52 protein-coding genes, 5 pseudogenes and 1 riboswitch (1 of these 58 cut by a window edge) are annotated in these 55561 nt (G+C 70.2%); of the genes and pseudogenes, 33 read left to right on the top strand and 24 right to left on the bottom strand.

Annotated elements, in window-relative coordinates; genetic code table 11:
• Window positions 1-77: 77 nt before the first annotated feature.
• The gene (locus BN971_RS14450) at window positions 78-494 is read left to right on the top strand and encodes a rhodanese-like domain-containing protein (RefSeq protein WP_085179458.1); all 417 of its coding nucleotides are present in this window, start codon (window positions 78-80) and stop codon (window positions 492-494) included.
• Window positions 495-501: 7 nt separating this feature from the next.
• Window positions 502-1719, top strand: coding sequence for an O-succinylhomoserine sulfhydrylase (locus tag BN971_RS14455; RefSeq protein ID WP_085179457.1), 1218 nt, complete (start codon window positions 502-504; stop codon window positions 1717-1719).
• A 12-nt stretch (window positions 1720-1731) separates the two neighbouring features.
• Here BN971_RS14455 and BN971_RS14460 read toward each other — a convergent pair whose 3' ends face one another.
• Both BN971_RS14460 and BN971_RS14465 read right to left on the bottom strand, forming a co-directional pair.
• A complete protein-coding gene (locus tag BN971_RS14460; protein ID WP_085179456.1) occupies window positions 1732-1992 on the bottom strand; it encodes a hypothetical protein in 261 nt (86 codons plus the stop codon).
• A 114-nt stretch (window positions 1993-2106) separates the two neighbouring features.
• Complete coding sequence (locus tag BN971_RS14465; RefSeq protein ID WP_085179455.1) at window positions 2107-3489, bottom strand: NAD(P)/FAD-dependent oxidoreductase; 1383 nt, start codon at window positions 3487-3489, stop codon at window positions 2107-2109.
• Window positions 3490-3763: 274 nt separating this feature from the next.
• On the opposite strand from BN971_RS14465, the gene BN971_RS25085 reads away from it, so the two are divergent.
• Window positions 3764-3928 (top strand): hypothetical protein, encoded by a 165-nt coding sequence (locus BN971_RS25085; RefSeq protein WP_169718545.1) that lies wholly within the window; start codon window positions 3764-3766, stop codon window positions 3926-3928.
• On the opposite strand, the gene BN971_RS14470 is transcribed toward BN971_RS25085, so the two are convergent.
• Both BN971_RS14470 and BN971_RS14475 read right to left on the bottom strand, forming a co-directional pair.
• Window positions 3925-4494: a hypothetical protein gene (locus tag BN971_RS14470; protein WP_085179510.1), complete on the bottom strand. Its 570-nt coding sequence runs from the start codon at window positions 4492-4494 to the stop codon at window positions 3925-3927. The two genes, BN971_RS25085 and BN971_RS14470, sit on opposite strands and share 4 nt — an antisense overlap.
• Before the next feature lie 122 nt (window positions 4495-4616).
• Window positions 4617-5801 (bottom strand): acyl-CoA dehydrogenase, encoded by a 1185-nt coding sequence (locus BN971_RS14475; RefSeq protein WP_085179453.1) that lies wholly within the window; start codon window positions 5799-5801, stop codon window positions 4617-4619.
• Window positions 5802-5835: 34 nt separating this feature from the next.
• On the opposite strand from BN971_RS14475, the gene BN971_RS14480 reads away from it, so the two are divergent.
• The 4 genes from BN971_RS14480 (at window position 5836) to BN971_RS14495 (ending at window position 9991) form a co-directional block, all read left to right on the top strand.
• On the top strand, window positions 5836-6195 hold the full coding sequence (locus BN971_RS14480) for a DUF3054 domain-containing protein (protein ID WP_170322167.1): 360 nt from the start codon (window positions 5836-5838) through the stop codon (window positions 6193-6195).
• A complete protein-coding gene (locus BN971_RS14485) occupies window positions 6195-7001 on the top strand; it encodes a class I SAM-dependent methyltransferase (RefSeq protein ID WP_085179451.1) in 807 nt (268 codons plus the stop codon). The genes BN971_RS14480 and BN971_RS14485 overlap by 1 nt, the downstream gene beginning before the upstream one ends.
• 197 nt (window positions 7002-7198) lie before the next feature.
• A complete protein-coding gene (locus BN971_RS14490; RefSeq protein WP_245836512.1) occupies window positions 7199-9472 on the top strand; it encodes an MMPL family transporter in 2274 nt (757 codons plus the stop codon).
• 24 nt (window positions 9473-9496) lie between these two features.
• The gene (locus BN971_RS14495; RefSeq protein ID WP_085179450.1) at window positions 9497-9991 is read left to right on the top strand and encodes a GNAT family N-acetyltransferase; all 495 of its coding nucleotides are present in this window, start codon (window positions 9497-9499) and stop codon (window positions 9989-9991) included.
• A gap of 18 nt (window positions 9992-10009) precedes the next feature.
• Here BN971_RS14495 and BN971_RS14500 read toward each other — a convergent pair whose 3' ends face one another.
• On the bottom strand, window positions 10010-10762 hold the full coding sequence (locus BN971_RS14500) for an MBL fold metallo-hydrolase (protein WP_085179449.1): 753 nt from the start codon (window positions 10760-10762) through the stop codon (window positions 10010-10012).
• Between the two features lie 96 nt (window positions 10763-10858).
• On the opposite strand from BN971_RS14500, the gene fgd reads away from it, so the two are divergent.
• The 3 genes from fgd to BN971_RS14515 are packed head-to-tail and all read left to right on the top strand — an operon-like array spanning window position 10859 to window position 15124.
• Window positions 10859-11869 carry a glucose-6-phosphate dehydrogenase (coenzyme-F420) gene (gene fgd / locus BN971_RS14505; RefSeq protein ID WP_085179448.1) on the top strand — a complete coding sequence of 337 codons (1011 nt, stop codon included), beginning with the start codon at window positions 10859-10861 and terminating at the stop codon, window positions 11867-11869.
• Window positions 11870-11880: 11 nt separating this feature from the next.
• The gene (gene pta / locus BN971_RS14510; RefSeq protein ID WP_085179447.1) at window positions 11881-13977 is read left to right on the top strand and encodes a phosphate acetyltransferase; all 2097 of its coding nucleotides are present in this window, start codon (window positions 11881-11883) and stop codon (window positions 13975-13977) included.
• The gene (locus BN971_RS14515; protein ID WP_085179446.1) at window positions 13967-15124 is read left to right on the top strand and encodes an acetate kinase; all 1158 of its coding nucleotides are present in this window, start codon (window positions 13967-13969) and stop codon (window positions 15122-15124) included. The genes pta and BN971_RS14515 overlap by 11 nt, the downstream gene beginning before the upstream one ends.
• Here the strand turns inward: BN971_RS14515 and BN971_RS14520 are convergent.
• Together BN971_RS14520 and BN971_RS14525 are read right to left on the bottom strand one after the other, a co-directional pair.
• Window positions 15119-16312: a DUF1501 domain-containing protein gene (locus BN971_RS14520; protein WP_085179445.1), complete on the bottom strand. Its 1194-nt coding sequence runs from the start codon at window positions 16310-16312 to the stop codon at window positions 15119-15121. The genes BN971_RS14515 and BN971_RS14520 overlap by 6 nt on opposite strands.
• 10 nt (window positions 16313-16322) lie before the next feature.
• Complete coding sequence (locus BN971_RS14525; protein WP_085179444.1) at window positions 16323-17642, bottom strand: DUF1800 domain-containing protein; 1320 nt, start codon at window positions 17640-17642, stop codon at window positions 16323-16325.
• 39 nt (window positions 17643-17681) lie between these two features.
• Here BN971_RS14525 and BN971_RS25810 point away from each other — a divergent pair.
• Window positions 17682-18558: pseudogene (locus BN971_RS25810) on the top strand (type IV toxin-antitoxin system AbiEi family antitoxin).
• Window positions 18559-18657: 99 nt separating this feature from the next.
• On the opposite strand, the gene BN971_RS14535 reads toward BN971_RS25810, so the two are convergent.
• From BN971_RS14535 to glnX, 3 genes and pseudogenes are all read right to left on the bottom strand, one after another.
• Window positions 18658-20976 carry a serine/threonine-protein kinase PknG gene (locus BN971_RS14535; protein ID WP_085179443.1) on the bottom strand — a complete coding sequence of 773 codons (2319 nt, stop codon included), beginning with the start codon at window positions 20974-20976 and terminating at the stop codon, window positions 18658-18660.
• Window positions 20976-21963: pseudogene (locus BN971_RS14540) on the bottom strand (glutamate ABC transporter substrate-binding protein). Before BN971_RS14540 ends, BN971_RS14535 begins: the two are co-directional and overlap by 1 nt.
• Window positions 21963-23282, bottom strand: coding sequence for a protein kinase G-activating protein GlnX (gene glnX / locus BN971_RS14545; RefSeq protein WP_085179441.1), 1320 nt, complete (start codon window positions 23280-23282; stop codon window positions 21963-21965). The pseudogene BN971_RS14540 and the gene glnX overlap by 1 nt, the downstream one beginning before the upstream one ends.
• 146 nt (window positions 23283-23428) lie before the next feature.
• Here glnX and BN971_RS14550 point away from each other — a divergent pair, with 146 nt between their 5' ends.
• Window positions 23429-24061, top strand: a complete 633-nt coding sequence (locus BN971_RS14550; RefSeq protein WP_085179440.1) for an NUDIX hydrolase — start codon at window positions 23429-23431, stop codon at window positions 24059-24061.
• Here BN971_RS14550 and thiE read toward each other — a convergent pair.
• On the bottom strand, window positions 24033-24704 hold the full coding sequence (gene thiE / locus BN971_RS14555; protein WP_085179439.1) for a thiamine phosphate synthase: 672 nt from the start codon (window positions 24702-24704) through the stop codon (window positions 24033-24035). The two genes, BN971_RS14550 and thiE, sit on opposite strands and share 29 nt — an antisense overlap.
• Before the next feature lie 151 nt (window positions 24705-24855).
• On the opposite strand from thiE, the gene thiO reads away from it, so the two are divergent.
• Genes thiO through BN971_RS14575 form a run of 4 tightly spaced genes read left to right on the top strand, consistent with a single transcriptional unit; the run spans window position 24856 to window position 27494 of the window.
• A complete protein-coding gene (thiO, locus tag BN971_RS14560) occupies window positions 24856-25866 on the top strand; it encodes a glycine oxidase ThiO (RefSeq protein WP_085179508.1) in 1011 nt (336 codons plus the stop codon).
• Window positions 25863-26060, top strand: a complete 198-nt coding sequence (gene thiS, locus BN971_RS14565; RefSeq protein WP_085179438.1) for a sulfur carrier protein ThiS — start codon at window positions 25863-25865, stop codon at window positions 26058-26060. The genes thiO and thiS overlap by 4 nt, the downstream gene beginning before the upstream one ends.
• On the top strand, window positions 26053-26811 hold the full coding sequence (thiG, locus tag BN971_RS14570) for a thiazole synthase (RefSeq protein WP_085179437.1): 759 nt from the start codon (window positions 26053-26055) through the stop codon (window positions 26809-26811). Before thiS ends, thiG begins: the two co-directional genes overlap by 8 nt.
• A complete protein-coding gene (locus BN971_RS14575) occupies window positions 26808-27494 on the top strand; it encodes an SGNH/GDSL hydrolase family protein (protein WP_090350236.1) in 687 nt (228 codons plus the stop codon). Before thiG ends, BN971_RS14575 begins: the two co-directional genes overlap by 4 nt.
• Before the next feature lie 3 nt (window positions 27495-27497).
• On the opposite strand, the gene BN971_RS14580 is transcribed toward BN971_RS14575, so the two are convergent.
• A complete protein-coding gene (locus tag BN971_RS14580) occupies window positions 27498-28028 on the bottom strand; it encodes a serine/threonine protein kinase (RefSeq protein ID WP_085179435.1) in 531 nt (176 codons plus the stop codon).
• A 541-nt stretch (window positions 28029-28569) separates the two neighbouring features.
• Here BN971_RS14580 and BN971_RS14585 point away from each other — a divergent pair.
• The 6 genes from BN971_RS14585 (at window position 28570) to BN971_RS14610 (ending at window position 35442) form a co-directional block, all read left to right on the top strand.
• Window positions 28570-28899, top strand: coding sequence for a CD225/dispanin family protein (locus BN971_RS14585; RefSeq protein WP_085179434.1), 330 nt, complete (start codon window positions 28570-28572; stop codon window positions 28897-28899).
• Window positions 28900-28912: 13 nt separating this feature from the next.
• Complete coding sequence (locus BN971_RS14590) at window positions 28913-29338, top strand: DUF2752 domain-containing protein (protein ID WP_085179433.1); 426 nt, start codon at window positions 28913-28915, stop codon at window positions 29336-29338.
• 50 nt (window positions 29339-29388) lie between these two features.
• Window positions 29389-30888: a M28 family metallopeptidase gene (locus tag BN971_RS14595; protein WP_085179432.1), complete on the top strand. Its 1500-nt coding sequence runs from the start codon at window positions 29389-29391 to the stop codon at window positions 30886-30888.
• Window positions 30885-32363 carry a M28 family peptidase gene (locus BN971_RS14600; protein WP_085179431.1) on the top strand — a complete coding sequence of 493 codons (1479 nt, stop codon included), beginning with the start codon at window positions 30885-30887 and terminating at the stop codon, window positions 32361-32363. Before BN971_RS14595 ends, BN971_RS14600 begins: the two co-directional genes overlap by 4 nt.
• A gap of 33 nt (window positions 32364-32396) precedes the next feature.
• Entirely contained in the window at window positions 32397-33878 is a 1482-nt protein-coding gene (locus tag BN971_RS14605) for an HNH endonuclease signature motif containing protein (RefSeq protein WP_090350238.1), read from the top strand.
• Between the two features lie 109 nt (window positions 33879-33987).
• Window positions 33988-35442 (top strand): neutral zinc metallopeptidase, encoded by a 1455-nt coding sequence (locus BN971_RS14610; RefSeq protein ID WP_085179429.1) that lies wholly within the window; start codon window positions 33988-33990, stop codon window positions 35440-35442.
• A 3-nt stretch (window positions 35443-35445) separates the two neighbouring features.
• Here BN971_RS14610 and BN971_RS14615 read toward each other — a convergent pair whose 3' ends face one another.
• The 3 genes from BN971_RS14615 to thiC form a co-directional block, all read right to left on the bottom strand.
• The gene (locus tag BN971_RS14615) at window positions 35446-36072 is read right to left on the bottom strand and encodes an alpha/beta hydrolase family protein (protein ID WP_085179428.1); all 627 of its coding nucleotides are present in this window, start codon (window positions 36070-36072) and stop codon (window positions 35446-35448) included.
• Window positions 36073-36121: 49 nt separating this feature from the next.
• On the bottom strand, window positions 36122-36949 hold the full coding sequence (gene thiD, locus BN971_RS14620) for a bifunctional hydroxymethylpyrimidine kinase/phosphomethylpyrimidine kinase (RefSeq protein ID WP_085179427.1): 828 nt from the start codon (window positions 36947-36949) through the stop codon (window positions 36122-36124).
• Window positions 36946-38568: a phosphomethylpyrimidine synthase ThiC gene (gene thiC, locus BN971_RS14625; protein WP_085179507.1), complete on the bottom strand. Its 1623-nt coding sequence runs from the start codon at window positions 38566-38568 to the stop codon at window positions 36946-36948. The genes thiD and thiC overlap by 4 nt, the downstream gene beginning before the upstream one ends.
• Window positions 38559-38668, bottom strand: a riboswitch (TPP riboswitch). Its footprint overlaps the gene before it by 10 nt.
• 72 nt (window positions 38669-38740) lie before the next feature.
• Between thiC and BN971_RS14630 the strand changes: the two genes are divergently transcribed.
• From BN971_RS14630 to BN971_RS14640, 3 genes are read left to right on the top strand one after another with little or no spacing between them, the layout of a single operon-like run.
• On the top strand, window positions 38741-39418 hold the full coding sequence (locus tag BN971_RS14630; protein WP_085179426.1) for a PAS and ANTAR domain-containing protein: 678 nt from the start codon (window positions 38741-38743) through the stop codon (window positions 39416-39418).
• A gap of 35 nt (window positions 39419-39453) precedes the next feature.
• Complete coding sequence (locus BN971_RS14635) at window positions 39454-39810, top strand: STAS domain-containing protein (protein WP_276011431.1); 357 nt, start codon at window positions 39454-39456, stop codon at window positions 39808-39810.
• Complete coding sequence (locus tag BN971_RS14640; RefSeq protein WP_085179424.1) at window positions 39807-43664, top strand: SpoIIE family protein phosphatase; 3858 nt, start codon at window positions 39807-39809, stop codon at window positions 43662-43664. The genes BN971_RS14635 and BN971_RS14640 overlap by 4 nt, the downstream gene beginning before the upstream one ends.
• Here the strand turns inward: BN971_RS14640 and BN971_RS14645 are convergent.
• Window positions 43661-43936, bottom strand: a complete 276-nt coding sequence (locus BN971_RS14645) for a hypothetical protein (protein WP_090350361.1) — start codon at window positions 43934-43936, stop codon at window positions 43661-43663. The two genes, BN971_RS14640 and BN971_RS14645, sit on opposite strands and share 4 nt — an antisense overlap.
• 63 nt (window positions 43937-43999) lie before the next feature.
• On the opposite strand from BN971_RS14645, the gene BN971_RS26685 reads away from it, so the two are divergent.
• Complete coding sequence (locus BN971_RS26685) at window positions 44000-44314, top strand: Rv1535 domain-containing protein (protein ID WP_249262742.1); 315 nt, start codon at window positions 44000-44002, stop codon at window positions 44312-44314.
• Here the strand turns inward: BN971_RS26685 and BN971_RS26465 are convergent.
• The 7 genes and pseudogenes from BN971_RS26465 to BN971_RS14665 form a co-directional block, all read right to left on the bottom strand.
• Window positions 44286-46199: pseudogene (locus tag BN971_RS26465) on the bottom strand (cation-translocating P-type ATPase); the annotation flags it as partial. The gene BN971_RS26685 and the pseudogene BN971_RS26465 sit on opposite strands and share 29 nt — an antisense overlap.
• 551 nt (window positions 46200-46750) lie before the next feature.
• The gene (locus tag BN971_RS14655) at window positions 46751-47191 is read right to left on the bottom strand and encodes a hypothetical protein (RefSeq protein ID WP_085179421.1); all 441 of its coding nucleotides are present in this window, start codon (window positions 47189-47191) and stop codon (window positions 46751-46753) included.
• A 171-nt stretch (window positions 47192-47362) separates the two neighbouring features.
• Window positions 47363-48178, bottom strand: a complete 816-nt coding sequence (locus BN971_RS25825; protein ID WP_085179420.1) for an exodeoxyribonuclease III — start codon at window positions 48176-48178, stop codon at window positions 47363-47365.
• Window positions 48175-48381, bottom strand: coding sequence for a GNAT family N-acetyltransferase, cg3035/Rv0428c family (locus BN971_RS26470; protein ID WP_428978063.1), 207 nt, complete (start codon window positions 48379-48381; stop codon window positions 48175-48177). The genes BN971_RS25825 and BN971_RS26470 overlap by 4 nt, the downstream gene beginning before the upstream one ends.
• A 10-nt stretch (window positions 48382-48391) precedes the next feature.
• Window positions 48392-48547: pseudogene (locus BN971_RS26300) on the bottom strand (hypothetical protein); the annotation flags it as partial.
• A pseudogene (locus BN971_RS26305) lies at window positions 48530-49024 on the bottom strand (biotin carboxylase N-terminal domain-containing protein); the annotation flags it as partial. The pseudogenes BN971_RS26305 and BN971_RS26300, both read right to left, overlap by 18 nt.
• Window positions 49024-49617, bottom strand: coding sequence for a peptide deformylase (locus BN971_RS14665; protein WP_085179418.1), 594 nt, complete (start codon window positions 49615-49617; stop codon window positions 49024-49026). The gene BN971_RS14665 and the pseudogene BN971_RS26305, both read right to left, overlap by 1 nt.
• A gap of 147 nt (window positions 49618-49764) precedes the next feature.
• On the opposite strand from BN971_RS14665, the gene napA reads away from it, so the two are divergent.
• The 7 genes from napA to BN971_RS14700 are packed head-to-tail and all read left to right on the top strand — an operon-like array spanning window position 49765 to window position 54895.
• A complete protein-coding gene (napA, locus tag BN971_RS14670; protein WP_085179417.1) occupies window positions 49765-50073 on the top strand; it encodes a nucleoid-associated protein NapA in 309 nt (102 codons plus the stop codon).
• A gap of 17 nt (window positions 50074-50090) precedes the next feature.
• A complete protein-coding gene (locus BN971_RS14675) occupies window positions 50091-50561 on the top strand; it encodes a LytR C-terminal domain-containing protein (RefSeq protein WP_211279774.1) in 471 nt (156 codons plus the stop codon).
• A 27-nt stretch (window positions 50562-50588) separates the two neighbouring features.
• Window positions 50589-51287 (top strand): superoxide dismutase[Cu-Zn], encoded by a 699-nt coding sequence (sodC, locus tag BN971_RS14680; protein ID WP_085179415.1) that lies wholly within the window; start codon window positions 50589-50591, stop codon window positions 51285-51287.
• A gap of 10 nt (window positions 51288-51297) precedes the next feature.
• The gene (locus BN971_RS14685; RefSeq protein WP_090350363.1) at window positions 51298-52410 is read left to right on the top strand and encodes a glutamate--cysteine ligase; all 1113 of its coding nucleotides are present in this window, start codon (window positions 51298-51300) and stop codon (window positions 52408-52410) included.
• Entirely contained in the window at window positions 52411-53055 is a 645-nt protein-coding gene (locus tag BN971_RS14690) for an LON peptidase substrate-binding domain-containing protein (RefSeq protein WP_090350242.1), read from the top strand. It begins immediately after the preceding gene.
• Between the two features lie 8 nt (window positions 53056-53063).
• Window positions 53064-54086 (top strand): TIGR03617 family F420-dependent LLM class oxidoreductase, encoded by a 1023-nt coding sequence (locus BN971_RS14695; protein ID WP_085179412.1) that lies wholly within the window; start codon window positions 53064-53066, stop codon window positions 54084-54086.
• Window positions 54083-54895, top strand: a complete 813-nt coding sequence (locus BN971_RS14700) for an enoyl-CoA hydratase-related protein (protein ID WP_085179411.1) — start codon at window positions 54083-54085, stop codon at window positions 54893-54895. The genes BN971_RS14695 and BN971_RS14700 overlap by 4 nt, the downstream gene beginning before the upstream one ends.
• Before the next feature lie 10 nt (window positions 54896-54905).
• On the opposite strand, the gene BN971_RS14705 is transcribed toward BN971_RS14700, so the two are convergent.
• Window positions 54906-55561: the 3' portion of an SDR family NAD(P)-dependent oxidoreductase gene (locus BN971_RS14705; protein ID WP_085179410.1), read on the bottom strand. 253 nt of this gene lie beyond the right edge of the window; only the last 656 of its 909 coding nucleotides appear in the window; its start codon lies off the right edge, out of view; the stop codon is at window positions 54906-54908.

Raw genomic sequence — 55561 nt, forward strand, 5'->3', positions numbered from 1 at the left:
ACGGCGCCGCAGGTGGGAGCCGCGCGCGAGCGCGCCCGGCAGGCGGCCGCTGCCCTGAATATGCGAGACTCACGCGGGTGAGCTACGCGGGAGACATCACGCCGCAGCAGGCGTGGAAGCTGCTCAACGACAACCCCGACGCCGTGCTGGTCGACGTCCGCACCGACGCCGAGTGGCGATTCGTCGGCGTGCCCGACCTGTCCGGCCTGGGCCGCGAGCCGGTGTTCATCGAGTGGAACACCTCCGACGGGCGGCCCAACGAGCGCTTCGCCGACGAGCTGCGCGAGCGGCTGCCGGCCGCGCAGGCCGAGCGGCCGGTGATTTTCCTGTGCCGCTCGGGGCAACGCTCGATCGGCGCCGCGAACGCCGCGACGCAGATCGGCATCACGCCCGCCTACAACGTCCTCGACGGCTTCGAAGGCCACCTCGACGCCCAGGGGCACCGTGGCCAAAGCGGCTGGCGGGCAATGGGTTTGCCCTGGAGACAGGGATGATGCGGGGATGACCGACCGATCGGTGCGCACGCCTCGGGCGTTGCCGGACGGCGTCGGCCAGGCCACCCTCGGCGTGCGCGGAGGCCTGTTGCGGTCGGAATTCGACGAGACCGCCGAGGCGATGTTTTTGACCTCGGGCTACGTGTATGACTCGGCGGCCACCGCGGAGCGCTCCTTCACCGGCGAACTGGACCGCTACGTGTACTCGCGGTACGGCAACCCGACCGTCACGATGTTCGAGGAGCGGCTGCGCCTCATCGAGGGGGCGCCGGCGGCGTTCGCCACCGCGAGCGGCATGGCGGCGGTGTTCACCTCGCTGGGCGCGCTGCTGGCCGCCGGCGACCGGTTGGTGGCCGCGCGCAGCCTGTTCGGGTCGTGCTTCGTGGTGTGCAACGAGATCCTGCCCCGCTGGGGCGTCGAGACCGTCTTCGTCGACGGCGACGACCTCGCGCAGTGGGAGGAGGCGCTGTCAAAACCCACCCAGGCGGTGTTCTTCGAGACGCCGTCGAACCCGATGCAGTCGCTGGTGGACATCGCCGCGGTGACCGAACTCGCCCACGCGGCGGGCGCAAAGGTGGTGCTGGACAACGTGTTCGCCACCCCGCTACTGCAGCAGGGCTTTCCGCTCGGGGTCGACGTGGTGGTGTACTCGGGCACCAAGCACATCGACGGCCAGGGCCGGGTGCTGGGGGGCGCCATCCTCGGCGACAAGGAGTACATCGACGGCCCGGTGCAGAAGCTGATGCGGCACACCGGGCCGGCCATGAGCGCGTTCAACGCCTGGGTGTTGCTCAAAGGCCTTGAAACGCTGGCGATCCGGGTCGAGCATTGCAACTCCTCGGCGCACCGGATCGCCGAATTCCTGGAGTCGCACCCGGCGGTCGGCTGGGTGCGCTACCCCTTCCTGCCGTCACACCCGCAGCATGACCTGGCCAAGCGCCAGATGTCCGGCGGCGGAACGGTGATTACGTTCGCGCTCGACTGCCCCGAAAGTGCGGCCAAGCAACGGGCTTTCGAGGTCCTGGACAAGATGCGGCTGATCGACATCTCGAACAATCTGGGTGACGCGAAATCCCTTGTCACGCATCCGGCTACGACCACTCACCGGGCGATGGGCCCGGAGGGACGCGCCGCGATCGGCCTCGGTGACGGCGTGGTACGCATCTCCGTCGGGCTGGAAGCCACCGACGACCTGATCGCCGATATCGATCAGGCCCTGGGCTGACCGCAAGCCGGGCTACTGGCCCGGGTGCTGTTGGCCGTACTGGATACCCTGGTTGACCTGGTCGATCGCCTGCTGCACCAGGTTGATCGCCTGCTCCCGATGGCCACCCTTGTCGGATTCGGCCTGCTGTAATTCGCCCAGGCCCTGTTGCAGATTGTTTCTCGCGTTGAACATGTGCTCCTGGTACGCGTAGGCGGTACCGGCACCGGCCAGACCGAAGGTGGTGGCCGTCACGACTCCGGCAATGGCCAGGCGAACTTTGGAAATGTGCATCGCAGTCCCTTCCCCCAGGTATGAAACCGACTTTGAGCCGGAACACTAGCAACCTGACCTGTGGCCTCGCCGACGGCCGGGCGAACCCGGCGTTTCATCCCGGGAAGCGGCGCGCTAACCCGCCGCCCGCCGTTCGGCCTCCTCGACGCTCTCGGCGGCCGCGAGCGTCCCCTGTTCGGCTTGCTGCTCAACCCATTTGACCACCGGGCGGGCGTACATCATCTGGCTGGTGATGGCCATCTGTCCGCGGGTGCGTCCCAGGAAGGAGATTCCCCAGGCGAACATGGCGGCGACGCGATTGCGGTGACCGATCAGGTAGTACAGGTGCAGCAGCAGCCACGCCAGCCACGCGATGAAGCCGCCGAACTCCAGCTTGCCGACCTTCGCCACGGCGCTGTACCGCGAGATCAGGGCCATGCTGCCCTTGTCGAAGTACTTGAACGGCTTGCGGTTGGCCGGGTCGTCGTGGCCATGCACCGCCTGCTTGATGATTCCGGTGGCATAGCGCGCGCCCTGGATCGCACCCTGCGCCATTCCGGGCACGCCGGGGACGGACATCAAGTCGCCGACGACGAATACGTAGGGGTGGCCCTTGATCGTCAGGTCGGGCTCGACGATCACCCGCCCGGCGCGGTCGGTCTCGGTCCCGTCGGACTGCTCGGCGATCATCTTGCCGAGCGGGCTGGCCGCGACCCCGGCCGCCCACACCTTGCACGCGCATTCGATGCGGCGTTCGGTGCCGTCGGCGTCCTTGACCGTGATGCCCATGTAGTCGACCGCGGTCACCATCGCGTTGAGCTGGATCTCGACGTCCATCTTCTCCAGCCGCCGCTGCGCCTTGAGGCCCAGGTTCTGCCCCATCGGCGGGAGCACGGCGGGCGCGGCGTCGAGCAGGATCACCCGGCATTCGCTGGGGGTGATGGTGCGAAACGCCCCCGCCAAGGTGCGCTCGGCCAGCTGGACGATCTCGCCGGCCAGCTCGACGCCCGTCGGCCCGGCACCCACCACCACGAACGTGAGCCGGCGATGCCGCTCCGCGGGATCGGTGGCCACCTCGGCCGCCTCGAACGCGCCGAGGATGCGGCCCCGCAGCTCCAGGGCGTCGTCGATGCTCTTCATCCCGGGCGCGTAGATGGCGTAGTGGTCGTGGCCGAAGTACGACTGCTGGGCGCCGGCGGCCACGATGAGGCTGTCGTACGGTGTCACCGTCTGCATGCCCATCAGGTGCGAGGTGACCGTCTTCGCCGTCAGGTCGATCTCGCTGACCTCACCCCACAACACCCGGACGTTCTTCTGCTTGCGCAGGATCAGCCGGGTGGTCGGGGCGATGTCGCCTTCCGACAGGATCCCGGTCGCCACCTGATACAGCAGGGGCTGGAACAGATGGGTGGTCGTCTTCGAGATGAGCGTGACGTCCACGTCCGCGCGCTTGAGCGACTTGGCCGCGTTGAGCCCACCGAACCCGCTTCCGATGATGACCACGCGATGGCGCGACATATTTGTCCCCTTCTAGTCTCGCAATTTCCGCGGCGCCCCTACACCGTACGACTGCCCGTCGTGCCAACGGCACCTGCCGGTGAAAATCGGTCCGCCGTGCTCCCGCGTCCCCACTTGTCGGCGAACGAAACGTGCTGGGCGGCAGTGCGTTCCGACCACGTCCGGCGCCGGCGGAATAGGACGTGCATTGTCCGGCGACAACACCGCGCCCGCCGAGTAGAGTAACCGCCACCCCCACTGCGGCAGGAGGGTGACCGGCCAGAAGGGCCGCGGGATGGCGATCGCGGGCATCGTGATCGGCTTTCTCCTGATCGCCGTCGGCATCGCGCTGTACGCCCTCGAGTTCGTGATCAAGCATGCGCCCAGCACCGATTCGAACGCGTCGGCGATCCTGATCGGGCTTGGCGCACAGTCGTTGTCGCCGGGTACGGGCCTCTAGAACGGCCAGGAAGCCGCGTCGGTCTTGTACTTGCCGTTGAGCGCGCTGCAGAAGTCGTCGGCGGTGCCGGCGATCAGGATGTAGTAGGCCTCGCCGCCGCCGCGACTGGTGAAGGAGTTGGGAGTGGTCCAGCCGCTGTTGCACATCGCCGTGTCCGAGCCCGCGCTGGGCCTGCGCCAGTTGGTCTTGGCGCAGGTGGCCAGGGCGTCGATGTTCGGCGTGGCGCTTTTGGCGGCGACGAGCATGGCCCCGCCCCACTGCCCGTCGTTGCGCCGGTAGGCGCGCGCCCCGAAGCCGGCGTTGTTGGTCTGGCAGGCCAGCGCCCGCTTGAGCAGCCCGAAGGGGGCCGCGAGCTGCGGGCTGGCGACGCCCGCGGCGGCGTTGATGAACTGCGCCGCATCCGAGCCGTCCACCTCTTGCACGTTCGGGTTGCCGAGGCCGGTCAGCTGCTGGGCGATTCCGGCGTTGTTGCCGCCACCGATGATCGGTCCGCCCCCGCCGGTGGTCATCGGGGGCAGCGTGACCGGGTCGGCGCCGGCCACCGGCACCGCCGACTCCTGCGCCATGGACAGGCCGCACGCGGCGACCAGCACACCGAGAAGATGGGCCACAGATCGCATCAGAAACCTCCCAGCAGGTATGCATACCCGGCGGGCGGGACGCCGGCAACCGACGGCCCCCGCGCGCATCAGCGGAATGCGTCGCTGCCGGTGAACGCCTGGCCGAGCACCAGCTGGTGCATCTCGGGGGTGCCCTCGTAGGTCAGCACCGACTCCAGGTTCACCATGTGCCGGATCACCGGGTATTCGAGCGATATCCCGTTGCCGCCCAAGATGGTTCGCGCGGTTCGGCAGATCTTGATCGCCTCCCTGGTGTTGTTGAGTTTGCCGAAGCTGACCTGTTCGGGCCGCAGCCCGACGCTGTCCTTGAGGCGGCCCAGGTGCAGCGAAAGGAGCTGACCCTTGTGCAGTTCGACCGCCATGTCGACCAGCTTGGCCTGGGTCAGCTGGAATCCGGCGATCGGGCGGCCGAATTGGGTGCGCTGCGTGGAGTAGTCGAGCGCGGCCTGCCAGGCCGACCGGGCCGCCCCCATCGATCCCCAGATGATTCCGTAGCGCGCCTCGGACAGACACGACAGCGGGCCGCGCAGGCCCCTCGCCTCGGGCAGCATCGCGTCGTCGGGCACCCGGACGTCGTCGAGCACCAGCTCACTGGTGATCGACGCCCGCAGCGACAGCTTGTGGTGGATGGTGTTGGCGCTGAATCCCGCCGTCGCCGTGGGGACGACGAACCCGCGGACGCCGTCCTCGGTGGCGGCCCAGACGATCGCCACGTCGGCCACCGACCCGTTGGTGATCCACAGCTTGCGGCCGTTGAGCACCCAGTCCGACCCGTCGCGCCGCGCCCGGGTCGTCATCGACGCGGGATCGGACCCGGCGTCGGGTTCGGTGAGCCCGAAGCAGCCCAGCAGCTCGCCGGCGGCCATGCCCGGCAGCCATTGCCGCTTCTGCTCCTCCGAGCCGAAATTCCAGATGGCGAACATCGCCAGCGAGCCCTGCACCGAGACCATCGACCGGATGCCGGAGTCGGCGGCCTCCAGCTCGGTGCAGGCCAGGCCGTAGTGCACGGCCGACGCCCCGCCGCACCCGTAGCCGTGCAGGTGCATGCCCAGCAGCCCCAGTTCGCCGAACTGCTTGGCGAGCTGGCGAACCGGCAGGTCGCCGATCTCGAACCACTCGGCGACATAGGGGGTGACGTGCTCGGCGCAGAACCTTCTGACGGTGTCGCGCACCGCAAGCTCGTCGTCGGACAGCGACGCGTCGATGCCCAGGGGATCGTCTCGGTCGAAGGCGGGAGGCGCTTGGGTGCTCATGGGATCAGCCTGCCACGAGCGGTAGGCTCGCTGGATGCGACGGCCGCTGTGGCTAGCCATGGACGTGGTGGCGGTGCTCGTGTTCTGCGCCGTCGGGCGCCGCAGCCATGACGAGGGGATCAGCGTCTCCGGCGTCGCGACGACGGCCTGGCCCTTCCTGTCCGGCACCGTCGTCGGGTGGCTGGCGTCGCGCGCTTGGCGGCGACCCACCGCCGTCGCGCCGACCGGGGCGGTGGTCTGGCTGTGCACGGTGGTGGTCGGCATGCTGCTGCGCAAGGCGACGGCCGCCGGGGTGGCGGCCAGCTTCGTGGCCGTGGCGGCGTCGGTGACCGCGGTGTTGTTGCTCGGATGGCGTGTGGTGGTCGCGGCGAGCCTGCGCCGCTTCGAATCCTGATGTCATCGACGGTTGACACCAGGTGGGACGCGGCCACGTTCGGCGCGGTGGCGCGGGCGGTCGCCTCCGGAAAGGGCCGGATGGACGACCCGTTCGCCGAGCCGTTGGTGCGCGCCGCGGGCGAGAAGCGCTTCGTCGGTCTCATCAACGACGAGCGGTTCGCGGCCGACGAGGGCGCCAACCCGGTCACCGGCGGGCTCGTCGACATCGTCGCGGCGCACACGACATTCGTGGACGGTTTTCTGGCCGACGCCGGCCGGGCGGGCGTTCGGCAGGTGGTGATCCTCGGTGCGGGCCTGGATGCGCGGGCGTACCGGTTGTGGTGGCCGCGGGGTTCGACCGTCTACGAGCTGGACAGGCCCGAGGTGCTGGACTTCAAGGCCGGGGTGCTGCGGGGGCTCGGCGCCACGCTGACGGTCAGTCGCTGCGCCATCGGGGTGGACCTTCGCCGGGACTGGCCGGCGGCGCTGCTCCGGTCCGGTTTCGACCGGGCGGCACCCACGGCGTGGGTGGCCGAGCAACTGCTGGTCGGCCATCTGCCGGCGGATGCGCAGCACCGACTGCTGACCGGGGTGACGCGGCTCAGCGCCGCGGGCAGCCGGTTCGCCGCCGACCACATGCCCGGCCTGGCGCCCGGGCATCCGGACGCCGACAGCGTGCCCGGGCAGCTGCGCGGCCAGCGGTGGGAGGTGGTCGAGCGGAACGTCGTCGACCTGCTCACCGTGATGGGGCTGCGCGAGCTGTGGGGCGGCGGCTCCGACGACGCGGCGCTCGTTCCCCGGTACGTCACCGCCGCGATGCGCTGATTTCGGCTTATCCCGCCGCGGCCGGGGTATTTAAGGTAATTAACAGTTAATTAACTTACCGATCTGCCCGGTGTTCGAACTTCTTGCGGCGTAACGTCGTGACGAAGTCGTAACACAACACGGCCACGGATGAGGGGTGTGGATATGAGCGCTAAACGTTCGTCTGACCCGGAATCCGCAGGCGGGTTGAGGTCGCGATGACGACCACGATGCTGAGGCCCGAGTCGCCGCGCGTGACGGGGCGTCACCGCCGGCGCCGCGACCCGTTCGCCGCGTTGGCCAGGATCGCCCTGGCCTCGCCGCGACGGGTGATCGCGGTCGCGGTCTTGGTGATGGCCGCCGCGGCGGTGTTCGGCATGCCGGCCGCGACCAGCCTGTCCGGCGGCGGAATGGTCGACCCGTCATCGGAATCCGCCCGCGCGTCGGCGTTGCTGGCCGAAAAGTTCCACCGGGGCGAAATGACGATGCTGCTCTTGGTGAGCTCGGACCGCGGCGTCGCCGACGGGGACGCGAAGGCCGTGGGCACCGACATCGTCGGTCAGCTTGCCCGGTCACCGTTCGTCACGCAGGTCTCCTCACCCTGGGACGCACCCACGCCGCCCCCGGGTACCGTCAGCGCCGACGGCAAGTCCGCGCTGATCGTGGCCGCGCTCAACGGCGACGAGAACAGCGCGCCCAAGCACGCCCAGGCGCTGGCCGACCGGCTGGCGCGTGACCGCGACGGGGTCACCGTCCGCGCCGGCGGTCCGGCGGTGCTGTACGCGCAGATCAGCCATCACACCCAAAACGATTTGCTGCGAATGGAATCCATCGCGGTCCCGGTGAGCTTCGTCGCGCTGGTCTGGGTCTTCGGTGGCCTGCTGGCGGCCGCGGTGCCCATGGCCGTCGCGGGATTCGCGATCGTCGGGTCGCTCGCGGTGCTGCGTGGGCTGTCGATGGTCACCGACGTGTCAATCTTCGCCTTGAACGTGGCGGCCGCGCTCGGCATGGCGCTGGCCATCGACTACACGCTGCTGATCATCAGCCGCTATCGCGACGAACTTGCCGAGGGCCGGGCCCGCGACGACGCCCTCGTGCGCAGCATGGCGACGGCCGGTCGCACCGTGCTGTTCTCGGCGATGACCGTGGCCCTGGCCATGGTCCCGATGGTGCTGTTCCCGGTGTACTTCCTGAAATCGTTCGCCTATGCCGGCATCGCGGTGGTCGCCCTGTCCGCCTTGGCGGCGGTGGTGGTGGCGCCGGCGGTGATCGTGCTGCTGGGCAACCGAATCGACTCGCTCGACGTCAGGCAGGCGTGCCGGCGCCTGTTCCGCCGGCCCGAGCCGGCGGCGCGACCGGTCGCCCGCGATTTCTGGTACCGGATCGCCAGAGTCGCCATGGGGCACGCGATTCCGGTCGGCCTGGCGATCGTGACCCTGCTGCTTGTGCTGGGGGCCCCGTTCCTGCACATCCGATGGGGCAATCCCGACGAGCGGGTGCTCTCGACGTCGGCGACGGCCCGAACGGTGAGCGACGTGGTCCGCACCGGCTTCAGCACGGACGCGGAGACCGCGGTCACGGTCGTCATCCCCGAGATCGAGGAGCCGGCCAAGCCGGAACTCGACGCGTACGCCGCGCAGCTGTCCCGGGTCGCCGACGTCTCGGCGGTGTCATCGCCGACCGGAACGTTCGTCGCCGGTGAGCGCAGGGGACCGCCCTCGGCGCCCGCCGGATTGGCCGACGGCAGTGCGTATTTGACCGTCAGCACCACCGTCCCGCTGTATTCGCGCGCCTCCGAGGCGCAATTGGACCGCCTGCACGCGGTCGTGCCGCCGGGCGGGCAGGCGGTGCAGATGACCGGGAACGCGCAGAGCAACCGCGACTCCGTCAACGCGATCACCTCCCGGTTGCCCATGGTCTTCGGGTTCATCGCGGTTGTCACGCTGGTTCTGCTGTTCCTGCTGACCGGCAGCGTGGTGTTGCCGATCAAAGCGGTTGTGCTCAACGTCCTTTCGCTCACCGCCGCCTTCGGTGCGCTGGTCTGGATTTTCCAGGACGGGCATTTGGGGGCGCTCGGCACCACACCGAGTGGCACCCTGGTCGCCACCATCCCGGCGATGATGTTCTGCATCGCGTTCGGGTTGTCCATGGACTACGAGGTGTTCCTGATCTCCCGCATCCGCGAATACTGGCTGCGCTCGGGCCGGACACGCGCCGACAACGACGAGAGCGTCGCATTGGGTCTGGCGCACACCGGCCGCGTCATCACCGCGGCGGCGTTGTTGATGTCCATCTCTTTCGCCGCGCTGGTGACCGCCGACGTCTCGTTCATGCGGATGTTCGGCGTCGGTCTGACGCTCGCGGTGTTGGTGGACGCGACGTTGGTGCGGATGCTGCTGGTTCCCGCCTTCATGCATCTGTGCGGGGGCCTGAACTGGTGGGCGCCCGCGCCGCTGCTGCGGCTGCGGCGGCGGGTGGTCGCCGACGGCTGAACGCCGCGGGCGTTAAATCGTTACGTGACTTCCGATCAGCTTCGGTTCGTGCCGGCGACCCATGCCGATCCGCTCGCGCAGCCCCTGCTCGCCGAGCTGGCGCTCGAATACGCGCAGCGGTATGGCGGCACGCCCGAGCGGCACCTGACCTGGCTTCCCGTACCGGAGGCGGAGCTGGCGCCGCCGGACGGCGGGCTGCTGATCGGCGTCATCGCCAACGCCCCGGTCACCGGGGGAGCGTTTCGGCGCTACGACGCCGACACCGCCGAACTCAAGCGGATCTGGACCGACCGGGCGCACCGCCGCCGCGGTTATGCCAGGGCCCTGCTGGCCGCGCTGGAGGCCGAGACCGCCGCGCGGGGATACCGCCGGTTGTATCTGATCACGGGCAGCCGGCAGCCCGAGGCCGAGGCGCTGTACGACGCGACGGGGTACACCCGGGTGACCGCCGACCCGATACCCGATTGGGGGCCGTTCGTTCCGATCGCTTTCGAGAAGTGGCTGACGCCGCGGGCGTAGCGACCGCGCGGGCGCGAGTCATCCGCCGTTGGCCAGCGCGAGGGCCGCTTGCGTCGCCTCGCGGATGGGTCCCCGCCACACATCGCCGTGACCGGGCAGCAGCACCTCGGTGTCCACCAGGCTGAGGGCGTTCAGGCTGTGCAGGCACTCCGATTGGCTCTTGCTGAAGATCGCGGGCAGCAGCTGCGGCCCGCTGCGGCGCAGCAGCGGGTGGCCGGTGATCAGCGCGTCGCCACTGACCAGCACCCCGTCCACCACGTACGAGCAGTGCCCGCCCGTGTGGCCGGGGGTGGACACCGGCCTTGGCCGGCCCGGCAGGGTGGCGGCCACGTCGGCGGTCAGCGGCCGCGCCGACGGGATTCCGTCGCGCAGCAGGCCACCGCTGCGCACCACGTGGACGCCCCACACCGCCCACCGGGGACGCCAAATGCGAAGCGCCACATCGAGAATCGATACCTGCTCCAGGTACTCCCGCTTGGCGTGGCCCACTTCGTCGGCGTGGCAGTACACGGCCGTGCCGTGCTCGCGGGCGAACCAGATCGCCGAGCCGAGGTGGTCGATGTGCGCGTGCGTCAACAGGATGGCGCGCACGTCACCGGCGTCGTATCCCAATCCGCGCAGCGAGGCCAGCACGTCCTCGCGGTCGCCGGGGTAGCCCGCGTCGATCAACATGACGCCCGCCTGGTCGGCGACCAGTGTCCAGTTGACCGCGTGGCCGATGACGTGGTGCACGGTGTCGGTGACCTGAACAAGAGTTGGCGCGGGTCCCATGCCCGCGAGTGTAGGAGCGAGCGGGGGAGCGACCGCAAGCGCGGCGTTGCCGGGCGCGGCGGGTCGCGACCATCGGTGGGGGAGTAGAAAGAACTGGTGGCTGAACTGAAACTCGGATACAAGGCGTCCGCCGAACAATTCGCGCCCCGTGAGCTCGTCGAACTGGCGGTCGCCGCCGAGGGTCACGGGATGGACAGTGCGACCGTCAGCGACCACTTCCAGCCGTGGCGGCACGAGGGCGGACACGCCCCGTTCTCCCTGGCCTGGATGACCGCCGTCGGCGAGCGCACCAAGCGCGTCCAACTGGGCACCTCGGTGCTCACCCCGACCTTCCGCTACAACCCCGCCGTCATCGCCCAGGCCTTCGCCACCATGGCGTGCCTGTACCCGAACCGCGTGTTCCTCGGCGTGGGCACCGGCGAGGCGCTGAACGAGATCGCGACCGGCTACCAGGGCGAGTGGCCGGAGTTCAAGGAGCGGTTCGCCCGGTTGCGCGAGTCGGTGCGCCTGATGCGGGAGCTCTGGCGCGGCGACCGCGTCGACTTCGACGGCGAGTACTACCGCCTCAAGGGCGCCTCGATCTACGACGTCCCCGAGGGCGGCGTCCCCATCTACGTGGCCGCGGGCGGCCCGGCGGTGGCCAAGTACGCCGGCCGGGCCGGCGACGGCTTCATCTGCACCTCCGGCAAGGGCGAGGAGCTCTACGCCGAAAAGCTGATCCCCGCCGTCAAAGAGGGCGCCGCGGCGGCCGACCGCAACGTGGACGACATCGACAAGATGATCGAGATCAAGATCTCCTACGACCCGGACCCCGAACTGGCACTGGAGAACACCCGGTTCTGGGCTCCGCTGTCGTTGACCGCCGAGCAGAAGCACAGCATCGACGACCCGATCGAGATGGAGAAGGCCGCCGACGCGCTGCCGATCGAGCAGGTCGCCAAGCGCTGGATCGTGGCGTCGGACCCCGACGAGGCGGTCGAGAAGGTCGGTCAGTACGTCGGCTGGGGCCTCAACCACCTGGTGTTCCACGCACCCGGCCACGACCAGCGGCGGTTCCTGGACCTTTTCGAGAAGGACCTGGCGCCCAGGCTGCGGCGGCTGGGCTGAGAGGCGGGCGAATGACCGCCGCCGTGTCCGGCTCAGCGACGGCCATTTACATCGCCGCTCCCGAACCCGAGACCGGGAAGTCGACGATCGCGCTCGGCCTGCTGCACCGGCTGCGGGCGACCGTCGCCCGGGTGGGGGTGTTCCGGCCCATCACGCGGCTCGGTGAGGACCGCGACTACATCCTGGAGCTGCTTCTGGAGCAGACCACCGCGGGCCTTTCCTACGAGCAGTGCGTCGGCGTGACCTACCGGCAGCTGCACGCCGACATCGACGCCGCCATCGGCAGCATCGTGGACTCCTACCACGCGGTCGCCGAAGTCTGCGACGCGGTGGTGATCGTCGGCAGCGACTACACCGACGTCACCAGGCCCGCCGAACTTTCGGTCAACGCGCGGATCGCGGTCAACCTCGGTGTGCCGGTGCTGCTGGCGGTCAGCGCCAAGGGCCGCACCGCCGACGAGGTCGCAAGTGTCGTCCAGGTCTGCCTGTCGGAGCTTTCCGCCCAGCGCGCCCACACCGCCGCCGTGGTCGCCAGCCGCTGCCAGCCGGCCGAACTCGCGGCGGTCCGCGGAAGTTTGGCCGCGCTGGGCTCATTCGCCCAGCGCAGCTACGTGCTGCCCGAGGAGCCGCTGCTGTCGGCGCCGACAGTGGCCGAGCTGGAGAGGGCGGTCGACGGCGTGGCGGTCAGCGGCGAGGCGTCGCTGCGGGAGCGCGAAGTGATGGGGGTCCTGGTCGCGGGCATGACCGCCGATCACGTGCTGGAGCGGCTCGAGGACGGCATGGCCGTCATCACCCCCGGTGACCGCTCCGACGTGGTGCTCGCCGTCGCCAGCGCCCACGCGGCCAACGGCTTTCCCTCGCTGTCCTGCCTCATCCTCAACGGCGGATTCACGCTGCACCCGTCGATCGCGGCGCTGGTCGCCGGCCTGCGCCTGCGGCTGCCCATCATTTCCACCGATCTGGGCACCTACGAGGCGGCCAGCGCGGCCGCCTCGGCGCACGGGCGCGTGACGGCGACCTCGCAGCGCAAGATCGACACCGCGCTGGGGTTGATGGACAGATACGTCGACATCACCGATCTCATTGCCCAGCTTGCCATTCCGATCCCCACCGTCACCACGCCGCAGATGTTCACCTACCGGCTGCAGTTGCGGGCCCGCGCCGACCGCAGACACATCGTCCTGCCCGAAGGCGACGACGACCGCATCCTGAAGTCCGCCGGCCGCCTGCTGGCGCGCGGTGTCGCCGACCTGACCATCCTGGGGGAGGAGTCGCAGATCCGCTTGCGCTCCGGCGAACTGGGTGTGGACCTCGACGGCGCGACCGTGATCGACCCGCTCAGGAGCGAGCTGCGCGACAAATTCGCCGACCAGTACGCCGAACTGCGCAAGGGCAAGGGGATCGCTATCGAACACGCCCGCGAGATCATGTGCGACGCAACCTACTTCGGCACGATGCTGGTGCACAACGGCATGGTCGACGGCATGGTGTCGGGTGCCGCGCACACCACGGCCCACACGGTCCGCCCGGCGTTCGAGATCATCAAGACCGCCCCCGACGTCTCGACGGTGTCCAGCATTTTCTTCATGTGCCTGCCGGACCGCGTGCTGGTCTACGGCGACTGCGCGATCGTCCCCGATCCGACCCCGGAACAGCTGGCCGACATCGCGATCAGCTCCGCGCACACCGCGGCGCAATTCGGCGTCGAGCCGCGCGTGGCGCTGCTGTCCTACTCCACCGGCGATTCCGGGACGGGCGCCGACGTCGACAAGGTCAGGACGGCAACGGATTTGGTTCGCAGCCGCGAGCCGCAGCTGCCCGTCGAGGGCCCCATCCAGTACGACGCCGCCATCGAACCGTCGGTGGCGGCCACCAAGCTGGGTGACTCGCCGGTGGCCGGCCGCGCCACCGTGCTCATCTTCCCCGACCTCAACACCGGCAACAACACGTACAAGGCGGTGCAGCGCAGCGCCGGCGCGATCGCCATCGGCCCGGTGCTGCAGGGGCTGCGCAAGCCGGTGAACGACCTGTCCCGCGGTGCGTTGGTCGAGGACATCGTCAACACCGTCGCCATCACCGCGATCCAGGCGCAGGCGCATGGCCGATAATCCGCTCGTCCTGGTCATCAACTCCGGCTCGTCGTCGCTGAAATATCAACTGATCGAACCCGATTCCGACACCGAGCGGGCGGGCGGGGCCATCCAGCAGATCGGCGAGCCGTCCTCGCGGGTCGCCGACCACGAAGAGGCGCTGCGCCTGGCGTTCGAGCAGCTGGCCGAGACCGGCATCGACCTGAACTCCTGCGGCCTGTGGGCGGTCGGTCACCGGGTGGTGCACGGGGGAAAGGACTTCTATCGCCCGACGCTGCTCGACGACGCCCGGATCGCCGAGCTGGAGAAATTGTCAGCACTTGCGCCCCTGCACAATCCGCCCGCAGTGCAGGGAATCAAGGTGGCGCGCAAGCTGCTGCCGGACGTCGCGCACATCGCCGTGTTCGACACGGCCTTCTTCCACAACCTCCCGGCGGCGGCCGCGACGTACGCGATCAACCGGGAGCTGGCCGAGCGATGGAAGATACGCCGATACGGATTTCACGGCACCTCCCACCGCTACGTGAGTGAGCAGGCCGCAGCCTTCCTGGGCAGGCCCCAGGAAGGGCTCCGCCAGATCGTGTTACACCTCGGCAACGGCTCGTCGGCGTCGGCGATCGCCGACGGGCGGCCGGTCGACACCTCGATGGGCCTGACGCCGCTGGAGGGGCTGGTGATGGGCACCCGCAGCGGCGACATCGACCCCGGCGTCATCAGCTACCTGTGGCGGGCCGCGAACATGAGCGTGGACGCGATCGAGTCGATGCTCAACCACCAGTCGGGCGTCTGGGGGTTGGCCGGCGAGCGCGACTTTCGCAAGCTGCACGCGATGATCGAATCCGGCGACGTGGCAGCGAAGCTCGCCTACGACGTGTTCATCCACCGGCTGCGCAAATACATCGGCGCCTACCTGGCCGTGCTGGAACGAACCGACGTCATCACCTTCACCGCCGGCATCGGGGAAAACGATCCGGTGACACGCCACGACGCCCTGGCCGGCCTGGAACGGCTGGGCATCGTGCTGGACGAGCGGCGCAACCTCGACGACGCGAGCGGGGCCCGGCTCATCTCCACCGACGACTCGCCGATAGCCGTGCTGGTCATCCCGACGAACGAGGAACTGGCCATCGCCCGCGACTGCGTTGAGGTGCTGGCGGGGTCATAGGAAGCCCAGCGCGGTGCGCCCGGAACCGACCGACGGCGTCGGGTCGGTCCCGATCGTGTGAGTCAGCAGCTCATAGTAGATATCGCGGAAGTCGGTGGTGTGCTTGAGGTCTCCGTTGTCCAGGTCGGTCAGGCTGGGCTCTTCGCCGTAGAAGCCGCCCTTGACCGGTGCCCCGGCGACGAAGACCGGGCCGGCGGTGCCGTGATCGGTGCCCTGCGAGGCGTTGGCGCGCACGCGACGGCCGAACTCCGAGTACGCCATCACAACGACGTTGCGCCCGTACGGGTCCGCGGCCATCTCGCGCAAGAACGGGCTCACCGCCGCGTCGAGCGTCTGCAGCTGGCGCTGCTGCGTTGCTCGTTCGCTGGCGTGGGTGTCGAAGCCGCCCAGCTGGACGGTGTACACCCGCGCCGGGACGCGGGCCTTGATCGCGTTGCCCACGACGCCCAGCTGGGCGGCGAGCGGATTATGCTCCCCCGCAGCCGATTTGACGGAGGCGAAAGCCTTGTCGGCTACCCGCGCGGCGCGGTAGGACTTACAGACCGCGGCCATGGCGGGTGTGTCGTCCGGGCTGTCTGCGCCCAGCCGTTCCATTGCCGCGTCGAGGCGGTCGGCCCCGCCGGTAGGTGCGTTGCCGATGTAAAGTGCCGCAGCGGTGTGCTTTTCGCCCACCGCGAGCGCCGGCAGTACCGGCCCCACATTGACCGCGCGCAGCGGGTCGTCTCCGGTGGCGTCGAGCCAGCGGCCGATCCAGCCGGTCGGCACGGGTTCGTCCGGCGACGCCGTCTGCCAGATGTCCATGGACCGGAAGTGGCTGTGATCGGGCCGCGGGTAGCCGACCCCGCGCACGATGGCCAGGTGGCGTTGGTTCCACAGGTCGGCCAGCCCCCGCAGGGCGGGATTGAGACCCAGCTCCCCATCGAGGTGGATGACATCGCCCGCGGCGTACGCGAGCTCCGGTCGGGAGTCGTGGTAGGCGTTGTCCGCGTACGGGATCAGGGTGTTGATCCCGTCGTTGCCGCCCTCGAGCGTGACGAGCACCAGGACGCCGGCGCCCTCGGGCAGCGGATTGTCCTTCGCGGCGCGCGTGAGGTCGTGCCAGTTGACCGCCACCGTGGCGGAGAGCAGGCCGGCCGCGCCGGCGCCCGCGCTGGCGAGTAGGAAGCGGCGGCGGTTGAGCTCTGGCATGGTGATCTCGCTACGACGTCAGGTATTCAGGGGTGTTGACCGCGACCGCTACCAGCTGCGGGGGCCTGCCCACCACGGGCTCCAGCGCGGCGGCGCTGCGGTCCGACCAGGCGCCGACGCCGATGAGGTAGCCGACCGCGTCGACGCGGTCATCGGGGGAGGTGTCCTCGAGGGCGGACAGGTCGCCGAGTTGTGCCAGGCGGGTCGCGGCCCGCAGCCGCGCCCCGGCGCTGGCCGTCGACAGCCACACCGCCCCGCGGGGCCAGCCCCCGACGGTCGGCGGGTAGAACGGGCGCTGCCCCAACGCCCGCAGCGTCTCCTCGGCGATCTTGCGCGGGCCGGGCTGATCCAGCGGCACCCGGATCGCCCGGATGACGCCGACGAGCCATTCGATCGGGGTGTTGACCACCGCGGCCCGGTCGCGCAGGAACTCCTCGTCGGTCAGGATCGCCCGGGTCAGCGCCCGCAGGTCGCGTCCCGGCCCGTACGCGGAGACCAGCCTGTCGAGCGCCGGTTCTGACGGCGGATCGTCGGACGCCAGCTGCCGCCACAGGCGTGTCGCCACGTACTCCGGCGACTTCGGCTGGGCGAGCACGGCGTCGCAGAAACCGGCGGCGTCGAAGTTCCCGGTCCGCCCGAACAGCGTCTTTGCCCCCGCGTCATGGCGTCTGGGGAGCATCCAGGTCCGTCCGTCGGGTTCGATCACCCAGCCCGTCAACGCCCGCGCGCCCGCGCGCACGTCGTCCTCGGTGTAGCCGTTGCCATGGCCGAGCGCGAACAGCTCCATGAACTCCCGGGCCAGGTTTTCGTTGGGGGCGCCGGCGTGGTTGCTCGGCCCGTCCAGCCAGCGCAGCATCGCGGCGTCGGTCAGCATGGCGTAAGCCAGCGTGCGGAAGTCCCCCAGCGCGTGGGCGCGCAGCGTGCGATTCTGCGCGGCCATGTACGCCGCCGCCCTGACCTTGAGCGCCGAGGTCGCGAAGTGGTTGTGCCACAGCAGTGTCAGCTTCTCGTGGACCGGCTGCCGCACGGCGACCATGCGGCGCAGCCACCAGTCGGAAAGCTGGTCCTGTTGCTCGATCACCTGTCGGTTGATTTGCTCGAGCACCGCCTGCGTGGCCCCCTTGCCGGCCTCTCGCGGCGGCGGCAACACGGAGGGCATGGGGGTCGCTGCCGCTCCCGGGTCAGCCGCGGGGTCGGCGCCCAGTATGGCGTCGACATAGCCGCCCCAGTTTCGGGTGACGACCGCGTCGACCTCCGGTCCGGTGACCCCGAAACCGGCCCTGCGCATCATGCGGGCGGTGGCGATCCACGCGGCGGACTGCCCAGGCATGTCCCAACTGTGCGACACCAACCTAGGTTTTGCCTGTGAATGGGCGTATTCGCGGTCGGCGGTCGGTGTGCCACGGTCCCGGATGTGCGAGGACCGTTCGTCGGAAGTGAGGCAGTGGCGGCCGGGGCGATGAACCGCCATCAGCTGAGGACGCGATACCGCGCCGTGTTTCCGGACGTCTACGACTCGCACGGCGCCACACCGACGCTCGGACTGCGCACCTGTGCGGCCTGGCTATGGTCCGGCCGCCGCGGGGTCGTCGCCGGAGCGGCCGCCGCCGCCCTGCACGGCGCCAGGTGGATTCCCGACGATGTCCCGATCGAGCTGATCCACCCCAATACCCGCCCTCCGCCGGGCGTGTGGACGCGGCGCTGCGCCTTGAACGTCGGCGAAACGCAGGTGCTCGACGGCCGTCACGTCACGACACCCGAGCGGACGGCCTTCGACATCGGGCGGCGCGGAGCCGTTCGTTCGGCGGTCGCCCGCCTGGACTCGCTGGCTCGCGCAACGGGTTTCAAGACCGACGACGTGCGGGCTCTTGCCGGTGGACACCCCGGCGCGCCGGGGCTTCGCCGGCTCGAGGCCGCACTTGACCTGATGGACACCGGTGCGGAGTCGCCGAGGGAGAGCTACTTGCGCCTGCTGCTCATCGACGCGGGGCTGCCGCGGCCGCGGACCCAGATACCCGTTTCGGGCGTCGACGGTGTGCCCGTCGCCTACCTCGACATGGGCTGGGAAGACCTGATGGTCGGGGTGGCGACGCCAGTACGTCAAAGACATCCGGCGCTCCGAAATGCTGAAGCGGATGGGGTGGCTCGTCGTCCGGGTGGTCGCGGAGGATCATCCCGCCGAGGTGCTGCGCCGCGTTCGCGCCGCGATAGCGGAATCGATAGTGAGCGCACGGCTTCGCGGGTAACACCAGGGCGGCCCCGATCGGCGTGTCGCCACCCTGGCTTCACGCTCGATGAGGGCAGGCAAGCGGCGATGACGCGGCCGCGGCGAAACCCGCCACCGACTAGAACGTGCTCGTCGGCCGCACGTTGTTGGCCATGTCCACCAGGGCGTAGCGGTGGCGCTGGGTGGGGGCGACGCGGGCCAGGCTGCGCAGCGACGCCTCGACCCCCAGCCGCAGCCCGTGCTCGGTGAACGGGAAACCGAGGATGTGGTTGGTGCTGGCCTCGTTGTCCTGGAGCCAGTCCATCGCGGCGCCCAGCACCAGGGCGCGGATCTGCAGCACGCGCGGTTCGGTGGGCGGCAGCGCCTCCACCCGACGGGCGGCGTCGCGGATCTGTTCCTCGGTGACCTCGCTCGTGGACCGGCCGGACAGCAGGGTCACCGCGCTGGTCAGCCGGGCGGTCGTGAAATGCCTTGAGGCGGCAGGAACTTCGTCCAGGGTTCGGACCGCGCCCTCGCGGTCGCCCTCGGCGGACAGGGATCGGGCCAGCCCGAAGGCCGCGGAGATCACGCCGTCGTTGGTCCGCCACACCGTCTGGTAGAACTTATGCTCGTCGGTGGTACCGGCGAGCTCGGCGGTCGCGGCCAGGGCCAGCTTCGGCGCCAGCTCGCCGGGGAAGGTGTCCAGCACCTCGGTGAAATGCTCTGTGGCGGCGGCGTAGTCGCCGGTGAGCAGCTCCGAGACGGCGCGGTACCACACCAGCCGCCACTGCCAGCCGACCCGCTCGGCCAGGTCGTCGAGTTTGCGGGTGGCCTTCGCGACGTCGCCGAGGTCCAGCAGCGCGCGTACCTCCATCAGCGGCAGCTCGACCGACTCCGACAGCTCGACGCCGTCGGCGTCCAGGGTTCCGTGGCGCGCCGCGCGCAACGAGTCCAGCGTCTGCACCGGCTGGGACAATATCGTCGCCTGCAGCACGGGAGCCGCGACGTCGGCCGGATTGACCAGTGGCACCTGCAATGCGGTGACGATCTCGCGGGCCGTCAGCTTCTCCGAATGCACCTGGCCGTCAAGGTAGACGTCGGTGTGCGCGACCAGCAGCTCCACCCCGAACGTGGAACGGCTCGGGCTGAAAACCGTTGAGAGACCGGGCCGCGGCACCCCGGTGTCGTGGGCGACCACCTCGCGCAGCACGCCCTGCAGCTGGGCCGACATCTCCTCGGTGGTGGCGAACCGGCGCCGCGGGTCGGGGTCGGTTGCGCGGCGCAGCAACCGCCGAAACGAGTCGTAGGTCTTCAGCACCGGGTCGTCTTCGGGAATCCCGTCGACGTAGCGGCCGTTGCGGGTGGGCAGGTTCAGCGTGAGCGCGGCCAGCGTGCGCCCCACGGTGTAGATGTCGGTGGCGATCGTCGGGCCGGTCCGCACGATCTCCGGCGCCTGGAACCCGGGCGTGCCGTACAGGTATCCGAACGAGTTCACCCGCGACACCGCGCCGAGGTCGATCAGCTTCAACTGCTCCTCGGTGAGCATGATGTTCTCCGGCTTGAGGTCGTTGTAGACCAGGCCGATGGAATGCAGGTAGCCGAGCGCGGGCAGGATCTCCAGCAGGTAGGCGATGGCCTCGGAGACGGGAAGCTTCTCGCCCTTGCCGACTTTGGAGCCCTGCTTGAGCGACTGGCCGCCGATGTACTCCATCACGATGTAGCCGACCGGGTCCCCGTGCCGGTCGATGTGCTCGACGAAGTTGAAGATCTGCACGATCTGCGGGTGCACCACTTCGGCGAGGAACTGGCGTTCGGCCATCGCGATCGCCTGGGCCTCGGCGTCACCGGAATGGACCAGGCCCTTGAGCACCACCGGGCGGTCGTTGACGTTGTGGTCGACCGCCAGGTACACCCAGCCCATCCCGCCGTGCGCGATGCATCCCTTGACCTCGTACTGGCCGGCGACGGTGTCGCCCGGGTTCAGTTGCGGCAGGAACGAATACGCGCTGCCGCAGGCTGGGCACCAGCCCTCCGACTGCCCTTCGGCTCCGGAGGTGGCGCGGCCGACCGGCTTCCCGCAGTTCCAGCAGAACCGCTTGGACTCCGGCACCACCGGATCGGTCATCAGGGCCTCGACCGGATCGATGTCGCGCACCCGCGGGATCTCGACCAGGCCGCCGCCGAGTTGGCGGACCGGCGGCAGCACGCGCGTGGCCACCGTCATCCGCTCCTGCGGTTCGGAATCCATCGTGCCCAGCGAGATGTGCGGGAAGTCGTCGTCATCGTCGTCGTCGAAGTCGGGGCGGAACAGGGCCTGAGTGGCCTGCGGGCGCCCCGAAACGGGCTCGGACAGCGGGCCGGACTGCGCGTCCGCCTGCTGCGTGCCCGGCACCACGTCCTCGGCGTCCCTGGCGTCCTGGGCGTCCTGGGCGTCCCCGGCCTTTTTCGACTCGGCCATCAGTCCAGATACCTCGGCGTGGGCGGGGCGGGGGCGGGCCCGAGGACCGTTAACCACTTGCGGTACAACGTGTTCCACGTGCCGTCGCGGCGGATGCGTTCGAGCGTCCCGTTGACGAACCGGACCAGTCCGGTGTTGTTCAGGTTGATCCCGACGCCGTAGGGCTGGGTGGCCATGTTCGGCCCCACGATGTGCAGGTACGGGTCTTCCTCGACCAGGCCGGCCAGGATCGAGTCGTCGGTGCTGATCGCGTCGATCTCGCGCTGCTGCATGGCCACCAGGCAGTCGGCCCAGTTCACCACCGAGATGACGATCGGCGGCGGGTTGATCTGGCGGATCCGGTGCAGCGAGGTGGTGCCCTTGGCCACGCAGACCCGCTTGTCGGACAGGTCGGCCACCTTGGTGATCGGCGAGTCGCGCGGGGCGAGGATCCGCTGGTTGGCGTCGAGGTAGACGGTGGAGAAGCTCACCTGCTTGCGCCGCTCACAGGTGATGGTCATGGTCTTGACGACCACGTCGACCTCCGAGCGCTGCAGCGCGGTCACCCGCTCGTCGGACGAGAGGATGCGGTACTCGACGTGCGAGGGGGCGCCGAAGATGTCGCGCGCGATCTCCCCGGCGATGTCGACGTCGAACCCGGTGATCTCACCGGTGATCGGGTCGCGGAAGCTGAACAGGTTGCTGCCGATGTCGAGCCCCACGATCAGCCGGCCGCGGGCCCGGATGTCGGCGACGGCGGCATCGGCCTCCGCCTTGGTCGCGAAGGGCCGCAGGCTGGCGGTCAGGTCGCAGTTCTGGCTGCCGTCGTCTTGGGGGAGCGGCGGCAGCGACGGCATCTGCTCCATGCCGACGGGGGTGGGCGGCGGCAGCGTCGGGACCGTGGCCACCATCAGCGACTCCGGGTGCCCGCACCCCGCCCAGCACGGCCGCCGTCGTCAGGGCGGTGAGCAACGCGCCCGCCGCCCGCGCCCCGGCCCGCCGCGTCATTACCGGTACTCTTTCAGCCTCGGCCACAGGCCCAGGGCGACCGCGATGGCGGCGCCCAGGCTGAGCACCACACCGCCGACCTGGGCGCCGGACAGCCCGCTGCGCGCGTTGAGGACGTCGGTGCGAAGCCGGACCCGGCTCTGGTCCATCGCCTTGGTCAGTTCGTCCTCCAGCTTGTCGAACGCGGGGGTGGAGTCGTCCTCGCCGCTGCCCAGCGCCACCTGGGTCGCCGCGCGGTAGTTGCCCACCGAGATGTAGGAGTTGATCCGGTCGTTGGCCTGCCGCCAGCGCAGCAGCAACTGGTCGGCGCCCTGCAGGTCGGGCTTGTCGACCGCGTCGCTGCGGGCCATGTACTGGTCGAGCTGGCGGTGCATCGAGTCGATGCGCCGGTAGAACGCCTCCTTGCGCTTCTCCTCGTCCCCGCGCCGGATCAGCGACAGCGTCTCGTCGGCCCGCGCCTGCTGGGCGGTGATGGCGACGTTGGTGACGGTCTTGAGCGAGTCGGCCGCGGTGTCCTTGGCGCTCCGGCTGGCTGTCGTCGAGATGGTGAGCGCGGTTCCGACCCATACCACCATGACGAGGATAGCGATGCCGCCGACGACCAGGCCGGGGTTGATCCGGCGCCGGGTGCGCTGGGCGAGCCAGCGGTGGGCCCACGCACCGAAGACGATGGTGGTGACGACGACGAGGATGACCGGCAGCGGAATCTGGGTGGATGCGGTGGTTTCGCTGTCCACGCGTTTCGACGTCTCGGAGTAGAGCCGCTCCGCATCGGGCAGGATCGTCGACTGCATCAGCCCGGAGGCCTCCGACAGGTACGACGAGCCGACCGGGTTGCCCTCCCGGTTGTTGGTACGGGCGGTTTCGATGAGCCCGGTGTAGACGGCGAGTTCGGCGTTGATCCGGCCGAGCAATTCCACCAGCGGTTCGTCGGTCAGCCCGCTGGATGCCCTGGTCACCGCCACGGCGGCGTCGGTGATGGCCTGCTCGTAGCGCTGGCGGACCGGGCGCGGCTCGGCCTCGGCGATGAACGCGGTGGCCGCCGCGGCGTCGGCGACGGACAGCGTGGTGTACAGCCGCCCGGCGGCGAACGAAAGCGGCTCGGTGTGGTTGAGCACCGTGGTCAGCACCTGCTGCCGGTGGTTGATGGTCGTCGAGGTGGCGAAGGCGCTGGCCCCGCCGAGCGCCGCGAGGACGATCCCGATGGTCAGGATGCGGCCCGGGGTGGTGGAGATGAACCACCAGCGCGGGTGGGCCGGTTCGGCGGGCGAACGCAAACCGGGCGGTTCGGTCGACGGGTGCGCCAGCTCAACCGTCACGTCTGATCAGCCCTCGTCTTTCGGCCTGTCGAATGAACACGGATTTCGCTGTATGAACGTCTATAAGCGAAGTCTAAGAGGATGTCGGGTCGGATGGGGGGAGGCCGAGCGAATTGACCCGGCGATCGCGTGCATATCCTGAACTCGTGCAGGGCGACGGTGACGGATGGGTGATATCCGAGCGCGGCGCGCACTACTGGGGCCGGTTCGGGGCGGCCGGTTTGCTGTTGCGGGCCCCCCTGCCCGACGGTACGCCCGCCGTGCTGCTGCAGCACCGCGCAGTGTGGAGTCACCAGGGCGGCACCTGGGGCCTGCCGGGTGGCGCGCGCGACAGCCACGAGACGCCCGAGCAGACGGCGGTCCGCGAGGCGCACGAGGAGGCCGGGCTGCTGACCGAGCGGCTCGCCGTGCGCTCGACGGTCGTCACCTCCGAGGTCCTCGGGGTCGGCGGCACCCGCTGGAGCTATACCACCGTCGTCGCCGATGCCCCGGAGTTACTGGACACCGCGCCCAACCTGGAGAGCGCCGAGATGCGCTGGGTCGCCGAGCACGAGGTGGCCGAGCTGCCGCTGCACCCCGGCTTCGCGGCCAGCTGGCACCGGCTGCGGACGTGCCCGGCGTTGCTGCCGCTGGACGACGGCGACGAGCGGCGCCGGCACCTGCCCCGCACGCTCGAGGTCGAGGCGGGGGTCTTCGTCTGGTGCATGCCCGGGGACGCCGACCAGCCGCCGTCGCCGCTCAGCCGCCGGATCAGCTCGCTGCTGCAAGTGCCGAGCTGAGCGTTTCGGCCGCCGCCCGGGGATCCTGGGCGGCGGTGATGGCCCGTACCACCACGATTCGCCGCGCCCCCGCATCGAGCACTTCCTGCAGCCGTCCCGCGTCGATGCCCCCGATCGCGAACCAGGGCTTGCCCGGGGCGAGTTCGGCGGCGGTCCGCAGCAGCGGCAGGCCGGCCGCGCGGCGACCCGGTTTGGTCGGCGTGGGCCAGCACGGCCCGACGCAGAAGTAGTCGACGGCGCCACTGACGGCGGCGGCGACCTGGCCGGCATCGTGGGTGGACAGGCCGATCAGCGTGTCGGGCCCGACGATCCCGCGCGCGACGCCGAGCGGCAGGTCGCGCTGGCCCAGGTGCAGCACGTCGGCCCCGGCCGCTCGGGCGATGTCGGCCCGGTCGTTGACCGCGAACAGCGCGCCGTGCCGGCGGGCCGCGTCGGCGAGGACCTCGCACGCCGCCAGCTCGTCGCGCGCCTCGAGCGGCCCGAACCGTTGCTCGCCGGCCGACCCCTTGTCGCGCAGCTGGACGATGTCCACCCCGCCGGCCAGGGCGGCATCGACGAATTCGGCCAGGTCGCCGCGCTCACGGCGGGCGTCGGTGCACAGATAGAGCCGCGCCGCGGCCAGCCGGGTGACTCGTGGATGCACACGGCGACGCTAGCGCGCTAGCGTGGGACCCGGAGAACTGCCAGACACGGGAGTCCCGGGGAGCGGGGCTGAGAGTGGGCACAGCGGGCTCGACCGCACCTGCCCTTACCGTCACACCTGATCCGGGTCATGCCGGCGAAGGGAGGACCAGATGCCGACGGGTGCTGTGGCCGTCATCGGCGGCGGCGTCATCGGCCTGTCGGTCGCGCGCCGCGCCGCGCAGGCCGGATGGGCGGTGCGCGTGCACCGCACGGCCGATCGGGGCGCCTCGTGGGTCGCCGGCGGCATGCTGGCGCCCCACAGTGAAGGCTGGCCCGGCGAGGAGCGGCTGCTGCGCCTCGGCCTGGAGTCGCTGCGGCTGTGGCGCGAAGGCGGGTATATGGACGGGCTGCCGCCGGAGGTGATCACCGCCCGCGAGTCGCTGGTGGTGGCCGTCGACCGCGCCGACGTCGCGGACCTGCGCACGGTCGCCGGCTGGTTGTCCGAGCAGGGCCACCCGGTGGTGTGGGAGTCCGCCGCCCGGGACCTCGAACCGTTGTTGGCGCAGGGCATCCGGCACGGATTCCGGGCCCCCACCGAGCTGGCGGTCGACAACCGCGCGCTGGTCGAGGCCCTGGCCGCGGACTGCGAGCGCCTCGGGGTTCGCTGGGCCGAGCCGGCGCCCGACCTGTCCGGCGTCGAGGGTGACGCGGTGGTGATCGCCAACGGCATCGACGCCCCGGCGCTGTGGCCCGGCCTGCCGGTGCGCCCGGTGAAGGGGGAGGTGCTGCGCCTGCGCTGGCGAAAGGGCTGTATGCCGGCGCCGCAGCGGGTGATTCGCGCGCGGGTCCGCGGCCGCCAGGTGTATCTGGTCCCGCGCGCCGACGGGGTGGTCGTCGGCGCCACCCAGTACGAGCACGGGCGCGACACCGCCCCGGTGGTGTCCGGGGTGCGGGACCTGCTGGACGATGCGTGCGCGGTGATGCCCGCGCTCGGCGAGTACGAGCTGGCCGAATGTGCCGCCGGGCTGCGCCCGATGACCCCGGACAACCTGCCACTCGTGCACCGCCTGGACGCGCGGACCCTGGTCGCCGCCGGCCACGGCCGCTCCGGCTTCCTGCTGGCGCCGTGGACCGCGGAGCAGATCCTCGCCGAGCTCGCCCCGGTTGGAGCGCACCGATGATCGTCACGGTCAACGAACACAGCGTCGAGATCGACGCCCACACCACCGTCGCGGCGTTGCTCGAGTCGCTCGGGTATCCGGACCGGGGCGTCGCGGTGGCCGTGGGCTCGTCGGTGCTGCCGCGGTCGGACTGGGGCACAACGCTTTTCGACGGGGCACGACTCGAGGTGGTGACGGCGGTGCAGGGTGGCTGACTCGAAACTGGCGATCGCGGACCGCACCTTCTCCTCGCGGCTCATCATGGGCACCGGGGGAGCGACGAACCTGGTGGTGCTGGAGGAGGCGCTGATCGCGTCGGGGACCGAACTGACCACCGTCGCGATCCGCAGGGTCGACGCCGAGGGCGGGACGGGACTGCTGGACCTGCTCCACCGGCTCGGCATCACGCCGCTGCCCAACACCGCCGGCTGCCGCGGCGCGGCCGAGGCGGTACTCACCGCGCAACTGGCCCGCGAGGCGCTGGGCACCGACTGGGTCAAGCTCGAGGTGATCGCCGACGAACGCACACTGCTGCCCGACGCGATCGAATTGGTCCGGGCGGCAGAGACATTGGTGGACGACGGCTTCGTCGTGCTGCCCTATACCAACGACGATCCCGTGCTGGCCCGCCGGTTGGAGGACGCCGGGTGCGCCGCCGTCATGCCGCTGGGCTCGCCGATCGGCACCGGGCTCGGTATCACCAACCCGCACAACATCGAGATGATCGTGGCCGGGGCCGGCGTCCCGGTGATCCTCGACGCCGGCATCGGCACCGCCAGCGATGCCGCTTTGGCGATGGAATTGGGTTGCGACGCCGTGCTGTTGGCGACCGCGGTGACCCGGGCCGCGGACCCGCCGACCATGGCCGCCGCCATGGCCGCGGCCGTCACCGCCGGCCATCTGGCGCGCCGGGCGGGCCGCATCCCCAAGCGATTCTGGGCGCAGGCGTCCTCCCCGGATCGATGAAAAGGTATGTCGCCCTGGGCAGTTCGATGGCGGCCGGCCCGGGGATCGCGCCCCGCGCCGCGGGGGCGCCGTTTGCATCCGGCCGGTCCGCCCGCAACTACCCGCATCTTGTCGCCGAACGACTGAATCTCGATCTGGTGGATGTCACGTTCTCCGGCGCGACCACCGCCCACGTTCTCACCGACCGCCAGCGCGGCGCGCCGCCCCAGGTCGCGGCGCTCGACGGCACCGAAAGCCTGGTCACCGTCACCATCGGCGGCAACGACGTCGGCTACTTTCCGCTGCTGATGGCCGCCTCGCTGCCGCGGGTCGTGCGGCGCGTGCCGCTGTTCGGCGGGCGTATATCCGGATTGCTGGACCGGGACTCGCGCGAGGAGGCCCTGGCGGCCGTGTTCGATTCGCTGTGCGCGGTCGGCACGGCGCTGCGCCGGCGCGCCCCGGAGGCCAGGATCCTGTTCGTCGACTACCTCACCCTGCTGCCGCCGGCCGGCACGCCGGCGCCTCCGCTGTCAGACGCCGACGCCGATCTGGGCCCCGCGGCCGCAAGCAGGCCTCACCACGCATGGTCGGCGCAGCCGTGGACGGTCAAACCCGCTGTGCCGCTGCCGGGTCGGCCCGCCCCGCTGCATCCCAACGGGGCCGGGATGCGGGCGGTCGCGGAACTCGTTGCGGCGCAGTGCTGATCGTCAGCCGTTGGTGCGCCACCACTGGTAGAGGCTGCCGACGTCACCGTTGGAAGCCGTGATGTGACCCAACACGTTCTTGGCGTCGGTGGTCCACGTGATCGTCGCGGCGTTCTTGTACGTTCCGCAGGCGACCTGCCCGGCCGACTGGCCGTTGGCGCCCTGGCGCCACGTCGTCGGCGACTGACCGGCGTCGCCGCACGCGGCCATGGAAACGTCCTTGATGGTTGAACTGAACGCCGACGCCAGGTTGGTGCTGGTGTCGAACAGGGCGTAGAGCGCGGCGGCGGGGCCGTTCGAGTCGGGGCTCTGCCCGCAGAGCAGCTCCGCCAACTCGCCCGTCTGCGTGAGTTGCTGGGCCGTGCAGTTGTTGAGGCCGTAGCCCTTCGACATCACTCCGGCGAGCGTGTTGAGGTCGGCCGAGCTACCGGTGCCACCCGGGTCCGCGGCCGCCGTGGCGGTGCCGACGACGGCGAAACTGCCCATGAGCGCCGCGGCGGAAGCGGCCCGCAACACCTTGGTAAGAGGGGACATCCTGGACTCCTTAATGTGCGGCGATCACCGCGGACAGGGGATTCAGCAAAACGAAATCTTAATACCCGGGCAAATGGCACGCCAGGGGTGCCGCTGTTCGGGCGAAACCCCCTGCGGAAATCGGCGATTTCGACTTCGGAGGCGGATTGGATTGCGGCCCAACCGCGAAAGTCGGCCATTGGCCGCCCCGGGGCGGTGGCGCGCGTTGACACCGGTATTCGTCCGCGGATGGCAGGTCGGCACCGCTGCCCCCGGCCGTCCGCCGGTGCGATCAAACGTCGGGAGTGGCGTAATAGCGTATTCGGTTTTTCGGCAATACATTCCGCCGGAAATTGTCTTGCTGGGCATGATTATCGGACGCGGCGACAATCTGGCTGTCGGGCAGGCGTTTTCGAAGGCAAACGCGTTTTCCCTTGCTGGGGTCTCACGCCTCGCCGCCACGAGGGAAGCCGATTTCTGGTTTTCATGGTGACGCCGCGGCGCCGCTCGGGTAGGGTAAGCACCGCTTGACCCCAGCTAACATCTCGTGACTGGAGAGTCCATGACGCAGCCGCCCCCTCCGCCACCCGGCTATCCGCCGCAGCAGCCCGTCGGGCAGGCGCCGAACAACTACCTGGTGTGGTCCATTCTGGTGACGATCTTCTGCTGTATCCCCTTCGGGATCGTCGCGATCGTCAAGTCGAGCCAGGTCAATGGTCTGTGGGCGCAGGGTCGCTACGCGGAGGCGCAGGCGTCCGCCGACGCCGCCAAGAAGTGGGTGATCTGGTCGGTCGTCGTCGGCCTGATCGTCAACGCCATCGTCATCGCGGTCAACGTCATGAACATGAACACCAACACCAACGCGGCGGCCATGATGCTGTTGGGGCTTTGAGGCCCGACCGGCCATGGTGACCCGCCGGGCGGCGGCGCCGCTGGGTCTGGGCGCGCCGCTGTGGGTGGCCGCGTCCACGTCCCTGGCGTGCGCCGCCATTTGGGTGGGTGACCCCACCACCCCCCACGGCCCGCTGCCGGTATGCCCCACCAAAGCGCTGCTCGGCATCGACTGCCCCGGATGCGGCACCATGCGGATGCTGTATTCGCTGATGCACGGAAATCTCCTGGCGGCCGCCAGATTCAACGCCGTCGCCCTGGTGGCGCTGGTGCTGCTGGTGTGGGCCTATCTGGCGTGGACCTACGGCCGCGCGACCGGCCGACGGATCCGCAGCTGGCAACACCATCGCTGGGCCGCGGTGGTGGCCCTGGTGGTGGCGGTGGCCTGGTTCGTGGCGCGCAACATCCCCTTCGAACCGTTCAGCGCCCTGTACGTCTGAATCGGGTCGACCGGCGCAACCGTCGCGCCGCGGGCTAACCTTGGGCGCTAATGGTGAACAAGTCAGCGACGGTCGCGTCGGCGCTCGTCGTCGTGTCCTTGACCGCGTTTTCCACCGGTTGCCTGCACCGGTCGGGAAACGCGCGCCAGACGACCGGCAACCCCGCGGCCGCTGACTTCGCCGACGCACTGCGCAACAAGGTCACCGCCGACGCCATGATGGCGCACCTGGCCAGGCTTCAGGACATCGCAAATGCCAACAACGGCACGCGTGCGGTGGGCACGCCCGGTTACGACGCCACCGTCGACTATGTGGTGAACGCCCTGCGGCACAGTGGCTTTGACGTGCAGACGCCGGAGTTCTCGGCGCGGGTGTTCCACGGCGACAAGCCGGCGGTGACGGTCGCCGGCACGCCCGTGGAGGCGCGCCCGCTGGACTTCAGCCTCGGCACCCCGCCGGACGGGGTGACCGGCCCGCTGCTGCCGGCGCCCGCCGGTGAGAACCCGGGCTGTGCCGCCACCGACTACGACCGGCTGCCGGTGCGGGGCGCCGTGGTCCTCGTGGACCGCGGCGGGTGCCCCTTCGCCCAGAAGGAAGACGTCGCGGCCAAGCAGGGCGCGGTGGCGATGATCGTCGCCGACAACGTCGATGAGCAGCAAATGGGTGGCACCCTGGGGCCGGACACCGATGTGAAGCTCGCGGTGGTGAGCGTGACCAAGTCCGTCGGCGTGCGGCTGCGCGCGCGTCCGGGCCAGACCACCGTCAAGCTGAACGCCAGCGTCCAGAGTTTCAAGGCGCGCAACGTGATCGCGCAGACCAAGACCGGATCGTCGACCGACGTGGTGATGGCCGGGGCGCACCTGGACAGCGTTCCGGAGGGCCCCGGCATCAACGACGACGGCTCCGGTGTGGCCGCGATTTTGGAGACCGCGGTGCAACTGGGTAGCTCACCGGCGGTACACAACGCGGTGCGGTTCGGCTTCTGGGGCGCGGAGGAATTGGGACTGATCGGGTCGCGGAACTACGTCGAGTCGCTGGATCTGGGCGCCCTCAAGGCCATTGCTTTGTATCTGAACTTCGACATGCTGGCGTCGCCGAACCCCGGCTACTTCACCTATGACGGGGACCAGTCGCTGCCCGCGGACAAACGTGGCCAGGCAGCGGTTCCCGAAGGATCGGCCGGCATCGAGCGGACGCTGGTCGCCTACTTGAAGTCGGCCGGCAAGACCGCCCGCGACACCTCGTTCGACGGACGTTCGGACTACGGCGGATTCACGCTGGCGGGCATCCCGGCCGGCGGCCTGTTCTCCGGAGCCGAGACGAAGATGTCGGCTGACGAGGCCAAGCTGTGGGGCGGTACCGCGGACCAGCCGTTCGATCCCAACTACCACCAGAAGACCGACACGCTCGACCACATCGACCGCACCGCGCTGGGCATCAACGGTGGCGGGGTCGCTTATGCGGTGGGTCTGTACGCGCAGGATCTCAGCGGCCGCAACGGGGTTCCCGTCGCGCAGGACCGCACCCGTCACGTGATCACGAAGTCATGATTCCTCGGCTGGGCGCGGCGCTGCTGCTGGTGACCGGCTTGCTGGCCGGATGCTCCTCGCCCCGCCCCGGGCCCCCTCAGGCGACCGCGGCCAAGGACCTGGGGCGTGAGCTGGCCCCGAAGGTGACGGCGGACGCGATGTTCGCGCACCTGCGTGCGCTGCAGAACATCGCCAATGCCAACAAGGGCAACCGGGCCGAGGGCACACCCGGCTACGATGCCAGCGTCGACTACGTCGCGAAGACGCTGCGGGACAGGGGATTTGACGTCTCCACCCCGCAATTCGACCGCCTGTTCACCGTCTCCCCCGGCAAGCCGGCGATGGCGGTCGGCGGGCGCATCTATCAGGTGGACCAGGCCTCGCTGTTGGTGCAGACACCGCCCGGCGGCCTGACCGGCCAACCGGTCCGGCCCTCGCAGCCATCCGGCTGCGCCGCAACGGACTACCCGGCCGCGGCGCCCAAGGGCGCGATCGCCATCGTCGACGACGCTCGCTGCTCGGTGGTCGACAAGCAGAACAGCGCGGTGGCCAGGGGCGCCGCTGCCATGATCGTGGTCAGCACGTCGGAGGGTCAGGGCGCTCCGCCGACGTTGTTCACCCCCGGTTACTTCAAGCGGCTGACCGTGCCCGTCGCCGTCGCGGGTTCGGCCACGGCCGGCGCGCTGGCGCGGGCCACGGGACCGATCCGCCTGGTGCTGGACGCCCAAAACGTCGCGATCACCTCGCGAAACGTGTTGGCGCAGACCAAGACCGGCTCGCCGCACGAGGTGATCATGGTGGGGGCGCACCTAGACAGCCCACGCGGCGGCCCTGGCATCAACGACGACGGGTCGGGCGTGGCCGCGGTGCTGGAGACGGCGCTGAAGCTGGGCCCGCTGGCGCCGGTGAACAACGCGGTGCGATTCGTGTTCTGGGGCGCCGAGGAAGGCGGACCCAACGGCGCCATGGACTACGTCTTCGGTTTGGACAGCGGCCAGCTCAACGACATCGCGCTCTACCTGGACTTCACCATGCTGGGCTCGCCCAACGCCGGGTTCTTCACCGACGACGGGGATCAGTCGGGCCCGCCCAGTCCCGGGGTGTCCTTCGGCGACATCCCCGACGGGTCGGCCGGCATCGAGCGCACCCTGGGCGGGTACCTGAACCTGGCGGGCAAGCGGCCCGCCGACATGCCGCTGGACACCAGGGCCGACTACCACCCGTTCATGGTCGCGGGCGTGCCGATCGGCGGCGCGACAACGGGTTCTTCGCAGACGAAGACAAACGTGCAGGCGCGGCTGTGGGGCGGTCAGGCCGGCGCGCCGTTCGACCCGAACTTTCAGGGTCCCCGCGACACGGTCGACAACATCAACCGGGACGCGCTGGCCGTGATGGGCTCCGGGGTGGCGTTCGCGGTCGGCACCTACGCGGAGTCGGTCGGCGGGGTCAACGGCGTGCCCCCACACGACAAGCGGCACCGGACCAAGGTGCCGTAGCCGCAGGTCGGTGGCTTGTCGGGGGTTCGAGGCATGATCGAAGGTATGTTCGACAAACGGCTCCACGACTATTGGGAACCCCCGGTGACCGACCGGTCGCGGGCATTGGTGGAGCGGATGTGCGGGTCGTGGCGAGCGGAGGCACAGGCGGCGGCCGATCGGCTGGACGCGATCGGGGAGTTGTTCGAGTTGAGGCGCGCCCAGCGTGGGGAAGAGGCCGATTGGGCTGTGGACACCTGGGCGGCGGTGGGGGGCGAGGTGGCCGCGGCCTTCCGCATCAGCCTGGGACTGGCGGGCAGTTACTTGCGGTACGCGCTCGCGATGCGCGAGCGGTTGCCTCAGGTTGCGGGGTTGTTTCGGGCCGGGGATATCGACTGCCGGATGTTTCAGACGCTGGTGTATCGCACCGATTTGATCACCGACGCTCAGGTGCTGGCCGCCGTCGACGCTGAGCTGGCGGCCAAGGTCGCCCGCTGGCCGTCGATGACGCGGGGCCGGCTGGCCGGGCAGATCGACAGGGTCGTGGGACGGGCGGATGCCGATGCGGTGCGCCGGCGCGAAAAGTACCGGGCGGATCGGGAGGTCTTTCTCCAGGACCTCGACGGCGGGATGTCTCAAATTCACGGCAGCATGTTCAGCCCGGATGCTCATGCGCTGGATGAGCGGTTGACGGCGTTGGCCGACACGGTGTGTGCCCATGATCCGCGCACGGCGCAGCAGCGCCGCGCCGATGCGCTGGGCGCGTTGGCGGCCGGGGCCGACCGACTGGGCTGCCGGTGTGGGCGTCCCGACTGCGCGGCAGGAGCGCGGCGACCGGCCTCCCCGGTGGTGATTCATGTGATCGCCGAGCGGGCGACCCTCGACGGCACCGGCGACGCGCCCGGATCGGAGGTGAGCGCCGACCGGCTGATCGGCGCCGAGCTCCTTCGGGAATTGGCGGCCTCGGCCAAGCTGGTGCCGCTGAGCCTTCCGGCCGGCAGCGCCGAACCGCGGTACACCCCGTCGACAAAACTGGCCGATTTCGTTCGCTGTCGGGATCTGACCTGTCGGGCGCCGGGCTGCGATCGGCCGGCATCGGTCTGCGATTTGGATCATACGATCCCGTGGGGCGAGGGCGGTGCGACGCACGCGTCGAACCTGAAATGTCTTTGCAGCCTTCATCATTTGATGAAGACGTTCTGGGGCTGGCGGGACCAACAGTTGCCTGACGGCACGGTGATCTGGCGGCTGCCCGGCGGGCAGACCTATGTCACCACGCCGGGCAGCGCGCTGTGGTTCCCGCAGCTGTGCGCGCCCACCGGTCACGCGCCGGTCGCTGACACGAGGACCCCGCGGTGCGGGGATCGGACGGCGATGATGCCGACCCGCCACCGCACCCGTGCCCAGAGCCACGCCGACCGCGTCACGGTCGAACGCCACCGCAATCGGATGGCGCGGCAAGCGCAAAGCGCCTGGGTGCCATGGGATTCGGGCACCGGCCACACCGTCGGCGACGGCGAGCCGCCGCCCTTCTGAAGGTGCTTCATGTGACACCGGTACCCGCCCGGAATTACCCCCTATTCGCCGGATTTAGAATGAGATCCTTTCGATGCTGCCGTGCAGCCCGGTCGGGATGGAGTTCTCTATGGGGAAGCACCGGCTCGGCCTACGCTTGAAGGCCTCCGCCTTGGCGGCCACGATTCTCGTGGCGGGGGGCTGCGCCACCTTCGTCGAGGGCCGGGCGCTGTCGATGCTCAACGACCCGTTCCGGGTCGCGGGCCTGCCGGCCACCAACGGCCCCAGCGGAATCCGCACGAACGCGCCAAGCCCGACAGGGACGGTGGTCAACACCGACAACGGGGCGATCGACAAGTTGTCGCTGCTGTCGGTCAACGACATCGAGGATTACTGGCAGTCGGTATACGCCGATTCCCTGAAGGGAAAATTCGTGCCGGTCGGCAAACTGGTTTCCTATAATTCCGAAGACCCGAACAGCCCGATCGTTTGCCACAACGACACCTACAAGCTCGTCAACGCCTTCTACACGTTGCGCTGCAACCTCATTGCCTGGGATCGCGGGGTATTCATGCCCGTCGCGCAGCGCTATTTCGGTGACATGGCCGTCAACGCCGTGCTGGCGCACGAATTCGGTCACGCCCTGCAACAGATGGCGAAGCTGGTGACGAGGCAAGACCCCACCATCGTCCGCGAGCAACAGGCCGATTGCTTCGCCGGGGTCTACCTGTTCTGGGTGGCCGACGGGAAGTCGCCGCGCTTCACCCTCAGCACCGCCGACGGGGTCGACCACGTGCTGGCGGGCATCATCACCACGCGCGACCCGGTGATGGATTCCGACACGCAAAACGACGACGAACACGGGTCGGCGCTGGACCGGATCAGCGCCTTCCAGATGGGTTTCACCACGGGCGCCTCCGCCTGCGCCGGGATCAACTCGAAGGAAGTCGAGCAGCGCCGCGGGGACCTGCCGAACGCCTTGCGGATCGACAACTCGGGTGATCGGGAAACCGGCGAGGTGCCGATCAACGAAGACACGCTCTCGACGTTGATGGAACTCTTGGGTCAGATCTTTGCGCCCAAAACCCCGCCGACGTTGTCCTACAGTCCCGCCGACTGTGCCGACGCCAAGCCCAGCCCGCCGGCCTCCTACTGCCCGGCCACCAACACCATCGTGGTGGACCTGAAGTCGTTGGCCGCGATGGGCGCGGTCGCCGACGAGAGGGAGCGCACGCTGCCGCAGGGCGACGACACCGCGCTGTCGATCGTGATGTCGCGGTACGCGCTGGCGGTGCAGCACGAACGGGGCCTGCCGATGCAGAGCCCGTGGACGGCGCTGCGCACGGCGTGCCTGACCGGCGTGGTGCACCGCAAGATGGCCGAACCCATCGACCTGCCCGACCACAAGCAACTGCTGCTCACCGCCGGCGACCTCGACGAGGCCGTCGCCGGATTGCTCACCAACCACATGGTGGCCAGTGACGCCGACGGGACCTCCGTCCCGGCCGGTTTCACGCGGATCGCCGCGTTCCGCGGCGGCGTCACCGGAAACATGGACGCCTGCTACTCGCGCTATCAGGGCTGACGGTCAGCCCAGCAGGCGCAGCGCCGCATCGACGGCCAGCGCGGGCACGTTCAGGCTCTTGGAGCGCAGGTCGTGGCGCGCCCCGGCGATCTCGACGATTTCGGTGGGCGCGGGTATGAGCGCGGCGGCGGCCCGCAATTCGTCCGGGGTGCCGAAGGGATCCGACGTTCCGTGCGTGAAGACGGTGGGAGTGGTGATGCCGGGCAGATGCTCGGTGCGCGCACGTTCCGGCTTGCCCGGTGGGTGCACGGGGTAGGAGAAGAGCGTCAGCAGGTCCACCTCGACGGGCGAAGCCTCGCGGGCCGCCACCACCATGGAGGTCTGCCGCCCGCCGTAGGAGTGGCCGCCGGCGATCAGCGGACCATCGGCCAGCCCGCGGCACAGTGAGATCGCCTCGACGATCCCGGCCCGGTCGGCGGCGGCCGAGCCCGATGGCGGACCGGTGGGCCGGCGGCGACGGTAGGGCAGGTTGTACCGCACCGCGAGCCAGCCGCGGGCCGCCCATTCGTCGCAAACCTGTTGCAGCAGTGCGGAATCCCGGTTACCGCCAGCGCCGTGGGTCAGCACGACGACGCCCGCCGGGGAAACCTGGGGCGGGTGCGCGACGCCGGCGATCGGATCGAGGTTCATGCGCCCGACGACGATGCCGTCCGGAACGGACGGAGTAGGAGTCGGGCAATCATGTGAGCCGGAACAACGGAGAGACCGGGCCGTGGCCGTGGCCCAGCGGATAGGCGGCGCGCAAACACTCGGTGACCCAACGCTTCCCGAACGCGACGGCGTCGGGCACGGTGTACCCGTGCGCCAGCGCGCACGCGACGGCGGAGGCCAGGGTGTCGCCCCCGCCGTGGTCGTTGCCGGTGGGCAACCGCGGGGAGTCGAATTCGTGGAAGTCGGCGCCGTCATAGAGCAGGTCGCGGCTGCGGTCCGACGACCGCAGGTGCCCGCCCTTGACCAGCGCCCAGCGTGGGCCCAGTGCGTGCAGCGCCGTGGCCGCCGCGCGCTGGGAGGCCTCGTCGACGACGTCGACGCCCACCAGCAACCGCACCTCGTCGAGGTTGGGCGTCACCAGCGTCGCCAACGGGAAGAGCTCCTCGCGCAGCGAACCCAGGGCATCCGGGGCCAGCAGCGCGTCACCGTGCATGGACGCGCACACCGGGTCCACGACGAGCGGGACGGTCAACCCGAGCCGCCGCCACGTCGCCGCGACCGCGCCGATGATCCTCGACGACGCCAGCATTCCCGTCTTGGCGGCCTGCACCCCGATGTCGGCGACCACCGCCTCGATCTGACCGGCGACCACATCGGAAGGAACCTCGTGAAAGCCCTTGACGCCCAGTGTGTTCTGCACTGTCACCGCGGTCACGGCGACGCACGCGTGCACGCCAAGCAGCGCCATCGTCCGCATGTCGGCCTGGATGCCCGCGCCGCCCCCCGAGTCGGACCCCGCGATCGACAGCACCCGCACCGGGGTGGTGCCGGGTGGAGGCAGTGGCAGGAAGCTCACTGGGTGATCGGCAGGTACACCCGGTTACCGTGCTCGGCGAACTCCTGCGACTTCTCCTGCATGGCCGCCTCGATCGCCTCCTCGCTGTCCAGGCCGTGCGCCGCGGCGTAGTCGCGGACGTCCTGGGTGATGCGCATGGAGCAGAACTTCGGCCCGCACATCGAGCAGAAGTGCGCGGTCTTGGCCGGCTCGGCCGGCAGCGTCTCGTCGTGGTATTCCCGCGCGGTGTCGGGGTCGAGCGACAGCGCGAACTGGTCGTGCCAGCGGAACTCGAAGCGCGCCTTGCTCAATTCGTTGTCGCGCTCCTGGGCGTGCGGATGGCCCTTGGCCAGGTCGGCCGAGTGCGCGGCGATCTTGTAGGCGATGACGCCGTCCTTGACGTCCTTGCGGTCGGGCAGCCCCAGGTGTTCCTTGGGGGTGACGTAGCACAGCATCGCGGTGCCGGCCTGGGCGATGATGGCCGCACCGATCGCCGAGGTGATGTGGTCGTAGGCCGGGGCGATGTCGGTCGCCAGCGGGCCCAGCGTGTAGAACGGGGCCTCCTCGCACAGCTCCTCCTCCAGCCGCACGTTCTCGACGATCTTGTGCATCGGGACGTGCCCGGGGCCTTCGATCATCACCTGTGCGCCATGGGCTTTCGCGATCTTGGTCAGCTCGCCCAGCGTGCGCAGCTCGGCGAACTGCGCGGCGTCGTTGGCGTCGGCGATCGAGCCGGGCCGCAGCCCGTCGCCGAGGGAGAAGGTGACGTCGTAGTGCGCGAAGATGTCGCAGAGCTCCTCGAAGTTGGTGTAGAGGAACGACTCCCGGTGATGGGCCAGGCACCACGCCGCCATGATCGACCCGCCGCGGGACACGATGCCGGTGACCCGCTTGGCGGTCAGCGGCACATACCGCAGCAGCACACCCGCGTGCACGGTCATGTAGTCCACGCCCTGCTCACACTGTTCGATCACGGTGTCGCGGTAGAGCTCCCAGGTCAGTTCGGTGGGGTCGCCGTTGGTCTTCTCCAGCGCCTGATAGATCGGCACCGTGCCGACCGGCACGGGCGAGTTGCGCAGGATCCACTCGCGGGTCTCGTGGATGTTCTTGCCGGTGGACAGGTCCATGATGGTGTCCGCGCCCCAGCGGGTGGCCCACACCATCTTGTCGACCTCCTCGGCGATCGACGACGTCACCGCCGAGTTCCCGATGTTCGCGTTCACCTTGACCGCGAACGCCTTGCCGATGATCATCGGTTCGCTCTCGGGATGGTTGTGGTTGGCCGGGATCACGGCGCGGCCGCGGGCGACCTCGTCGCGCACCAGCTCGGCCGGCATCCCCTCGCGGGCGGCGATGAACGCCATCTCGGCGGTGACCTCCCCGGCCCGGGCGCGCTGCAGCTGGGTGCCGCGGTCGCGGACCACCCCCGGCCGGGCCGGCAGCCCGGCCGACAGGTCGATCACCGCATCGGGATCGGTGTAGGGCCCCGAGGTGTCGTACAGGTCGAAGTGCTCCCCGGTGGAGAGGTTCACCCGGCGGAACGGCACCCGGGCTCCGGGCACGCCGTCCAGTTCCCGGTAGGCCTTGACGCTGCCGGCGATCGGCCCGGTGGTAACCGAAGGTTCGACGGTGACGGTCATGTCCATCTCCCTACGCCGGCATTACCCGGTCAGGTTCGTACGGTCGACGGCCCCAGCCGTCCTCTCAGCGCACTCGGCGTGCGCTCCCGTGTCTTGTTGATGATCCGTAGCCGACGTTACCCCCTCATCGCACCGGTAGCCCCGGGCGTCCCCGGAATGGAAAGATGTCAACGTGCAGCAGCAAACGTCCGCGAGCGCGCCCGCCGAGGCCCCTGCGGGGTACCTGAACGTCGGCGCCATCCGCTTCTGGTTCGTGGGCCAGCGGTGGGAGTGGTCCGACGAGGTGGCCAGGATGCACGGCTACGAACCCGGGACCGTCGTGCCGACCACGAAACTGATGCTGTCCCATAAACACCCGGACGACCGCGCCCACGTCCAGGAGTTGCTCGATCACGCCCTGCAGTCCGAGGAGTCGTTCTCCAGCCGGCACCGGTTCGTCGACACCGCGGGCAACGTGCACGACGCGATCCTGGTGGCCGACCGCATGCTCGACGACGCCGGCGTGGTGGTGGGTACCGCCGGCTACTTCATCGACCTCACCGACACCTTCGACGAGACCCGGGACGAGACCCGCAAGGAAGTCCTCGACACGGCCCTGCCCGACCTGTTCGAGAGCCGGGCGGCGATCGAGCAGGCCAAGGGGGTGCTGATGTTCGTCTACCGGGTGAGCGCCGACCAAGCCTTCCGCGTCCTGCAATGGCGGTCCCAGGAGACCAACGTCAAGTTGCGGGCGCTGGCAAAGCAGTTGCTCGACGACATCGCGACGCTGCCGATCCCCACGGCCGCGGTGCAAAGCCAGTTCGACCACGTCTTGCTGACGGCGCATGAACGGGTTCTTGCCGAAGATTAAGATACTTAACAAATCCGAGGCGTGAGGGCGTGCAGATGCTGGTTGTCGACCACGAGTCCCGTGACGACGCTGTGGTCGTGAAGGTCGCCGGCGACATCGACTCGAGCACGGTCGACGAACTGACTCCGCACCTGACGGCCGCGCTCAAGCTGGCCGAGGCCCACCCGGCCCGGTTGGTCGTCCTGGACCTGCAGCCGGTGACCTTCTTCGGCAGCGCGGCCCTCAACGCGGTTCTCGACTGTCATGAAAAGGGCAAGGAAGGTGGCACGGCGGTGCGCCTGGCCGCCGACCAGGACCACGTCCTGCGGCCCATCCAGGTGACCGAACTCGACCGCGTGCTCGAGATCTACCCGACGGTGTCCGACGCGCTGCACCGCAAGCCGGGGCAATGACCGCCCGCCTGCCCGCCGACCTGGCCGCGGCCGTCGAGCTCGGTGGTGAGATGGGCCGCCGCTTTGCCGAATTCGATTGGGCCGCACACCCTCTGGGCGAGCCGCAGACGTGGTCGTCCGAAGTGCGGGCGGCGGTGGCCATCGCCCTGACCTCCCGGTTTCCCATCGTGCTGTGGCTGGGTGAAGCCGAACTCTTCCTGGTCTACAACGACGGGTACGCGCACATCCTGGGCGACAAGCATCCCGCCGCGCTGGGCTCCCCCGCGGAGCCGGTCTGGTCGGAGATCTGGGACGAGATCGGTCCGATGCTGGCCGGTGTCGTCGCGACCGGCAGGGCGACGTGGTCGGACGACCTGATGCTGGCGCTGGTGACCGAAGGGGTCCCACTGGAGCGGTATTTCACGTTCACCTACAGCCCCATCATCGGCGCCGCGGGCGCCGTCACCGCCATCTTCTGCGCGGTGATCGAGACGACCGAACGGGTGCTGAGCGAGCGCCGGCTGCACCTGCTGAATGCCGTCGCCGCGGCGATCATGGAGACCCGGACCATTGCCGAGGCGGTCGACGCCACCGTCGCCGCCTGCGCCACGCAGGCGGCCGACCTTCCGTTCGTCGCCGTCTACGCCCAGGAACCCGAGGCCGGCGAGATCACGCTGCGCGGAGCGACGCCGGCTGTGGCGCCGCTGCTGCCCCGAGAGCTGGCCGGCCTGACGGCCTGGGATGCGGCGTCGCGATCCCGGGCGGAGGTGCGGCTCATCGACAAGGTGGCCGCCGCGATCCCCGGCATCGGTGGCGCCCTCGGGGACTACTGCTGCGAGCAGGCCCTGGTGTTGCCGCTGGGAGAGGCGCCGACCCTCGGGGCGCTGGTGGTCGGGACCAACCCGCGGCGTCCCCTCGACGCGCAGTACCGCGGCTTCTGCCAGTTGCTGGCCGACCAGCTGTCGTCGGCGTTCGCGTCCATCTCCTCCTACGAGCAGGAGCGCCGGCGGGCCGACGCGCTCGCCGAGCTGGACCGGGCCAAGACGGCGTTTCTCACCAACGTCAGCCACGAGTTCCGCACGCCTTTGACGCTGCTGCTCGGCCCGCTCGACGACGCGACCTCCGATGCGGCGCCCGACAGCGTCCAGGCCGACCGGCTGAGCACCGCGGCGCGCAACGCGCGGCGGCTGCTGCGCCTGGTCGACTCGCTGCTCGATTTCTCCCGGATCGAGGCCGGCCGTGCCAACGCGCGGCTGATCTGTACCGACGTCGGCGCGCTCACCGAACACATCGCGTCGTCGTTCACCGAGCTGTGCGAGCGGGCCGGCCTCGACCTGGTCCTGGACTGCGAACCCGCGCCGGCCGACATCGACCCGGGCATGTGGGAGACGATCGTCCTCAACCTGCTGTCCAACGCCGTCAAATACACGCTGCGCGGCGGTATTTCGGTCACCGTGCGCGCCGATTCGTCGCACTGCGTGCTCGAGGTGCGCGACACCGGCGTCGGGATCGGCCCGGAAGACCTGGGCCGCCTGTTCGAGCGCTTCTACCGGGCCGACAACGCCCGCGGCCGCAGCGTGGAGGGCACCGGCATCGGGCTGTCGCTGGTCCGGGGGCTGGTGGAGCTGCAACGCGGATCGGTGGAGATCGCCAGCCAACTCGATCGCGGGACGACCGTGACCATCAGGCTGCCGCGATCCCTCGGCGCGGTGGTCGGTCAGCCGCCCGGCGTGCTGTTGGACGAAACCAATCCCTATGTGGCCGAAGCGCGTCAGTGGGTGACCCCGGCGCCGGAGGAGCGCGAGGCCGCGCCGGCCCCGCCGGACCGGACCCGCCCGCTGGTGCTCGTCGCCGACGACAACGCCGACATGCGGGCCCATCTGGACCGCGTTCTGTCGGCCCACTGGGACACCGTTCTGGTCGCCGACGGGGATTCGGCGCTGGCCGCGACCCGCAGGCTGCACCCGGACGCGGTCGTCACCGACGTCATGATGCCCGGCCTCGACGGCTTCGACTTCGTCGCCGCCGTTCGCGCCGATCCTTCGGTGGCGACCACGCCGGTCATCATGCTGTCGGCCCGGGCCGGCGCCGAGGCGGTCAGTCAGGGTTTCGCCGGCGGCGCCGACGAGTACCTGCCGAAGCCGTTCCACTCCCAGGAACTGATCGACCGGGTGGCGTCGAGGTTGTCCGCCGCGGCCCGCGAACGCGACCGCCAGCGCCGGGAGGCGCAGCTGCATCAGGCGTCCGGCCTGATGCAACTCGACGCCGCGCTGCAAGCGAGCGACTCGGTCGCGGGGCTCCTCGACGCCGTGCTGGCCTCGGCGTTCGGTCCGCGCGATGCCGCCGCCGTCACCATCGGTGTCCTGGACGACGACCGTCAGATCCGATTCGAGTACGCCGGCGACATTCCCGTCGAGCTGCGCGACCGCTATCACGTGGCCCCGCTGGATGCGCCGTTGGTCGGAGCCGACGTCGTCCGCACCGGCGAGCCCATGGTCATCACCGACACGTTCCTGCTGCCCAGCCGGTACCGGCACGCCGTGCAGGACACCGCCGGCAGCGTGCGCGCGTGCCTCGCGCACCCGTTGCGGGATCACACCGGCCGCGTCATCGGTGAGCTCGCCCTGCTGTGGCCGGCGCCGCGCCAGTTCGGGGAGGGCGAGCTCGAGATGTTCGCCCGGATGGCCGAGCTCACCTCCTCGGCGCTGGAACGGGTCCGCCTCCTGGCGCACGAGCACCGCATCGCCATCGACTTCCAGGAACACCTGCTGGAGTTGGATCACGGTTCCACCGCCGCGGTGGTGGCGGCCGTCTACCAGCCGGCCAGCGAGGCGATGCGGGTCGGAGGCGACTGGTATTCGGTCACCCCGCTGAACCGGTCCCGCACGACCGCGATCTCCGTCGGGGACGTCGTCGGCCACGGCCTGCCCGCCGCCATCGTGATGAGCAGGCTGCGCGCCGCGGTGGCGGCCTCGGCGCTCACCGCCGCCGAGCCCACCGCAGTGCTGGGCGCTTTGGACCGCTACGCCGCGAGCGTCGCGGGCGCGCGCTGCGCGACCGTGGCCTACGCGGTCGTCGACACCGACACCGAGACGGGTGCCGGCCGGGTCAGCTACAGCTGCGCCGGCCATCCCTACCCCCTGCTGGTCCGCCCGGGCCGCCCGCCGGTGTACCTGGAGGCCGGGCGCCGTCCCCCGGTCGCCGTCTCGACACACCCCGATCAGGGCGCGGACGGCCCCGACTCCACCGCGACCGCGGACCTGCCGCCGGGAACCCTGATTCTGCTCTACACCGACGGGCTCATCGAGCGGGCCGGCGAGACGCTGGACGACGGGTTCGCGCGGTTGAAGTCCGCGGCCGCCCGCTGCGCCGGCCTGCCGGTGGAGGCGGTCTGCGGGGAACTGCTGACGGCGATGGTGCCGCCCGGCGGCTACCGCGACGACGTCGTCGTCCTCGCGCTGCGCCCCAGTCACTCGGCCGCGCGCAGCTTCGCCACCGTGCTTGCGGCCGCCCCGGCCCAGATCCCGGTCGGGCGCGACCGGCTGCGGGGATGGCTGAGGGGCCTGGCCCTGCCGGCGCGTCGCGAAATGGACATCCTGCTGGCGACCGGCGAAGCGGTGACCAACGCGATCGAGCACGGCAGTCTCGGCGAGCCGCGCAAGACCGTGTCCGTCGAGGCGTTCCTGCGGGACGACACCGTCTCGGTCACCGTCAGCGACACCGGCCGCTGGGCGGGTGATTCCTCGGCCAGCCTGCGCAGCCGGCGGCGCGGTCGCGGGCTCACGCTGATGAGCGGCCTGGCCAACCGCGTCGACACGGTGCGGTCCCGCTCGGGCACCCAGGTCACGCTGGAGTTCGACCTGAGAGCGAGTTAGGCCTCCTCCATCGCCTCGCCGAGCTCCTCGAGGATCTTGTTGTGGTGGTTGGCCGCCAGCAAGTGCCCGGCCGCGATGACCACCGCCACCGGCCAGTCGATGAGCTCCAACGCGGCCAGGGCCGCCAGCCCCCCGAAGTACGCCAGCTGCTCGGGCCGCGGAATCTCGACCGAACCCATCACGGGCAGGTTCACCACGAAGGTCTCGCCCTCGCGGATCTTCGCCACCGCCTCGCGCTGCGACGTCCCCCTGCGGGCCTTCTTTTCCGCCATCATTTGCCTTTCCGTAACGAAGGGTTTGCCCTCCCGCCGGGTGCTGACAGCACCGTCGGTCTTATGTCTCGGATCGATTTAGCGCCCGACCCCGCGGCCGATCCGCTCGTTTCGTCGATCGCCTCGGTGCTGAGGGTGCCCCTGCTGGAACTCTATGCGCTGCTGTGGCGGGTCGGCGTGGTGGATATTCGCCAGTCGAACCGGGCGCGTCGCCGTTGCGCGACGGGGCAGCGGGTAGTGGTGGCGGCGTGTCCGACCTGCCCCAACTTTGCGAAACACCGTTCAGCACCGCAATCGCGACGGTCGCCGCGGCTGCTGTCCCCAGAGCCTGTGTCCACCCAAGGGGCCCTAGCGGTGTGCAGCCAAGCAACTGGCTGACCACCGGAATGCTGATCAACGTCCCCATGGTCGCCAACGAGCCGGCCGCCGTGAGCACCACCAGCGGGGCGCGCGAGTCCAGCAGCGTCTGACCCAGTTCGGCGCCCACCAGCGCCACCAGCGCCACGGTGGAGGCCCGCTGCGGGCGGCCGGTGACGCTCGCCATCGCCCACGCCCCCGTGGTCGCCGCGGCGGTGGTGACACCGCGGATCGCGACGGCCCGCCACAACTCGGGCTGATCCGGGCCGCGCTTGCCGTTGGCCCCGATGCCTGAGGGGCCGCTGGGCTTGCTGACGGCCAGGGCCGCGGCGGGCAGCGCGTCGGTCATCATGTTGACCAGCAGCAACTGCCGGGTGTTCAGCGGCGAGGTCCCGGTGATCGCGCTGCCGATGACGGCGAACAGCACCTCGCCGGCATTGCCGCCGAGCAGCACCGACACCGCCGCCTGCACCCGCTGCCACAGTTGGCGGCCTTCGGTGATGGCGTGCTGCAGCCCCTCGATCCGGGCGTCCATCAGCACGACGTCGGCCGCCATGTGGGCCGGGTCGCTGCCGCCGGCGACGACGCCGATGCCGACGGTGGCGGCCCGGATGGCGGCGGCGTCATTGGAGCCGTCGCCCACCATCGCGCACAGCACCCCGGCGCTCTCCAGCGTCTGAACCACCTGGACCTTGTTCTCCGGTGTCATCCGGGCGAAGATCACCCGTTCGGTGACGGCCCGCTCTTTGTCCTTGCGCGACAGCGCATCCCACTCGGCGCCGCTGATCACCTGTTCGGCGGTCGCCGACAGTCCGAGCTCCGCGGCGATGGCCTTCGCGGTGATCGGATGGTCGCCGGTGATGAGCTTGACGCCGACGTCGAGCCGGCGCAGGTCGGCGAGCAGGCCGGCGGCCTCGGCGCGCGGGGTGTCGGACAAGCCGAGGAACCCGACCAGTTCCAGCCCGTCGCGGGCGAGCTCGGCGATGTCGTCGGGATTGTCTTCGATCGCCCCGGCCTCCTGCGGCGTGAGCCGCCGCCGCGCCACCGCGATCACCCGCAGCCCGTTGGCGGCGAGCTCGGCGACCGTCCCCTCGTCTTCGGTGTCCGCGCAGGCCCTCAACACGACCTCCGGGGCGCCCTTGAGGGTCAGCTCGTGGTCGGCGACCGAGGCCGAGAACGACCGGCCTGACCGGAAGGGCAGGTGGGCCGTGGCCGGGCGCGGCGGGGACGAGCCGGCGACGGCCCCCCGAATTTCCAGCATCAGCTGGGCGCGGTTCCACGCGGCGGACAGCTCGCGGTCGTCGGCCCCGCGGATGCGGGAGACGCGCAGGACGTCGGTGCACAACACGCGCGGGTCGATCACGATCGCGTCGACGCGGTGCAGGTGGCGCAACGCCTCGGGCCGCAACGGCAGCACGGCGTGCCGGTCGGCGAGGCCCTTTCCGAGCGCCGCGGCGAAGGCCTCGGGCGTGGTGCGGTTGGCGGCGGGCGTGGCGACCAGCAAAGCGGTCGCCGCCATGTTCAGGTTGCGGGTGGTCACGCCGACCAGGCCGGTGCTCAGCGCCTGGACGAGCGCGAAGGTGTTGTCGTGACTGTCCCGGGGCCGGCCGCGCGGCGGCTTCAGGCGGGCCGACGCGCCGGCGTCCGGCTGATCGGCGTACCGGGCCAGCTCCGGTTCGTGACGCTGCCAGGCGCGCGCCTCGGCGCGGCATTCGGCGGCCTTGAGCGACTGCATCGCAAAGCCCACCGACAGGGCGGCCCGCGACTGCGTGGCCGCCTCGGCCGCCGCCACCGCCAGCGTCATGAGGGTGTCGGTCGCCGGCCTGCCGATGCGGTCCTCGACCAGGCGGCGCAGCCACGGCTGGTAGTCCACCGCCACCACCCCCGCCAGCACGCCGAGGGGCATCCGGGGCCAGTGCAGGGCGCGGCCGGTCAGCGCGATGCCCAGCCCGGCCGCGGTCGCGCCCACGGTCACGGCCCGGGTCGCCAGCACCAGGCCGTCACCCGGCAGGCTCGCCGTGGTGGTGGGGACGTGGCCGGGTTGCCTTGCGCCGCTTGAATTCTCGACTTCATTAAGGAGTCGGCACAGATCCCGCAGCGACGTGTCCGGCCCGCGCAGGCCGACGACCACGCGAGACAGCGGGTGGTTCAGGCTCGCGGAGGTCACGCCGGGGTGCGCGCGGATCGCCTCGAGCACCCGGGCTGCGAGCCCGTCGGGATCGTCACCGTCGAGCCCGCGCACCTCGAGCCAGGCGCGGTCCGCCCCGCGCCAACAGCGACGGCTCAGCACCGGAGGCGAGGCGTCGCCGGTCAGCGCCCTGGCGCCCTCCCGCACCGGGATGGCGGCGATGGTGGCCAGCGTGGTCGCGGCGCCGACGCCGGCGCTGACGGCGCGCGCGGGCAGGGATCGTCGTATTGAGGTGGCAATGCTCAAAGTGTTGCTCGAACGATCCCTGCTCAGTTGGTGCTGCGCAACGCTGCGGCGCCGCCGGCCCGGCGAGCCGCGGTCTTCTTGGCCGCCGGCTTGCTCGCGGTCTTCTGCGGGGCGGGCTTCTCGGGCGCCGACGCCGCCGGTACCGGCTTGAGGTTGGCCTTGGCCGGCGCCTGCTCTTTGCGGTTCAGCCGCTGCAGCAGCAACGCGCCGCCACCCACGGCCAGCAGCACCGGCCACTCGACCAGGCCGGCCACGCCGAGCGCGCCGAAGGCCAGCGCGGCCGCCGGCGCCGAATGGCTGCCGCTGCTGACCCCGCGCTTGACGCCCTCCGCGGCTCCCGTTACGCCGCCGACGATCCCGTTCACCGCCGCGCCGCCCACGGCGCCGGCGGCCGCGGTGGTTGCGGTGGCCGCACGATTCACCGCCTGCCCGACGCCTCGGACTGCCCCGCCGATGACACTCATGATGACTCCCTGGTCTTCGATGCTCCCGCCACGAACTCGCGCTGGGGATTGGCTACCCAGCTGAACGCGAAGTTAACGGCACAGCGCGACTTGATTTAGTACTTGACAAGCCAAAGCCTGCCACGTCGGACACGCGCTTACAACGCGAGTCGGCAAGTAATTTGCCTGCGCTTAACCTTGCCGCGGGTCGGTGACGTCGACGAACACCGGCGCGTGATCGCTGGGCGCCTTGCCCTTACGCTCCTCGCGGACGATCTGCGCGCCCGTCACCCGGGCGGCCAGCGCCGGTGACGCGAGGATGAAGTCGATGCGCATGCCCTGCCTCTTCGGGAACCGCAGCTGGGTGTAGTCCCAGTACGTGTAGACCCCCGGCCCGGGGGTGAACGGCCTTACCACGTCGGCGAATTGAGCCTCGACGATCGCTCCGAACGCGCGCCGCTCGGGCTCGGAGACGTGGGTCGCGCCGGCGTAGAACTCGGTGCTCCAGACGTCGTCGTCGGTGGGGGCGATGTTCCAGTCACCGGCCAGCGCGATCTGCGCCCCGGGGTCCGCACTCAGCCAACCTGATGCCGTATCCCGCAGGGCGGCAAGCCATTCCAGCTTGTAACTGTAATGCGGATCGCCGACCGCGCGGCCGTTGGGTACATAGAGGCTCCACATCCGGATGCCGGCGCAGGTGGCGCCCAGCGCGCGCGCCTCCGCGCCGGCCGCCACCTCCGGTTTGCTGCTCCAGCTGGGCTGCCCCTCGAAGCCGATCTGCACGTCGTCGAGGCCGACGCGCGAGGCGATGGCCACGCCGTTCCACTGATTGAAACCGACATGCGCGACCTCGTAGCCGAGTTCGAAGAACGGCAGGGCGGGGAACTGGCCGTCGGAGCACTTGGTCTCCTGCATCGCCAGCACATCGACGTCGGCGCGCGACAGCCAGTCGATCACGCGGGGCAGGCGGGTGCGGATCGAGTTGACGTTCCACGTGGCGAGCCTCATGCCTCGACCGTAGCCGGGACGTAGCGGCGGCGATGGTGGAAGCGAAAACCCAGCGAATCGGCGAGCGGCCCAGTCCGCGATCGGCTTTCGGAAACCACCAAATAGGCGCGAGTGGCGCCGCGCCCGCCGCCCCAGCCGATCAGCGCCCGGCACAGGCGCGCCGCCGACGGCTCGTCGGTGGCGCGGACCGCCGACAGGCCCAACCACCGGGTAGCCGAGGCGCTCGGCGGCCGCGGTGGCCTCGGCGATGTCCTCGACCGGGCCGCGGCTCCAGGGCACCACCGGGACGTCGGCCTGCTCGGCGACCCGTTTGGCCGCGACCTTGTCGCCCAGCAGCCGGATGGTCGCGCTGTCCGGGCCGACGAACACGATGCCGGCCTCCTCGCAGGCCTGCGCGAACGACGCGTGCTCGGCCACGAACCCCCAGCCGACCCAGACGGAGTCGGCGTCGGCGCGGCGCAGGGCCGCCACGACGGCGGCCTCGTCCAGGTAGCGCGAGCGGCGCGCGCCGTCGGTGGGGTCGACGTAGGTCGGCGAGCCCAGCGGCACGGCCTCGTCGGCCTCGCGCACGAACCACGCGTCGGCGTCGGGGTCGGTGTACAGCGCGATCGTGCGGATGGGCGGGTGCCCGCCGGCCTGGTTGAGTTCGGCGACGGCGGTCAGCGCCCGCACCGCCACGGCGTCGGCGGGGGCGAACTCGACGACCGTCCCCGTCTTCGTGCGGACCCGCACCACCGGATCGATCTCCAGCAGATGGCCCACCGCGTCGGTCAGGGGCGGTACCGAGCCGGCCGGCCGCCGGTAGCGAACCGTCACCCGCGTCCCCGGGCGCGGCCACGAGATCATCAGTGACCGAACGGGTCCGGGCCCTCGCCGGGGAGCCACGACAGCCCCGGCACGCCCCAACCGTGCGCCTTGACCGCCCGTTTCGCGCTGCGCGCGTAGCGGCCGATGAGCCGGTCCAGGTACAGGAAGCCATCCAGGTGCCCGGTCTCGTGCTGCAGCATCCGCGCGAACAGGCCGGTGCCCTCGATGTCCACCGGCTGGCCCTCGGCGTCCAGTCCCGTCACGCGCGCCCACTGGGCCCGGCCGGTCGGGAACGACTCGCCGGGCACGGACAGGCAGCCTTCCTCGTCGACCCCCGGGTCGGGCATGGTCTCGGGAACGTCGGAAGTCTCCAGCACCGGATTGACGACGACGCCGCGGCGGCGGTTCGTCATCCCGCGGTCGTCGGCGCAGTCGTAAACGAACACCCTTACCCCGCGGCCGATCTGGTTGGCGGCCAGGCCGACCCCGTGCGCGGCGTCCATGGTGTCGTACATCGTGGCGATCAGCTCGGCCAGCTCGGCCGGCAGCGACCCGTCCTCGGCGACGGGCACGGGCGTCGTCGGCGTATGCAGGACCGGATCTCCCACGATGCGAATGGGTACGACTGCCATGGTCGGCAAAGGTACCGCACGACTCGCGGGTCTTGATGACGGCTTGAGAGTTCGGGGCGTGATTCAATAAGCGCCGAAACATGCCCCTAGGTAAGTCAAATGAGTAGAGCAGTTCGAGAATCGCCGGAAGGGTCCAGGGGAAGCGATATGGACAGCGCCATGGCGCGGGCAGATCGATCGGGGGACGCCTCGGAGATCGCTGATGGCCTCACCCGCCGCGAACACGACATCCTGGCCTTCGAGCGTCAGTGGTGGAAGTACGCCGGAGTGAAGGAAGAGGCGATCAAGGAACTGTTCTCGATGTCGGCGACGCGGTACTACCAGGTGCTCAACGCGCTCGTCGATCGACCCGAGGCGCTGGCGGCCGACCCCATGCTGGTGAAGCGGCTGCGACGCCTGCGGGCCAGCCGTCAGAAAGCGCGGGCCGCGCGGCGGCTCGGCTTCGAGGTGACCTGAGTCGCTACAGTGGGCTCGTGAAAGAGCGAGTTCCCGATTCCACGGGCCTCCCGCTGCGGGCCATGGTGATGGTGCTGCTGTTCCTGGGCGTCATCTTCCTGCTGCTGGGCTGGCAGGCCCTGGGTTCGTCCGGGAACTCCGACGACGAGTCGGCGTCTCCGGTTTCCGTGACCAGCACCACCAGCTCCGCTTCGCCGGCCAACAAGCCCGCCGCCAACCAGGCGGAGGTGCGCGTCTACAACATCTCCTCCAAGGAGGGCGTCGCCGCGCGCACGAAAGATCAGCTCACGGCCGCCGGTTTCAAGGTCACCGATGTCGGAAATCTGTCGTTGTCCGACGTCTCGACCACCACGGTGTACTACACCGACGCCGACGGTGAGCACGACACCGCCGACGCGGTCGGCAAGAACCTGGGGGCCGCCGTCGAGCCGCGCATTCCCGCCCTGGCCAGCCAGCCGCCCGGCGTCATCGTCCTGGTTGCCGGCTGACGCCCGCCTAGACGTTAGGCTTCGCCTATGCCCAGCCTCTCCGGTCACCGCACCCTGTTCGCACTCTCGGCGGCCACCTGCGTCGCGCTGCTCGGCGCGTGCTCCTCGCCCCAGCACGCCTCCACCAGCCCGGGCACCACGCCCGCGGTATGGACCGGGGCCCCCGGCCCCTCGTCCAGCCCGGGCGGCGAGGCCGCGCAGCCGTCGGCGCAGGGCGTCATGGCCCGGCTGAAAGCGCCCGACGGCACCGAGGTGGCGACGGCCAGGTTCGACTTCGGGAATGGGTTCGCCACCATCACGATCGCCACGAGCGGCCCCGGCCGGCTGACGCCGGGATTCCACGGCGTGCACATTCACAAAACGGGTAAGTGCGAACCGAATTCGGTCGCTCCCACCGGCGGCGCGCCCGGGGACTTCCAGTCCGCCGGCGGACACTTCCAGGCGCCCGGCCATTCCGGCGAGCCGGCCAGCGGCGACCTGACCTCGCTGCAGGTCCGCAAGGACGGGACGGCCATGCTCGTCACCACCACGGACGCCTTCGCCATGCAGGACCTGCTGACGGGCGAGAAGACCGCCATCATCATCCACGCCGGCGCCGACAACTTCGCCAACATCCCCGCCGACCGGTACAACCAGACCGGCGGAGCGGCGGGCCCCGACGAGATGACCATGACGACCGGTGACGCCGGCAAGCGGGTAGCGTGCGGTGTCATCGGTACGGGCTAACCACCAGCCGATCGAGCGCATCGACTTCGCGCCCTCGCCGCGGCCGACCATCGGGGTTGAGTGGGAGTTCGCGCTCGTCGACGCGCAGACCCGCGACCTCAGCAACGAAGCCACCGCGGTGATCGCCGAGATCGGCGAAAACCCGCGCGTCCACAAGGAATTGCTGCGCAACACCGTCGAGGTGGTCAGCGGCGTGTGCGCGAACGCCGGCGAGGCGATGGACGACCTGCGCGACACCCTCGGGCCGGCCCGGCGGATCGTCCGCGACCGCGGCATGGAGTTGTTCTCCGCCGGGACCCACCCGTTCGCGCGGTGGTCCACGCAGAAACTCACCGACGCGCCCCGCTACGCCGAGCTGATCAAGCGCACGCAATGGTGGGGCCGGCAGATGCTGATCTGGGGCGTGCACGTGCACGTCGGCATCTCCTCGGCGAACAAGGTGATGCCGATCATGTCGTCGCTGCTGAAGTACTACCCGCACCTGCTGGCGCTGTCGGCGTCGTCGCCCTGGTGGGGGGGCGAGGACACCGGCTACGCCAGCAACCGGGCGATGATGTTTCAGCAGCTGCCCACCGCGGGGCTGCCGTTCCAGTTCCAGACGTGGAAGGAGTTCGAGGACTTCGTCCATGACCAGAAGAAGACCGGCATCATCGACCACATGAACGAAATCCGTTGGGACATCAGGCCGTCCCCGCATCTGGGCACGCTGGAAGTGCGGGTCTGCGACGGGGTGTCCAACCTGCGCGAGCTCGGCGCGCTGGTGGCCCTGACGCACTGCCTGGTCGTGGACCTCGACCGCCGGCTGGACGCCGGCGAGACGCTGCCGAACATGCCGCCCTGGCATGTGCAGGAGAACAAGTGGCGCGCGGCGCGCTACGGGCTGGACGCCGTGATCATTCTCGACGCCGACAGCAACGAGCGACTGGTCACCGACGACCTCGCCGACGTGCTGACGCGGCTGGAGCCGGTCGCGAAGTCCCTGAACTGCTGCGAGGAGCTGGCCGCGGTGGCCGACATTCCGCGGCAGGGCGCCTCTTATCAGCGGCAGCGGCGGGTCGCCGAGGAGCACGACGGCGACCTGCGCTCGGTGGTCGACGCACTGGTCGGTGAGTTGGAGATCTAAATGGAATTCCCGGAATCCCTTGAACTGCCTATGTTTCCGCTGGAGTCGGCGATGTTGCCCGACGAGGACCTGCCGCTGCGGATCTTCGAGCCGCGATACGGCGCCCTCGTGCGGCACTGCACCGGCCACGGCGACCCGTTCGGCGTGGTGATGATCTTGCGCGGACGGGAGGTCGGCGGCGACGACGCCCGGTGCGATGTCGGCGTCGTGTGTCGGATCACCGAGTGGGCCGAGCACGGCGCGGGCCTGTACACGCTGCGGTGCCGGACCGGTGAGCGAATCCGGGTGGCGCAGTGGCTGCCCGACGATCCCTACCCGCGGGCGACCGTCACCCTGTGGCCCGACGAGCCGGGGCCGCCGGTGACGGCGGCGCAGGTGCTCGACATCGAGGACAGGGTGATGGCGCTGTTCGAACGGATCGCGGAGGCCCGCGACGCCGTGCTGCCGGATCGCGAGGAGCTGCTGGGCCGCGACGAAGGCGACGATCCGGGACAACGCCTGTTCGCCTTGGCATCCCGGCTCCCGATCGGGACCGCCGACCGCTACTCGGTGCTGGCGGCGCCGACGGCCGCCGATCGCGTGGGCGCCCTCAGCGAGGCGGTCGACGCGGTCGCCGCGATCGTCGAGTTCCAGCTCTCCGAATAGATGGGTGAATGAAGGTACATCTTCAGGTCGACGGCTCGCCGACCGCGGCGCGGGCGAGCGCCGCCGAGATCGCCGCGACCGGCGCCGACGGGCTGTTCACCTTCGAGGGCCAGCACGACGTGTTCTTCCCGCTGCTGATCGCCGCCGACGCGACCGATTGCCGGCTGATGACCAACGTGGCGATCGCGCCGCCGCGCAGCCCGCTGCACCTGGCGCACGCCGCCTACGACCTGCAGCTCTACAGCGGCGGCCGGTTCCGGCTCGGGCTGGGCTCGCAGGTGCGGGCCCACATCGAAAAGCGTTACGGCAGTAAGTGGGAGCCGCCGGCGGCGCGGATGGCCGAAACGGTCGCCGCCATCAAGGCGGTGTTCGCGGCCTGGGAAGGCCGCGAGCCCTTGAACTTTCGCGGCGAATTCTTCACCCACACCATCATGGCGCCCAACTTCAATCCTGGCCCCAACCCGTACGGGCCGCCGCCGGTGTTGCTGGGCGCGCTCGGCCCGATCATGACGCGCACGGCCGCCCAGGTCGCCGACGGGCTGCTGGTAATGCCCTTCAACAGCGCCCGCCACTTCACCGACCGCACCCTGCCCGCGGTCGAGGAGGGATTGCGCCGATCGCACCGCACGGCAGGCGAATTCCAGATCATCGCCCAGGCCATGGTGGCCGTCGGGCGCGACGAGACGCAGCTGGCCGCCGCGGTTAACGGCGTGGCGGCGCTCATCTCCTTCTACGGCTCCACCCCGGCCTACCGGCCGGTGCTGGAGGCCGAGGGCTGGGCCGAGATCCAGCCCGAGCTCAACGCGCTGTCCAAGCAGGGCCGGTTCGCCGAGATGCGCCGGCTGATCACCGACCCGATGGTCGCCCGGATCGGGGTGGTGGGGACGCCCGAGGACTGCGCGCAGCAGATCGTCGCGCGTTTCGGCGAGCGGGCCGCCGAGGTGTGCTGTTATTTCCCGGGTTACACGCCCGCCGGCGCCGACCTGGCCGACCTGATCGGCGCGCTGCACCGGGCCCCGGTCGCGCGATGAGCGCCGACCTGGTGGTCGACGTCTCCGACGGCGTCGCGGTGCTCACGCTCAACCGCCCGGAACACCTCAACGCCTACACCCCCGAGATGGGGGAGCTGCTCGGCCGCGCGTACCGCGATTGCGACGCCGACGACGAGGTCCGGGCGATCGTGGTGACCGGCGCGGGCCGGGCGTTTTGCGCGGGCGCCGACTTCGGCGGCGGCGCAACGCCTTTCGAGAGTCCCGGGGGCGACGACGGGTTCACGGCGTCGCCGATCTCGCCGGCCGCCTTCGAGCTGCGCAAGCCGGTGATCGCGGCGCTCAACGGTCACGCCGTCGGCATCGGGTTGACCATCGCGCTGCAGGCCGACATCCGGATCGTCGCGCAGGACGCCAAATACGGTGTGGTCCAGGTCCGCCGCGGGGTGATCCCCGACTGCATGGCGCACTGGACGCTGGCGCAGCTGACCAGCCTGGGCGTGGCCGCCGACATCCTGCTCACCGGGCGGACGTTCGCCGGTTCCGAGGCCGTGACGCTCGGCATCGCGAGCCGGGCGCTGCCGGCCGGGCAGGTGCTCGACCATGCGCTCGAGACCGCCCGCGACATCGCGGTCAACGTGGCCCCGATGTCGGCGGCGCTGTGTAAGCGACTGCTGTGGGACACCGCGATGCACCGCTACCCGCCGGCGCAGGTCGCGGAGCTGGAGACCCGGCTGCACCGGCGGGTGATGGGCGGTGCCGACGCCCGCGAGGGCGTCGCGGCCTTCCTCGATCGAAGGCCGCCGCGGTTCACCGCGCGGCTTTCCCGGGAGTGGACGCCGCTGCCCTAGCCGTGACCGATCAGCTTGTGGTGCAGAGCTTTTCGGAGAGCTCCCACAATTGCGCGGCGCGGCGCTCGTCGTGGGCGTAGGGTGCCGCCTCGCTGATTCGGCAGTCCTCGAGATACAGGGCGCCCGTGCCGTCCAGCTCGGGGCTGGTGGCCGCCCATACCTGGGTGGCCGCTCCGTTCTCGGGAGCGGCGAGGTCGAGCTGGCTGCCGGTGCGGGCGGCGACCACCTCGCGCAGCCGGGAGAAGTCCGCGCGCGACATGTACCGCGCCAGCGCGGTGGCCACGGTCCCGGGGTGGACGGCGTAGGCGCGGATCCCCGAGCCGCGCAGGCGGCGGTCGGCTTCGACCGCGTGCAGGATGTTCGCCGTCTTGGACGCACCGTAGGCCGCGAACTTGTCATACTCGCGCCGTTCCCAGTTGGGATCGTCGAAGTCGACGTCGCCCAGGCGGTGGCCGGCCGAGGACAGGTTGACGACGCGGGCGCCGCCGGCGGCCTGAAGTTGGCCGATCAGCAGCCGGGTAAGTTCGAAGTGCCCGAAATGGTTTGTGCCGATTTGTAATTCGAAGCCGTCGGAGGTCCTGCCGAACGGGGTGAACATGACGCCGGCGTTGTTCATCAGGACGTGCACCGCCGGCGCCAGGCTCCGAATCGTCTCCGCCGCCGCGC

This window comes from Mycobacterium bohemicum DSM 44277, from assembly GCF_001053185.1.
GTDB lineage: Bacteria > Actinomycetota > Actinomycetes > Mycobacteriales > Mycobacteriaceae > Mycobacterium > Mycobacterium bohemicum.

Coding starts and splice junctions, on each gene's coding strand:
- BN971_RS14640 (WP_085179424.1), top strand. CDS start 39,807: ATGACCGCCCGCCTGCCCGCCGACCTGGCCGCGGCCGTCGAGCTCGGT.
- BN971_RS14465 (WP_085179455.1), bottom strand. CDS start 3,489: ATGTCGCGCCATCGCGTGGTCATCATCGGAAGCGGGTTCGGTGGGCTC.
- BN971_RS14635 (WP_276011431.1), top strand. CDS start 39,454: ATGCTGGTTGTCGACCACGAGTCCCGTGACGACGCTGTGGTCGTGAAG.
- BN971_RS14485 (WP_085179451.1), top strand. CDS start 6,195: ATGTCATCGACGGTTGACACCAGGTGGGACGCGGCCACGTTCGGCGCG.
- BN971_RS14700 (WP_085179411.1), top strand. CDS start 54,083: ATGAGCGCCGACCTGGTGGTCGACGTCTCCGACGGCGTCGCGGTGCTC.
- BN971_RS14490 (WP_245836512.1), top strand. CDS start 7,199: ATGACGACCACGATGCTGAGGCCCGAGTCGCCGCGCGTGACGGGGCGT.
- sodC (WP_085179415.1), top strand. CDS start 50,589: ATGCCCAGCCTCTCCGGTCACCGCACCCTGTTCGCACTCTCGGCGGCC.
- BN971_RS14580 (WP_085179435.1), bottom strand. CDS start 28,028: ATGTCCCCTCTTACCAAGGTGTTGCGGGCCGCTTCCGCCGCGGCGCTC.
- BN971_RS14690 (WP_090350242.1), top strand. CDS start 52,411: ATGGAATTCCCGGAATCCCTTGAACTGCCTATGTTTCCGCTGGAGTCG.
- BN971_RS25825 (WP_085179420.1), bottom strand. CDS start 48,178: ATGAGGCTCGCCACGTGGAACGTCAACTCGATCCGCACCCGCCTGCCC.
- napA (WP_085179417.1), top strand. CDS start 49,765: ATGGACAGCGCCATGGCGCGGGCAGATCGATCGGGGGACGCCTCGGAG.
- BN971_RS14470 (WP_085179510.1), bottom strand. CDS start 4,494: ATGGCGCAGGAGTCGGCGGTGCCGGTGGCCGGCGCCGACCCGGTCACG.
- BN971_RS14480 (WP_170322167.1), top strand. CDS start 5,836: ATGCGACGGCCGCTGTGGCTAGCCATGGACGTGGTGGCGGTGCTCGTG.
- pta (WP_085179447.1), top strand. CDS start 11,881: ATGACCGCCGCCGTGTCCGGCTCAGCGACGGCCATTTACATCGCCGCT.
- thiC (WP_085179507.1), bottom strand. CDS start 38,568: ATGACCGTCACCGTCGAACCTTCGGTTACCACCGGGCCGATCGCCGGC.
- BN971_RS14575 (WP_090350236.1), top strand. CDS start 26,808: ATGAAAAGGTATGTCGCCCTGGGCAGTTCGATGGCGGCCGGCCCGGGG.
- BN971_RS14655 (WP_085179421.1), bottom strand. CDS start 47,191: ATGAGTGTCATCGGCGGGGCAGTCCGAGGCGTCGGGCAGGCGGTGAAT.
- BN971_RS14500 (WP_085179449.1), bottom strand. CDS start 10,762: ATGGGACCCGCGCCAACTCTTGTTCAGGTCACCGACACCGTGCACCAC.
- thiS (WP_085179438.1), top strand. CDS start 25,863: ATGATCGTCACGGTCAACGAACACAGCGTCGAGATCGACGCCCACACC.
- BN971_RS14585 (WP_085179434.1), top strand. CDS start 28,570: ATGACGCAGCCGCCCCCTCCGCCACCCGGCTATCCGCCGCAGCAGCCC.
- BN971_RS14615 (WP_085179428.1), bottom strand. CDS start 36,072: ATGAACCTCGATCCGATCGCCGGCGTCGCGCACCCGCCCCAGGTTTCC.
- BN971_RS14605 (WP_090350238.1), top strand. CDS start 32,397: ATGATCGAAGGTATGTTCGACAAACGGCTCCACGACTATTGGGAACCC.
- BN971_RS14525 (WP_085179444.1), bottom strand. CDS start 17,642: ATGCCTGGGCAGTCCGCCGCGTGGATCGCCACCGCCCGCATGATGCGC.
- thiO (WP_085179508.1), top strand. CDS start 24,856: ATGCCGACGGGTGCTGTGGCCGTCATCGGCGGCGGCGTCATCGGCCTG.
- BN971_RS14595 (WP_085179432.1), top strand. CDS start 29,389: ATGGTGAACAAGTCAGCGACGGTCGCGTCGGCGCTCGTCGTCGTGTCC.
- BN971_RS14535 (WP_085179443.1), bottom strand. CDS start 20,976: ATGGCCGAGTCGAAAAAGGCCGGGGACGCCCAGGACGCCCAGGACGCC.
- BN971_RS14590 (WP_085179433.1), top strand. CDS start 28,913: ATGGTGACCCGCCGGGCGGCGGCGCCGCTGGGTCTGGGCGCGCCGCTG.
- BN971_RS14695 (WP_085179412.1), top strand. CDS start 53,064: ATGAAGGTACATCTTCAGGTCGACGGCTCGCCGACCGCGGCGCGGGCG.
- BN971_RS14645 (WP_090350361.1), bottom strand. CDS start 43,936: ATGGCGGAAAAGAAGGCCCGCAGGGGGACGTCGCAGCGCGAGGCGGTG.
- BN971_RS14475 (WP_085179453.1), bottom strand. CDS start 5,801: ATGAGCACCCAAGCGCCTCCCGCCTTCGACCGAGACGATCCCCTGGGC.
- BN971_RS14665 (WP_085179418.1), bottom strand. CDS start 49,617: ATGGCAGTCGTACCCATTCGCATCGTGGGAGATCCGGTCCTGCATACG.
- BN971_RS25085 (WP_169718545.1), top strand. CDS start 3,764: ATGGCGATCGCGGGCATCGTGATCGGCTTTCTCCTGATCGCCGTCGGC.
- BN971_RS14520 (WP_085179445.1), bottom strand. CDS start 16,312: ATGCCAGAGCTCAACCGCCGCCGCTTCCTACTCGCCAGCGCGGGCGCC.
- BN971_RS26685 (WP_249262742.1), top strand. CDS start 44,000: ATGTCTCGGATCGATTTAGCGCCCGACCCCGCGGCCGATCCGCTCGTT.
- BN971_RS14610 (WP_085179429.1), top strand. CDS start 33,988: ATGGGGAAGCACCGGCTCGGCCTACGCTTGAAGGCCTCCGCCTTGGCG.
- BN971_RS14515 (WP_085179446.1), top strand. CDS start 13,967: ATGGCCGATAATCCGCTCGTCCTGGTCATCAACTCCGGCTCGTCGTCG.
- BN971_RS14600 (WP_085179431.1), top strand. CDS start 30,885: ATGATTCCTCGGCTGGGCGCGGCGCTGCTGCTGGTGACCGGCTTGCTG.
- BN971_RS14460 (WP_085179456.1), bottom strand. CDS start 1,992: ATGCACATTTCCAAAGTTCGCCTGGCCATTGCCGGAGTCGTGACGGCC.
- BN971_RS14455 (WP_085179457.1), top strand. CDS start 502: ATGACCGACCGATCGGTGCGCACGCCTCGGGCGTTGCCGGACGGCGTC.